Annotated in this window: 51 protein-coding genes, 1 pseudogene and 1 riboswitch (1 of these 53 only partly in view); of the genes and pseudogenes, 23 read left to right on the top strand and 29 right to left on the bottom strand. The window is 64.1% G+C overall.

Annotated elements, in window-relative coordinates; genetic code table 11:
- Nucleotides 1–86, top strand: partial view of an ion transporter gene (locus tag OUZ45_RS19165; protein ID WP_266171932.1) — the end only. 781 nt of this gene lie to the left of the window's left edge; 86 of the gene's 867 nt are visible here — the last part of the coding sequence; its start codon lies beyond the left edge, outside the window; it ends in the stop codon at nt 84–86.
- 6 nt (nt 87–92) lie between these two features.
- On the opposite strand, the gene OUZ45_RS19160 is transcribed toward OUZ45_RS19165, so the two are convergent.
- The 6 genes and pseudogenes from OUZ45_RS19160 to OUZ45_RS19135 all read right to left on the bottom strand — a co-directional run bounded on the left by OUZ45_RS19160 (nt 93) and on the right by OUZ45_RS19135 (nt 5899).
- A complete protein-coding gene (locus OUZ45_RS19160) occupies nt 93–1331 on the bottom strand; it encodes an acetylornithine transaminase (protein ID WP_266171925.1) in 1239 nt (412 codons plus the stop codon).
- Between the two features lie 518 nt (nt 1332–1849).
- Nucleotides 1850–3184, bottom strand: a complete 1335-nt coding sequence (locus OUZ45_RS19155; protein WP_266171924.1) for a sigma-54 dependent transcriptional regulator — start codon at nt 3182–3184, stop codon at nt 1850–1852.
- 276 nt (nt 3185–3460) lie between these two features.
- Complete coding sequence (locus OUZ45_RS19150) at nt 3461–3880, bottom strand: VOC family protein (RefSeq protein WP_266171923.1); 420 nt, start codon at nt 3878–3880, stop codon at nt 3461–3463.
- A gap of 29 nt (nt 3881–3909) precedes the next feature.
- A pseudogene (locus OUZ45_RS19145) lies at nt 3910–4332 on the bottom strand (HIT family protein).
- A gap of 4 nt (nt 4333–4336) precedes the next feature.
- The gene (locus OUZ45_RS19140) at nt 4337–5155 is read right to left on the bottom strand and encodes an SDR family oxidoreductase (protein WP_266171922.1); all 819 of its coding nucleotides are present in this window, start codon (nt 5153–5155) and stop codon (nt 4337–4339) included.
- A gap of 141 nt (nt 5156–5296) precedes the next feature.
- A complete protein-coding gene (locus OUZ45_RS19135) occupies nt 5297–5899 on the bottom strand; it encodes an LON peptidase substrate-binding domain-containing protein (RefSeq protein ID WP_266171921.1) in 603 nt (200 codons plus the stop codon).
- 113 nt (nt 5900–6012) lie between these two features.
- Between OUZ45_RS19135 and OUZ45_RS19130 the strand changes: the two genes are divergently transcribed.
- Both OUZ45_RS19130 and OUZ45_RS19125 read left to right on the top strand, forming a co-directional pair.
- Nucleotides 6013–6948, top strand: coding sequence for an ABC transporter ATP-binding protein (locus OUZ45_RS19130; protein WP_266171920.1), 936 nt, complete (start codon nt 6013–6015; stop codon nt 6946–6948).
- Nucleotides 6945–8360 carry a hypothetical protein gene (locus OUZ45_RS19125; protein ID WP_266171919.1) on the top strand — a complete coding sequence of 472 codons (1416 nt, stop codon included), beginning with the start codon at nt 6945–6947 and terminating at the stop codon, nt 8358–8360. The genes OUZ45_RS19130 and OUZ45_RS19125 overlap by 4 nt, the downstream gene beginning before the upstream one ends.
- Before the next feature lie 3 nt (nt 8361–8363).
- Here OUZ45_RS19125 and mpl read toward each other — a convergent pair whose 3' ends face one another.
- Together mpl and OUZ45_RS19115 are read right to left on the bottom strand one after the other, a co-directional pair.
- Nucleotides 8364–9737, bottom strand: a complete 1374-nt coding sequence (mpl, locus tag OUZ45_RS19120; RefSeq protein ID WP_266171918.1) for a UDP-N-acetylmuramate:L-alanyl-gamma-D-glutamyl-meso-diaminopimelate ligase — start codon at nt 9735–9737, stop codon at nt 8364–8366.
- Between the two features lie 79 nt (nt 9738–9816).
- Nucleotides 9817–10401, bottom strand: a complete 585-nt coding sequence (locus tag OUZ45_RS19115) for an adenylate kinase (RefSeq protein ID WP_266171917.1) — start codon at nt 10399–10401, stop codon at nt 9817–9819.
- Between the two features lie 198 nt (nt 10402–10599).
- On the opposite strand from OUZ45_RS19115, the gene OUZ45_RS19110 reads away from it, so the two are divergent.
- Nucleotides 10600–11871: a 6-phosphofructokinase gene (locus OUZ45_RS19110; protein ID WP_266171915.1), complete on the top strand. Its 1272-nt coding sequence runs from the start codon at nt 10600–10602 to the stop codon at nt 11869–11871.
- Here the strand turns inward: OUZ45_RS19110 and OUZ45_RS19105 are convergent.
- On the bottom strand, nt 11861–12556 hold the full coding sequence (locus OUZ45_RS19105; RefSeq protein ID WP_266171914.1) for an FMN-dependent NADH-azoreductase: 696 nt from the start codon (nt 12554–12556) through the stop codon (nt 11861–11863). The two genes, OUZ45_RS19110 and OUZ45_RS19105, sit on opposite strands and share 11 nt — an antisense overlap.
- A 118-nt stretch (nt 12557–12674) precedes the next feature.
- Between OUZ45_RS19105 and gcvA the strand changes: the two genes are divergently transcribed.
- On the top strand, nt 12675–13589 hold the full coding sequence (gcvA, locus tag OUZ45_RS19100) for a transcriptional regulator GcvA (protein WP_266171913.1): 915 nt from the start codon (nt 12675–12677) through the stop codon (nt 13587–13589).
- Here the strand turns inward: gcvA and OUZ45_RS19095 are convergent.
- Nucleotides 13586–14353 (bottom strand): alpha/beta hydrolase, encoded by a 768-nt coding sequence (locus OUZ45_RS19095; RefSeq protein ID WP_266171912.1) that lies wholly within the window; start codon nt 14351–14353, stop codon nt 13586–13588. The genes gcvA and OUZ45_RS19095 overlap by 4 nt on opposite strands.
- 6 nt (nt 14354–14359) lie before the next feature.
- A complete protein-coding gene (locus OUZ45_RS19090) occupies nt 14360–14524 on the bottom strand; it encodes a hypothetical protein (protein WP_266171911.1) in 165 nt (54 codons plus the stop codon).
- A 139-nt stretch (nt 14525–14663) separates the two neighbouring features.
- Between OUZ45_RS19090 and OUZ45_RS19085 the strand changes: the two genes are divergently transcribed.
- Nucleotides 14664–15023, top strand: coding sequence for an RcnB family protein (locus OUZ45_RS19085; RefSeq protein WP_266171910.1), 360 nt, complete (start codon nt 14664–14666; stop codon nt 15021–15023).
- A gap of 168 nt (nt 15024–15191) precedes the next feature.
- Nucleotides 15192–17240 (top strand): sodium-translocating pyrophosphatase, encoded by a 2049-nt coding sequence (locus tag OUZ45_RS19080; RefSeq protein WP_266171909.1) that lies wholly within the window; start codon nt 15192–15194, stop codon nt 17238–17240.
- A gap of 69 nt (nt 17241–17309) precedes the next feature.
- On the opposite strand, the gene OUZ45_RS19075 is transcribed toward OUZ45_RS19080, so the two are convergent.
- The gene (locus tag OUZ45_RS19075; RefSeq protein ID WP_266171908.1) at nt 17310–18593 is read right to left on the bottom strand and encodes a hypothetical protein; all 1284 of its coding nucleotides are present in this window, start codon (nt 18591–18593) and stop codon (nt 17310–17312) included.
- Between the two features lie 102 nt (nt 18594–18695).
- Between OUZ45_RS19075 and pdxR the strand changes: the two genes are divergently transcribed.
- The 4 genes from pdxR (at nt 18696) to ppa (ending at nt 23927) form a co-directional block, all read left to right on the top strand.
- Nucleotides 18696–20177 (top strand): MocR-like pyridoxine biosynthesis transcription factor PdxR, encoded by a 1482-nt coding sequence (gene pdxR, locus OUZ45_RS19070; protein WP_266171907.1) that lies wholly within the window; start codon nt 18696–18698, stop codon nt 20175–20177.
- Between the two features lie 98 nt (nt 20178–20275).
- Nucleotides 20276–22378, top strand: coding sequence for a prolyl oligopeptidase family serine peptidase (locus tag OUZ45_RS19065; protein ID WP_425601721.1), 2103 nt, complete (start codon nt 20276–20278; stop codon nt 22376–22378).
- A 59-nt stretch (nt 22379–22437) separates the two neighbouring features.
- Nucleotides 22438–23274 carry a 2OG-Fe(II) oxygenase gene (locus OUZ45_RS19060; protein ID WP_266171905.1) on the top strand — a complete coding sequence of 279 codons (837 nt, stop codon included), beginning with the start codon at nt 22438–22440 and terminating at the stop codon, nt 23272–23274.
- Between the two features lie 113 nt (nt 23275–23387).
- Complete coding sequence (ppa, locus tag OUZ45_RS19055) at nt 23388–23927, top strand: inorganic diphosphatase (protein ID WP_266171904.1); 540 nt, start codon at nt 23388–23390, stop codon at nt 23925–23927.
- Between the two features lie 336 nt (nt 23928–24263).
- Here the strand turns inward: ppa and OUZ45_RS19050 are convergent, their stop codons facing one another.
- Nucleotides 24264–25055 (bottom strand): SDR family NAD(P)-dependent oxidoreductase, encoded by a 792-nt coding sequence (locus OUZ45_RS19050; RefSeq protein WP_266171903.1) that lies wholly within the window; start codon nt 25053–25055, stop codon nt 24264–24266.
- Nucleotides 25056–25187: 132 nt separating this feature from the next.
- On the opposite strand from OUZ45_RS19050, the gene OUZ45_RS19045 reads away from it, so the two are divergent.
- Nucleotides 25188–26297 (top strand): S-(hydroxymethyl)glutathione dehydrogenase/class III alcohol dehydrogenase, encoded by a 1110-nt coding sequence (locus OUZ45_RS19045; protein ID WP_266171902.1) that lies wholly within the window; start codon nt 25188–25190, stop codon nt 26295–26297.
- Between the two features lie 127 nt (nt 26298–26424).
- Nucleotides 26425–26790, top strand: coding sequence for a glyoxalase superfamily protein (locus OUZ45_RS19040; protein ID WP_266171901.1), 366 nt, complete (start codon nt 26425–26427; stop codon nt 26788–26790).
- Between the two features lie 55 nt (nt 26791–26845).
- On the opposite strand, the gene OUZ45_RS19035 is transcribed toward OUZ45_RS19040, so the two are convergent.
- Nucleotides 26846–27706 carry a class I SAM-dependent methyltransferase gene (locus OUZ45_RS19035; protein WP_266171900.1) on the bottom strand — a complete coding sequence of 287 codons (861 nt, stop codon included), beginning with the start codon at nt 27704–27706 and terminating at the stop codon, nt 26846–26848.
- A 224-nt stretch (nt 27707–27930) separates the two neighbouring features.
- Here OUZ45_RS19035 and OUZ45_RS19030 point away from each other — a divergent pair, with 224 nt between their 5' ends.
- Entirely contained in the window at nt 27931–30519 is a 2589-nt protein-coding gene (locus OUZ45_RS19030; protein WP_425601720.1) for a glycoside hydrolase family 3 C-terminal domain-containing protein, read from the top strand.
- 96 nt (nt 30520–30615) lie between these two features.
- On the opposite strand, the gene OUZ45_RS19025 is transcribed toward OUZ45_RS19030, so the two are convergent.
- The 3 genes from OUZ45_RS19025 to OUZ45_RS19015 form a co-directional block, all read right to left on the bottom strand.
- Nucleotides 30616–31632 (bottom strand): DUF2333 family protein, encoded by a 1017-nt coding sequence (locus tag OUZ45_RS19025; RefSeq protein ID WP_266171899.1) that lies wholly within the window; start codon nt 31630–31632, stop codon nt 30616–30618.
- A 154-nt stretch (nt 31633–31786) separates the two neighbouring features.
- The gene (thiC, locus tag OUZ45_RS19020) at nt 31787–33667 is read right to left on the bottom strand and encodes a phosphomethylpyrimidine synthase ThiC (RefSeq protein WP_266171898.1); all 1881 of its coding nucleotides are present in this window, start codon (nt 33665–33667) and stop codon (nt 31787–31789) included.
- A 61-nt stretch (nt 33668–33728) separates the two neighbouring features.
- A riboswitch (TPP riboswitch) is annotated at nt 33729–33823 on the bottom strand.
- A 57-nt stretch (nt 33824–33880) separates the two neighbouring features.
- Nucleotides 33881–34531: a TetR/AcrR family transcriptional regulator gene (locus OUZ45_RS19015; RefSeq protein ID WP_266171897.1), complete on the bottom strand. Its 651-nt coding sequence runs from the start codon at nt 34529–34531 to the stop codon at nt 33881–33883.
- An 84-nt stretch (nt 34532–34615) separates the two neighbouring features.
- Between OUZ45_RS19015 and OUZ45_RS19010 the strand changes: the two genes are divergently transcribed.
- The 3 genes from OUZ45_RS19010 to OUZ45_RS19000 all read left to right on the top strand — a co-directional run bounded on the left by OUZ45_RS19010 (nt 34616) and on the right by OUZ45_RS19000 (nt 37128).
- Nucleotides 34616–34951 carry a hypothetical protein gene (locus OUZ45_RS19010; protein ID WP_266171896.1) on the top strand — a complete coding sequence of 112 codons (336 nt, stop codon included), beginning with the start codon at nt 34616–34618 and terminating at the stop codon, nt 34949–34951.
- A gap of 163 nt (nt 34952–35114) precedes the next feature.
- Nucleotides 35115–35774, top strand: a complete 660-nt coding sequence (locus OUZ45_RS19005; RefSeq protein WP_266171895.1) for a protein-L-isoaspartate O-methyltransferase family protein — start codon at nt 35115–35117, stop codon at nt 35772–35774.
- A gap of 28 nt (nt 35775–35802) precedes the next feature.
- A complete protein-coding gene (locus OUZ45_RS19000; protein WP_266171894.1) occupies nt 35803–37128 on the top strand; it encodes a TolC family outer membrane protein in 1326 nt (441 codons plus the stop codon).
- Nucleotides 37129–37188: 60 nt separating this feature from the next.
- Here OUZ45_RS19000 and waaA read toward each other — a convergent pair whose 3' ends face one another.
- Nucleotides 37189–38454 (bottom strand): lipid IV(A) 3-deoxy-D-manno-octulosonic acid transferase, encoded by a 1266-nt coding sequence (gene waaA, locus OUZ45_RS18995; RefSeq protein WP_266171893.1) that lies wholly within the window; start codon nt 38452–38454, stop codon nt 37189–37191.
- Nucleotides 38455–38583: 129 nt separating this feature from the next.
- Between waaA and lpxL the strand changes: the two genes are divergently transcribed.
- Nucleotides 38584–39510, top strand: a complete 927-nt coding sequence (gene lpxL / locus OUZ45_RS18990; protein WP_266171892.1) for an LpxL/LpxP family Kdo(2)-lipid IV(A) lauroyl/palmitoleoyl acyltransferase — start codon at nt 38584–38586, stop codon at nt 39508–39510.
- 87 nt (nt 39511–39597) lie between these two features.
- On the top strand, nt 39598–40512 hold the full coding sequence (locus OUZ45_RS18985; protein WP_266171891.1) for a VirK/YbjX family protein: 915 nt from the start codon (nt 39598–39600) through the stop codon (nt 40510–40512).
- 10 nt (nt 40513–40522) lie between these two features.
- Here the strand turns inward: OUZ45_RS18985 and OUZ45_RS18980 are convergent, their stop codons facing one another.
- The 4 genes from OUZ45_RS18980 to OUZ45_RS18965 form a co-directional block, all read right to left on the bottom strand.
- Nucleotides 40523–41314, bottom strand: a complete 792-nt coding sequence (locus OUZ45_RS18980; RefSeq protein ID WP_266171890.1) for a glycosyltransferase family 2 protein — start codon at nt 41312–41314, stop codon at nt 40523–40525.
- Complete coding sequence (locus tag OUZ45_RS18975; protein ID WP_266171889.1) at nt 41304–42584, bottom strand: O-antigen ligase family protein; 1281 nt, start codon at nt 42582–42584, stop codon at nt 41304–41306. Before OUZ45_RS18975 ends, OUZ45_RS18980 begins: the two co-directional genes overlap by 11 nt.
- Before the next feature lie 216 nt (nt 42585–42800).
- The gene (locus OUZ45_RS18970) at nt 42801–43928 is read right to left on the bottom strand and encodes a glycosyltransferase (RefSeq protein WP_266171888.1); all 1128 of its coding nucleotides are present in this window, start codon (nt 43926–43928) and stop codon (nt 42801–42803) included.
- A gap of 97 nt (nt 43929–44025) precedes the next feature.
- A complete protein-coding gene (locus OUZ45_RS18965) occupies nt 44026–44235 on the bottom strand; it encodes a zinc-finger domain-containing protein (protein ID WP_266171887.1) in 210 nt (69 codons plus the stop codon).
- A gap of 192 nt (nt 44236–44427) precedes the next feature.
- Between OUZ45_RS18965 and OUZ45_RS18960 the strand changes: the two genes are divergently transcribed.
- Nucleotides 44428–45699 carry a Yip1 family protein gene (locus tag OUZ45_RS18960; protein WP_266171886.1) on the top strand — a complete coding sequence of 424 codons (1272 nt, stop codon included), beginning with the start codon at nt 44428–44430 and terminating at the stop codon, nt 45697–45699.
- 101 nt (nt 45700–45800) lie between these two features.
- Here OUZ45_RS18960 and OUZ45_RS18955 read toward each other — a convergent pair whose 3' ends face one another.
- Nucleotides 45801–46394 carry a YceI family protein gene (locus OUZ45_RS18955; protein ID WP_266171885.1) on the bottom strand — a complete coding sequence of 198 codons (594 nt, stop codon included), beginning with the start codon at nt 46392–46394 and terminating at the stop codon, nt 45801–45803.
- Between the two features lie 62 nt (nt 46395–46456).
- On the bottom strand, nt 46457–47050 hold the full coding sequence (locus tag OUZ45_RS18950) for a malonic semialdehyde reductase (protein WP_266171884.1): 594 nt from the start codon (nt 47048–47050) through the stop codon (nt 46457–46459).
- A 147-nt stretch (nt 47051–47197) separates the two neighbouring features.
- Between OUZ45_RS18950 and OUZ45_RS18945 the strand changes: the two genes are divergently transcribed.
- A complete protein-coding gene (locus OUZ45_RS18945) occupies nt 47198–48193 on the top strand; it encodes a mitochondrial fission ELM1 family protein (RefSeq protein WP_266171883.1) in 996 nt (331 codons plus the stop codon).
- 182 nt (nt 48194–48375) lie between these two features.
- Here OUZ45_RS18945 and glnE read toward each other — a convergent pair whose 3' ends face one another.
- Complete coding sequence (gene glnE / locus OUZ45_RS18940) at nt 48376–51234, bottom strand: bifunctional [glutamate--ammonia ligase]-adenylyl-L-tyrosine phosphorylase/[glutamate--ammonia-ligase] adenylyltransferase (RefSeq protein ID WP_266171882.1); 2859 nt, start codon at nt 51232–51234, stop codon at nt 48376–48378.
- A 285-nt stretch (nt 51235–51519) separates the two neighbouring features.
- On the opposite strand from glnE, the gene OUZ45_RS18935 reads away from it, so the two are divergent.
- Nucleotides 51520–51864 carry a hypothetical protein gene (locus OUZ45_RS18935; protein WP_266171881.1) on the top strand — a complete coding sequence of 115 codons (345 nt, stop codon included), beginning with the start codon at nt 51520–51522 and terminating at the stop codon, nt 51862–51864.
- Between the two features lie 165 nt (nt 51865–52029).
- On the opposite strand, the gene groL is transcribed toward OUZ45_RS18935, so the two are convergent.
- Both groL and groES read right to left on the bottom strand, forming a co-directional pair.
- Entirely contained in the window at nt 52030–53676 is a 1647-nt protein-coding gene (gene groL, locus OUZ45_RS18930; RefSeq protein WP_266171880.1) for a chaperonin GroEL, read from the bottom strand.
- A gap of 129 nt (nt 53677–53805) precedes the next feature.
- Nucleotides 53806–54099, bottom strand: coding sequence for a co-chaperone GroES (gene groES / locus OUZ45_RS18925; RefSeq protein ID WP_266171879.1), 294 nt, complete (start codon nt 54097–54099; stop codon nt 53806–53808).
- A 339-nt stretch (nt 54100–54438) separates the two neighbouring features.
- Between groES and cutA the strand changes: the two genes are divergently transcribed.
- The gene (cutA, locus tag OUZ45_RS18920) at nt 54439–54762 is read left to right on the top strand and encodes a divalent-cation tolerance protein CutA (protein ID WP_266171878.1); all 324 of its coding nucleotides are present in this window, start codon (nt 54439–54441) and stop codon (nt 54760–54762) included.
- Here the strand turns inward: cutA and OUZ45_RS18915 are convergent.
- Nucleotides 54726–55160, bottom strand: coding sequence for a cupin domain-containing protein (locus OUZ45_RS18915; protein ID WP_266171877.1), 435 nt, complete (start codon nt 55158–55160; stop codon nt 54726–54728). The two genes, cutA and OUZ45_RS18915, sit on opposite strands and share 37 nt — an antisense overlap.
- Before the next feature lie 58 nt (nt 55161–55218).
- On the bottom strand, nt 55219–56235 hold the full coding sequence (locus OUZ45_RS18910) for a TlpA family protein disulfide reductase (protein WP_266171876.1): 1017 nt from the start codon (nt 56233–56235) through the stop codon (nt 55219–55221).
- Between the last annotated feature and the right edge of the window lie 168 nt (nt 56236–56403).

The raw sequence follows: 56403 nt of genomic DNA, 5'->3' as shown, positions 1-56403 counted from the left end.
GCGTCTCCTGCCAACTGCACGACCATGAAGCCGACGCCCGTTTCTGCCGCCGCTGCGGCACCACGCTGGAGCATGGTGCCGATTGAGCGACGTCACTGCTCGCGCGGGAAATCCTTTAGCGCGGCGCGAAGACGGGCCAGACCTTCTGCCAGATCCTCATCGGTGAGATTGAGCGGCGGCACGAAGCGCAGCACATCCGGACCTGCCTGAAGCAGCAGCAGGCCGTGCGCCGCGGCATAGTCGAGCACCTCGCCCGCGCGGCCCTTGTAGGCATCAGCCAGTACGGCGCCCAACATCAAACCGCGACCGCGTACATCGGCGAACAGCCCCAGCTCCGCATTGATCGCAGCCAACCCGTCACGAAGCGCCTGCGACTGCTTCGCCACGTTCGCCATCAGTTCTGCAGAAGACAACTTGCGCAGCGCCACACGCGCCACGGCAGCGGCCATCGGGTTGCCGCCAAAGGTGGTGCCATGCGCGCCGTACTGCATCACCTCGGCCACCTTGGGTCCGGCCAGCATGGCGCCGATGGGAAAACCGCAACCCAGCGCCTTGGCCAGGGTCACGATGTCCGGCTTCGCACCGTCCTGCATGTGGGCGAACAAGGTGCCGGTGCGGCCCATGCCGCATTGGATCTCGTCCAGCACCAGCAGCGCGTCGTGTGCGTCGCATAGCTCGCGCACGCGCTTGATGAAACCGGGCGCTGCCGGCAGCACGCCGCCCTCGCCCTGTACCGGCTCCAGCATCACCGCCGCCACATCGCCGTGGGCGAACGCGGCTTCCAGCGCCGGGACATCATTGAAGTCGAGATAACGGAAGCCAGCAGGCAGCGGCTCGTAGCTTTCCTGGTACTTGGGCTGCGCCGTGGCCGTCACAGCGGCGAGCGTGCGGCCATGGAACGAACCGCGGAAGGTCACGATCACCCGCTGCTCCGGCGGACGCCCCTTGGAGGCCGCCCACTTGCGCACCAGCTTGATGGCGGCCTCGTTGGCTTCGGTGCCGGAGTTGCAAAGGAACACGCGCTCGGCGAAATCGGAAGCGATGACCAGTTCCTCCGCCAGGCGCAGCGGCGGCTCGGTATAGAACACGTTGCTGCTGTGCCAGAGCTTGTGCGCCTGCGTGGTCAGCGCATCGACCAGGTCCGGGTCTTGATGGCCCAGCGCATTCACCGCGATGCCCGCGCCCAGGTCCACATAGTCGCGCCCCTCGGTATCCCACACGCGCGCACCCTTGCCATGGTCCAGCACCACCTCGCGCGGTCGGTACACCGGCAGCCAATAGCGCTTGCCGAGTTCGATCAGGGAGAGGGACTGGGAATCCTGCGGGTGCATGAGAGGCTCCTGGCATTGCCACTCGGGCAACACCGTCAATGGGGGCGGTATCGATTAGATCGGGGAATGGCCTTGTCACACCGGCGCGAAGTTGCGCGGCGCGGCCTCGTGCATCGTAGAACCTGCGGTCCGCCTTTTCCATGCGCGACCGTTGTCCACCTCGGAGACACGTTGTATCGCCTGGTTTACAGCCCGCCGAGACAACGAAAGAAGCTGCTGTGGCCAACATCGACTCGTATGGCAGGCCCCTCAACGGCGCACAAACGTAACACCCGTCCAAATCACCATGGCATGGCAACTCATTGAAATTCCTGCCATCCCGAGGTTTGCATGCGTTGGCATGGCGCTTGCTCAACTTCCTGCACCTCCGACATCGATTCAAGCCGTCGACCGACGGCGAAGAGGGCGGTACCCGGCCCCCCCTGTAGCCGGGCACCAACGGAGGCCCCCGACCGACCCCTGTAGGTCGGGGGCCTTCCGTCTTTTCTGGAACTCCGCTTCGGAGGCGAGTGGCGAACTCAGCGCAGCTCGTCCAGCGCCAGTTGGTGCTTCTTGCACAGGCGATAGATAGTGACCCGCGACACCCTCAGACGGCGGGCACACTCGCTGATATTGAAGTGGCACTCGCGCAGACAATGGATCACCGCATCGCGCTCGGCGGCGACCCGCGCATTGCCCAGGCTGGTCCGCGCCCGCCCGAGCAGCGGCACATCAGCCAGATCCAGGTCGTCCGCGGTAATCAACACACCCTCGGCCACCACCGCGGCGCGTTGTACGCGATTCACCAGCTCGCGTACGTTGCCCGGCCAGGCGAAGTCGCGCATGGCCTGCCGCGCCCCGCTGCTAAAGCCTTGTGCATGACTGTTGCGCTGCTCGCGAAAGGCATCCAGAAAGAGCTGCGCCAGCTGCACCACATCGTCCTCGCGTTCGCGCAGCGCAGGCATATGCAGGCGTAGCACGTTGAGCCGGTAGTACAGGTCTTCGCGAAAGCGCCCCTGCCCCACCGCCTTTTCCAAATCCACATGGGTGGCGGCGAGCACGCGGACGTCGAGCTTGATCAATTGGCTGCTGCCCACGCGCGCCAGCGTGCCCTCCTGCAGGAAGCGCAGCAGACTGGCTTGCGCATCCATCGGCAGATCGCCCACTTCGTCGAGAAATACCGTGCCGCCCGCCGCCGTCTCGAAATGGCCGATGCGCCGCGCATTGGCGCCCGTGAAGGCGCCGCGCTCATGGCCGAACAACTCGGATTGCACCAGGTTCGGTGGCAACGCACCGCAGTTGATCGCCGCAAACGGCCGCTCGCTACGCATAGAAAGGCCATGCAGTGCGCGTGCAGCGACCTCCTTGCCGGTTCCCGTCTCGCCTGTAATCAGCACCGGCAGTTCCACCGGCGCGTATTTGCGCACGCTGGCCACCACTGCACAGGTGGCCAGGCTATGACCCGTGATGCCGATATCGCCAGGCTCCGGTACCGGTATCTCGCCGTCGATCTGGGCGAGCGAATCGAGCAAGCGCTGCAAGTCCACCGGTGCTATGAAGAAATCGGCGCTAGCCTGCAGTATTCGATGGACAGGCTCTTGTACTGGCATGTCCGGTGCGATCAACGACAGCCAGGGCAACCCGGGGTGATCGGCCACCATGCGCTCCATGACAGCGACGCTTGCCGCGTTGCCGCGTCGCAAGTCCGCAAGGGCCACTACCGTGTTGCCGCTGCGCGTACCGATGCCGCCGTTCCCATTGGCCTCGGCAACCCGAATGAACCAACCCGCCCTGGTCAGGCGCGCGCGCTCACCGTCTTCGGGCTGACCAAACCAGACAATGCAACGCCTAGCATCCTGCTTCGTCACAGCCATCGAGCCCTCCCAACCTGCTTGGGTCGCAGGTTTACGGATGGTTGGGTGCAAGCGTCCAGCCGCACCGGGCGGTCACTTTTCGCAGCGCCTGCCTTGGCTGCTACAGAAAGGTGATACCGATCGCACCATATCCATCGGCGATGGTGGCAGGCATCCGACAAATGGGGGATTCGGCTCAGCCAGAAGTTCGAGGCCGGACGGCCAGCGGCGCAGGCACGGGCCCGTAAAAAACTACGCTCGCGATCGCTGCCTGCGGCCCGGAGTCACCAGCCTTTCTTACCAAACACCGGTATTGGACATCGATGCCCAAGGCTCTTGTGGCGGCAAATGGCCGTCCTGCAGCAGCTCGATCGAAATCAGATCAGGCGAACGCACAAAGGCCATGTGGCCATCACGCGGCGGGCGGTTGATGGTGTAGCCCATCGACTGCAGGTGGGCGCAGGTGGCGTAGATGTTATGGACCTGAAAGGCCAGGTGGCCGAAGTTGCGCGCGCTGCCGTAATCCTCCTCCGAGCCCCAGTTGTAAGTCAGCTCGACCTCGGCCTCGGGCGAATCCGGTGCCGCAAGGTAGATCAGGGTGAACTTGCCGGCCTCGCTCTCGATGCGGCGGGTTTCCTTCAGGCCAAGCCCTTCGCAAAAGAAGCGCAGATTGGCGTCGACGTCGCGGACGCGAATCATGCTGTGCAGATATTTCATGACGTTCCTCTCGATAATGCAGCGCGTCGTCAGAGCCTGACGTGCCTTTGAATAAGTGTGGCCAGACGATCCAGCGCAGCGCGATCCGCCGGTTCCGGTGCGCCATGCGGGTAAATGCGCAGCAGACCATCGCCCTCGAGCCGCGGCTGAACGTGCAGATGCACGTGCGGCACTTCCTGCCCGCCCGCTTCGCCGTTGGACTGCCACAGATTGAGTCCGGGTGGATCGAAGCTGGCATACAGCGCCTTGGCCACCCGTGTGGCCAGCGCCATCAGCTCACCGGCCAGCGAGGGCTCCAGTGCCTAGATGTTCTCCACGTGCTCGCGCGGCACTACCAGCACATGGCCGGGCACGGCCTGTCGCAGATCGAGAAAAGCGATGGCCGACTCCGTCTGCGCGACTATGCTCGCTTCCAGGCGACCCGCGACGATGGCGCAGAACGGACAATCCATCCGGTCAACCCAGGAACAGATCGGGCAGCAACGACTGCGACGGATCGACAGCGTAAGGGGCAAAGTCGCTGACGCCCGCTTCGCGCAACACCTCCTCATCGATCAGGAAGCGACCGGTGAAGCCCGCTGCCGAACGGGTGAGCACGGCATGCGCAGCATCGGCGACGATGTCCGGCTTGCGACAACGTGGAATCTCCACGCCGGGAATCATGTTCAACGCATCGGTGGCAATGATGGTGCGTGGCCACAGCGCATTCACCGCTACGCCTTTCGGGCCGAACTCGCCGGCCAGACCCAGCGTGACGAAGCTCATACCCATCTTCGCCAGCGTGTAACCGGTGTGCGCCGCCCACCACTTCGGATCGAGCGACGGCGGCGGCGCGAGCGTCAGGATGTGCGGATTGGACGACTGGAGCAGATGCGGCAAACAAGCCTGGGCGCAGAGGAAACTACCGCGCGCGTTTACCTGTTGCATCAGATCGAAGCGCTTCATCGGCGTATCCAGCGCGCCAGCCAGCCAGATCGCGCTGGCGTTGTTGACCAGGATGTCGATGCCGCCGAAAGCCTCCACCGTGGCGGCCACGGCGGCCTTCACCTCGTCCTCTTCGCGAATGTCGCATTTCAACGCCAGCGCCTTGCCGCCCGCCGCTTCGATCTCCGCAGCTGCGGTATGGATGGTGCCGGGCAATTTGGGGTTGGGCACGCTGCTCTTGGCCGCAATGGCGATGTTGGCTCCGTCGCGTGCGGCGCGTAGCGCAATCGCCAAACCAATGCCACGCGATGCGCCGGTGATGAACAAGGTCTTGCCGCTCAGACTGCCCATGGCTTTCCACCTATGACGAAAGCACACAGTGTAGGAGCGCACCCTGTGCGCGAGAAGTCGATGAAGTGCCGCGGCTCAAGCACGACACGAGACCTTGGAGGAATGGGCAAGGCCGTTTCGCGCACAGGGTGCGCTCCTACATCACGCTTTCTGGAACCGGGGCAGGATGTCGCGCAATTCAGCCAGGCGGCGCAGCGGATCGGTCAGTTCCAGCATGCGCTGCTGCTCGTCGGGCTGTAGCGGCAACAGCTCCGCCAGGCGGAAGCCGAGCCAACTGGCATCGTCGTACGCACTGCGTGGCGCGTGGCGCCATTGTGGCGCCATGTTCTCGATCAGCCGCTCAAGAATGGTCTGCAGCAAGGCAAACTCGACCGGCACGGCCTGCGCGGCCTCCACGGGCCAGAGCTCTACCTCGCCAATAGCCAGGCCGTCCGAACGTACACGGGTCTGCCTGACGCGAAAGCGCTCGCCGCCTTCCGCAACGATGCCGAGCAGGCCGTCTTCTCGATGGTTGAAATCGGCAATCCGCGCCAGTGTTCCGATGGCGGCCGGCACGGCGGGCTCCCCGACTTCATGCCCTTGCAGGATCAGGCACACGCCGAAGTAACCGTCGCCACGCGTGCACTCGCGCACCATGTCCAGATAACGCCGCTCGAAGATGCGCAGGCGCAATTGCCCCTGCGGATAGAGCACGGTGGAAAGCGGGAACAGAGGCAGTGCGGGACGCAGGGGCTGATCAGCCATGCGCGCAGTGTAGCCAAGCTTTCCCGGGCAGGCACCCAGGTGGTGACACGCGTCACTGGACGATAAGGCCCGGCCGCCGCACATTGTCAGGACGCCGCAAGGAGTCACCAGGGATGTCCATGTCTGCCGATCTGCCGATCACGCTCGTCGAGCCCGTCCACCTGCCGGCGGCACCCACCGGACCGGTGCTTCGGGTGGAGGCGCTGCGCAAATCCTTTGGCAAGCGCGTGGTGTTGCAGTCGGTCGACTGGAACGTACCCGCCGGGCGCGTGATCGGCCTGCTCGGACGCAATGGCGCCGGCAAGACCACCCTGTTGCGCTGCCTGCTCGGTCTCTCGCCGATCGATGGCGGACGGGTCGAGGTGCTGGGTGAGCCGATGACCGAGCCCGGCGGCGAGCGCATGCATCGCATCGGTTTCGTGCCGCAGACCTTCGATCTGTTTCCGTGGATGAAAGTGCGCGCCTATCTGGATTTCACCGCGGCGTTCTATACCCGTTGGGACCACACCCTGACCGCGCGCCTGCTGGAAAGCTGGCAGCTCGACCCGAAACAGAAGATCGGCCAGCTATCGCAAGGCCAACGGCAGAAACTGGCGATCGTGCGCGCCATCGCGCCACAGCCGGACCTGTTGGTGCTGGACGAGCCCGTCGCCAGCCTCGACCCCCAGGCCCGCCGCGCTTTCATGACCGAACTGCTGAGCCTGATGCGCCAGCCGGGCAAGACCGTGATTTTCTCGACCCATATCACCGCCGATCTGGAACGCGCCGGTGCCGATATCGCCCTGCTCCGTGATGGGCGCATCCAATTCATGCGCCCGCTGGCCGAACTGCGTGAGAGCTTTGTGCGCGCCGTATTCAGCCGCCCTGGCGGTTGGCCCCACACGCCAGAAGTGGCCGGCCTGCTCAAAGCCAGCGCAAGCGACACCGAGATGCACATGTTGCTCGAGGACGCGGATTTGGGTGCGCTGCATACGCTCGCCAGCGAGCTAGGCGCCAGCCTGCGCATCGAAACGCCATCGCTGGAAGACCTGTTCGTGGAACTGGCATGAAAGCCGTCTGGCAATTGTGGCTGCAGCTGTGGAAGCGCATGCCGGTGCTGGTGGTGCTAGCCATCCTTATGTGGCTGGGCGGCCTGGTCATTATCGCGATGAACTTCCGTGAGGAAGAGCGCCCGGTCTATCTCGGCGCGGGGTTGTGCGCTTTCGCATCCTGGTTCTGGCACATCGGCCAGGGGCAAGTGTTGCGCAGCCTGTGCCGGCCGGAGAGTTTCCTGCTTCCGGATTTTCGTCGGTGGCTGGCCTGGACGGCAGCGATAGACGTGCTGCAGTGGGTGATCCTGCCTTCCTTGCTGGCTGCCCTGTTCGTTCCATCGCACGTATGTCTGATCGCCGCGGCCTTGCTGCTGGTCGCCGCACTAGGGCTCGCCACTGGCTGCGGCCGTCGCGTTGGCCTGCTGATCTGGGTGGTTTTCATCGCGGCCGGCTGGATGCCGCAAGTCGTGGCACAGGTGGTGGAGGTCGCGCTGAACTCGCCGTGGACTGCGCCACTGCTGGTGCTTGCCGCGACACTGTTGCTGCGCGTAACCCTGCTGCCGCTGCTGCGCATCGACGACCTCGAGGTAGAGCCATCGCCACTGGAAAGTACGAGTCTCGGCCGCACCAACACCACCAACATCGACGGCACCCCGCAGCCGCGCGGCGCGCTCGGCAAGCGCGTTGCCGGCCTGTTCGACTACTTCGCACAACGTGCGATGGAACTTGCCCTGCAACGCTACCGGCGACACCCAACGGCCGCGCAAAAACTCACCCTGGTGCGCCGCCTGTTGCTGCCACACGACAACCCGCAAGCCATCGCGTTGCGACTGCTGTTGGTCGCTGGCATGGTCGCGATCTATTTCTTCGCGGTCATGCACCGCCAGCATTTCAACGCAGCCGTGGTCGGTGCCTACGCCATCCTGCTCACCATGACCCGCTTTCCACAACTCGGGCGAGGCATGCTGCGCATGCGACCCAATCTGGCCGATCTTTACCTGACGCTGGCACCCGATACGCGCGCGCAGTACCAGAAGGTCATGGTCGATGCATTGCTGATCCTGGTGCCAGTGAGCGTACTCACCGCGCTGGCCTATACCCTGCTCGGCAGCGTACTCGCGCACGCGGCGGAACCGGGGCGGATGCTGCTGACCGCGGCCATCGTCGCCACCTCCGCCAGCCTGGTGGCGCTGGCGGTGCACCTGATCGGGCCCCAAGGCAGCTTCGGCCGTGCCGCGGTCAACCTGGTACTGACATTCGGCTCGATGGCCGTGTACTGGGGTGGCTACTGGCTGATCGGCGCGATCGGCTACGCAGCGGGCGGCATGACGCTCGCCGTAGTGACCATCAGCTTTGGTGGCGGGGTCTGGTATGCCGCGCAGCGTGAGTACCAGCGACGAGCGCCTTGCTTCGACGCCCCGTTGGCGTAGCGATCAAGCGCCGCGCAACGCCTCGACAAAGCGCCGCGGCGCCCCTTCGAAACCGCCGTTCGACATGAACACGACATGGTCGCCGGCTTGCGCCTGTTCGCGTAGCGAGCCGATCAAGGCATCGACCGTCGGCACCGCGGCACCTCGCCCTTGCAAGGCATCGGTCACGCGCTTCGCATCCCAGGGCAATTCGGGGCGATGCAGGAATACCACCGCGTCCGCGTCCGCCAGCGAAGGTGCCAGCCCATTCGCGTGCGCGCCGAGACGCATCGAATTGGAGCGCGGCTCCAGCGCCACCAAAATGCGCGCCTTGCCGACTTTCGCGCGCAAACCGGCCAGCGTCGTGGCGATCGCCGTGGGATGGTGCGCGAAATCGTCGTACACGCGCACGCTATCCACCTCGCCCACCAGCTCCATGCGCCGCTTGACGCTTTCGAAGCTGCCGAAGGCCGGCAACAGCGCGCTCGGATCGGCACCGGCCGCCGCCGCGGACGCGAGTGCGGCCAGCGCGTTCATCACACTGTGATTGCCCAATAGCGACCAGCGCACTTCGCCGATCAGCTCGCCTCGACGATGCACGGCGAAGGCCGAACCATCGGCCTCGATCAACGTCGCCTGCCAATCGCCCTTGCCGATGCCGAAGGTCTCCACCGGCGTCCAGCACCCCATCGCCAACACTTCGGTGAGATAGGTGTCGTGCGCATTGACGATCAGCCGACCATTGCCCGGTACGGTGCGCACCAGATGATGGAACTGGCGCTGGATCGCGGCCACGTCAGGAAAAATGTCCGCGTGGTCGTATTCGAGGTTGTTGAGGATGGCGATGCGCGGGCGGTAGTGCACGAACTTGGAGCGCTTGTCGAAGAACGCGCTGTCGTATTCGTCCGCCTCGATCACAAAGTGCTTGCCCTGGCCCAACCGCGCCGAGATGCCGAAGTTGCCCGGCACACCGCCGACCAGGAACCCGGGCGCTAGGCCCGCACTTTCCAGCAGATGCGCCAACAGGCTGCTGGTCGTGGTCTTGCCGTGGGTGCCGGCGACGGCCAGCACCTCGCGGTTCGCCAGCAGCGTCTCGCCCAGCCATTGCGGGCCGGACACATAGCGCAGCTGCTCGTCCAGCATGTATTCGACCGCGGGATTGCCGCGCACCATGGCGTTGCCGACCACGATCAGATCGGGCTTCTCGCGCCCCGGCGAGGCCTGCAAGTGCTCAGCCTGGTAGCCCTGCATCAACGTGATGCCCAGCGCCTCGAGCTGGTCGCTCATCGGCGGGTAGACGTTGGCGTCGGAGCCTTCCACCGGCAGCCCGAGTTCGCGTGCCAGCGCGGCGACGCCGCCCATGAAGGTGCCGCAGATGCCGAGGATGTGCAGACGCATGGAGAACCTGTTCAACGGTAGGCGTGGCGATTCGCATCGCCCATGAAGAACGGGCCGCTCAGTGGCGGCCCGTGGGAGATCAGCCGTTCGCCGCGGCCGATTCCTGCTTGAGTACCTGCTTGACGCGGGCGGTGACGTCATCGAGCTCGCCGACGCCGTCCACCTCTTGCAGCTTGCCGCGGCGCGCGAAGAAATCGGCGACCGGCGCCGTCTGCTCGGCGTAGACCTTCAAGCGATCGCGCACCACGACCGGGTCGTCGTCCTTGCGATGCTCGGCCGCGAAGCGGATTTCGCAACGGGCGATGATCACTTCGTTCGGCACGTCCAGCTTCACCACCGCATCCAGCGGCTGGCCGATCTTGGCCAGCAGATGATCCAGCGCATCAGCCTGGGCCAGGTTGCGCGGGTAGCCGTCGAGGATGAAGCCGTTCCTTACGTCGTCCTGGGACAGGCGCTCTTCGAGCATGGCCAACAGAATGTCGTCGGAAACCAGGTTGCCGGCATCCATCACCGCCTTGGCTTTGAGGCCGGTCGGTGTGCCCGCCTTCACCGCCGCGCGCAGCATGTCGCCGGTGGAAATGTGCGGCACGCCGAGTTCAACCTTCAGCCGAGCAGCCTGGGTACCTTTGCCCGAACCGGGCGGGCCAAGTAGGACGAGTCGCATAATGCTCCACGAGATCCGCGTACCGCTGCACACTGCGGCGGGTGACGGAAAGAAGAAAGTAGCGGCCAAATTAGCGGCTGCGGGGGGTGCCGTCAAACGAGAGTTGGCACCTCGTCACGCCAAGTGCCTGTTGCGCAAGGCATCTTAATGCGTCACAAAATGTCGCACCGCATTAATCCCCACCCCCGGAGCCCGCCCATGAAGTCGACCTCCCGATCATCCACCGGCCGTCTGCTGTACGCCCAGTCCGGGGGCGTCACCGCCGTGATCAACGCCACCGCCGCCGGCGTGATCGAAGCCGCCCGTGCCAAGGGCGTGAAGGTGTACGCGGCACGCAACGGCATCCTCGGCGCGCTGCGCGAGGACCTGATCGACACCTCGAAGGAATCCGCCTCCGCCATCGCCGCGCTGCGACACACGCCGGGTGGCGCGTTCGGCTCCTGTCGCTACAAGCTCAAGTCGCTTGAGGCGAACCGCGCCGAGTACGAGCGCCTGATCGAAGTCCTGCGCGCCCACGACATCCGCTGGTTTCTCTACAACGGCGGCAACGACTCGGCCGACACCGCGCTGAAAATCTCGCAGCTGGGCAAGGCGATGGGCTACGACATCCGCTGCATCGGCGTACCGAAGACGGTGGACAACGATCTCGCCGTCACCGACTGCTGCCCGGGCTTTGGCTCAGTCGCCAAATACACCGCCATCTCCACGCTGGAAGCGAGCCTCGATGTCGCCTCCATGGCCGATACCTCGACCAAGGTCTTCATCCTCGAAGTGATGGGCCGTCACGCCGGCTGGATCGCCGCGGCCTCCGGGCTCGCCGGTGAAGGGGTGGACGCCCCGCCGCACATCATCCTGTTCCCCGAGCGCGTGTTCGACGAAGCGGCCTTCCTGGCCAAGGTCAAGGCCACGGTGGAGCGCGTGGGCTGGTGCACCGTGGTCGCCTCCGAAGGCATTCGCAATGCGGAAGGTCAATTCCTGGCCGAGGCCGGCACGCGCGACGCCTTCGGCCACAGCCAGCTTGGTGGCGTGGCTCCGGTGCTCGCCTCGCTGGTGAAGGAAAAGCTCGGCTACAAATACCACTGGGCGCTGCCTGATTATCTGCAGCGCTCCGCCCGCCACCTCACCTCGAAGACCGATGCGGAGCAGGCTTATGCCGTCGGCAAGGCCGCCGTCGAGTACGCGTTGGCCGGCATGAATGCGGTGATGCCGGTGATCGTGCGCAGCTCCGATGCGCCTTATCGCTGGAAGATCGAGGCCGCACCCTTGTCGAAGATCGCCAATCGCGAAAAGAAAATGCCCACCGGCTTTCTCACCCGCGACGGCTTCGGCATCACCGCCGCCGCACGCCGCTACCTCGCGCCCTTGATCCAGGGCGAGGCGCCCTTGCCTTACGGCAAGGATGGGCTACCGAAATACGTGCAGCTGAAGAACGCGGCGGTGGAGCGCAAGTTGCCCGAGTTTAAGCCGTAGCCGTTCGCACGGCAGATCGCTCAGCCAGCAGTCGATCGACCAAGCGATCGACTGCTGCCTCAGCATGACTCAAGGATTCGGCGAGCCGCTCGCCGCCGAATTCGTCGTATTCCACGGCCACCGTGCGCACATCGTCCACGCCGATATAGCCAAATGCGGTACGCACGGATGGCTCCACATGATTGCGCGCCGAAAGGCGCTCGCCGTGGTCGTAGCCGTAATCTCCGCGCGAGCTCAGCAATACCATCGTGCGCCCCTGCCCGGCCAACAGCGGCCAGTAGGGCTCGCCTTCCCGGGCACGGTCGAAGCCGAAGGTCCGGCCAACGCGCACGATGTTGTCGATATACGCCTTGAATCCACTGGGCACGTTGAAGTTGTACATCGGCACGCCAGCCACGATCACGTCGGCGCGGAGCAGCTCGTCGATCAGTGCATCGCTCTGTGCCAATCGCTGATGCATCCAGGGTTCGCGCGCCGCTTCCGGCGTAAAGGCCGCATGCACCCATGCCCCGTCCACCGGCGCAGGCGGACTCTGCCCCACGTCGCGATACACCACGGCATCCGTTGTCGCAGCCCGCCAACGCGATACGAAACGCGCCGTCAGGCGACGCGTATGCGATCCGTGGTCGTGCAGGTCCGAACGGCCGCCGCGTGCGCTGGCGTCGAGTTGCAACAGGGTCGTCATGGCAAGCTCCTCATGCATGCATTCCACTCACAGGCGAGATGGAAGCGCGCATGCTATGGACGGTCAGACCTGCTGAAAACCGATCATTTCTCACCCGACGCGTGAACTGAACTCATCCATGGATCACTATCGACGACGCCTCCCGCCGCTATCCGCATTGCGCGCCTTCGAAGCCGCCGCGCGACACCAGAGTTTCCGCCTCGCCGCCGCCGAGCTCTCGGTCACGTCCACTGCCGTGAGCCATCAGATTCGGCAGCTGGAAGCGCTGTTGGGCGTGACGCTGTTCGAGCGCCAGGTGCGGAAAGTCGTGCTGACGGCGGAAGGTCAAGCCCTGTTTCCGGTGCTGCGTGACAGCTTCGACGCGATGACGGCCGCCGTCGCCCCGCTGCTTCAGCCGAAGCGGCGGCGCATGTTGACCGTATCGGCCACGCCCGCCTTCGTCGCGCGCCTGCTCATTCCGCGTATCGCGGACTTCCAAACCCGGCATCCGGAGCTGGACCTCCGACTGCATGCATCCACACAGCCCATCGACTTTGCGACGCAGCAGATCGACGCCGCGATCCGCTACGGCAAGGGTGTGTATCGCGATCTCCACAGCGAGCATTTGCTGCACACCCGCTTCGCGCCGCTATGCAGCCCCCGGCTGGCTCTGCGGACGCCGGAGGAACTGGTGCAACATCCCCTGCTGCATTTCCAATGGCAGCCCACGCTGCCCGATCCACCCGACTGGACCGCCTGGCAACGCAAGGCCGGCTCGACCACGTCCCAGGCCGCGCGCGGCATCACCTTCAGCGACGAAACTCACGCCATCGATGCCGCCATCGCCGGCCAAGGCGTTGCGCTACTGAACACGGCCCTGGTCCGTGACGAATTTGAGCGCGGTACCTTGGTTGCGCCATTCGGGCCGGAACTTGACGGCTTCGACTACTACCTCGTCCATCCGCCTGCGGTGGCAAACGATCCCGCTATCGGCGCGTTGCGCGCGTGGCTACAGGAGATCGTGCCGCCCTCCGAAGCGGGTATGAATAGCTAGTTCACAAAGCGACTCAAACCTACCCTGTAGTCCGAGTATTCCTGGATCGAGTTGTGATCGGCTTCCGGTACCACCTGCTGCATGGGTGGTGTGCGGAAGCTGGCCGCGAGTGCGGCCGTGCGTTCGGCGGCAACCAGCTGATCCCGCCCCGCGCGTATCAGCAACACCGGGCAATGCACATCGATCGCATAACGCAACGACTCGAAGCGTTCCTTCAACAACCAGTCCACCGGTGCAAGGCCATAGAACGATTGCGCCACCCGCACCATGCTGTCGAAGGGCGTGACCAGCGCCAGGCGCTCCACGGGGCGACGCGCGGCCAGCTGGACCGCCACCCCACTGCCCAAGCTACGCCCAATCACAGCGACCGCTGCGTGGCGAGGCGCCACGTAGTCAAAGAGTGCCAGTGCATCCGACACCAGCGCTCGCTCGCCGGGTTCACCATCGCTGGCCGCATAGCCACGGTAGGCGAGCAGGTAAATCGTGCGCTGTGGAAACCAGTGGGCAAACTCAGCCCGAACATCCTCGATACGCTCGCCGTTGCCACCGAAATACAGCAAGGCTTTCGACTGGCCAGGGTTCACCACCCAGCCACGCAGCTTCACGTCTTCATTCACCAGCACGAAATCTGGCGCTTGCCGTACCAACCAAGTCGCTTCAGGCCGATAGAGGAGTTGCCGCTGGCTGAAATAAAGATGGGCGCAGAATGCGCCGTAGAGCAGCAGCACTAGCGCCGCTATCACTGTGATCACACGCCAGAACATGGCAGCTCAGCGATGGCTGTTCGGTTTGGCCATCTCTTCCAGCTCACACCGCTCCAGCTCGGTACTCGCGGGGATCGCCTCACGCGTGCGCTCGACCGTCTCGATATGCATCACCTTGCCCGCCTTGAGAGTGATACGGATAGTCCGCTGGTAGACCGAACGGTAACCCATGTGGGCATGGCACCGAACAGGTCGACTGCCGCATTCAACGCCAACAGGCGCTCCCACGCCCCTTACGTTCAGGCACAAATTTTTACGATTGACCTCCCCCGCTGGCGGCACCTGCACGCGGGTCGCCACAGGAGCGCCTATGAAGACCATCCCCCAACTGTTCGTCGCCCTCGCTCTGTTCGCCAGCAGCGGCATGGCGCTGGCCGATCGCGACCACGACGATCGTCGCGGTCATGGCCATGGCTACGATCGCGACCACGACCGCGGGCATGGCGACCACCGTTACTATCGCGATGACCGTCGCTACTACGGGCATCGTCACGGCCCGCAACGCTGGGCACGCGGCGAACGTTACTACGGCCCCTCCTATGTGGTGCGCGACTACGGCTACTACCGCCTGCGTCCGCCGCCGTACGGCTATCACTGGGTGCGCGACGACCGCAGCTATCTGTTGGTCTCGATGGGCTCGGGCGTGATCCTCGACATGGTCATTCGCTGACCACAGCGAGGGGCGCCACAGCAAGGCGATGTCTCCGGACATCGCCTTTTTTGTTGTGCGCTCTCTGCCCACGCGTTGCGTCGCACAACAGAACGGCCGTCAACCTCTGCCTATACTCGACGGAACCGCCCGCAACGGGCGGTCACTACAACCGATGGGGAGGCTCCGATGCTGCAGCAGTTTGGCTTGTGGATCGTGCTGGCATGTGCGGTCGTGGCAGTTCTGTATGGCGCGCTCTCGGTGCGCTGGATCTTGGCGAAATCACCGGGCAACGAGCGCATGCAGGAGATCGCCGCGGCGATCCAGCAAGGTGCGCGGGCCTACCTCAACCGGCAATACACCACCATTGGCGCGGTGGGCGTGGTGCTGTTCTTCATCATTGGCTTTGCGCTGGATTGGGGCACGGCGATCGGCTTCGCCATCGGCGCACTGCTCTCCGGCGCCACCGGCTTTATCGGCATGAACGTGTCGGTGCGTGCCAATGTGCGTACCGCCGAAGCCGCCCGGAGCGGCCTCGCGGCGGCACTCAACGTGGCGTTCCGTGGCGGCGCCATCACCGGCATGCTGGTGGTCGGCCTCGCTCTGTTCGGCGTCACGGCCTATTACGCCGTGCTTCGGCATCTGGGCTACGAAAGCATGCATGCACTGCATGCCTTGGTCGGCCTGGCCTTCGGCTCCTCGCTGATCTCGATCTTCGCCCGTCTCGGCGGTGGCATCTTCACCAAGGGCGCCGACGTGGGCGCCGACCTGGTCGGCAAGGTCGAGGCCGGCATTCCGGAAGACGACCCGCGCAACCCGGCGGTGATCGCCGACAACGTGGGCGATAACGTGGGCGACTGCGCCGGCATGGCCGCCGACCTGTTCGAGACCTACGCGGTCACGCTGATCGCCACCATGCTGCTCGGCGGCGTGATGGCCGAGCAGACCGGCAGCAACGGCGTGCTGTTTCCACTGGTGTTGGGTGGCGCATCGATCATCGCCTCGGTGATCGGCACCTTCTTCGTGAAGGCACGCGGCGGGAAGATCATGAATGCGCTGTACGCGGGCGTGGCCGTCTCGGCCATCCTCGCGGCGATCGCGTTCTGGCCGATCACCAGTCAGCTGATGGGTGAGTCGGCCTACGGTGTCGGCCACCTCTACGGCTGCGCGCTGATCGGCCTCGCGCTCACCGGGGCCATGGTGGTGATCACTGAGTACTACACCGCCACTGAGTACGGGCCGGTGCGGCACGTCGCTCAAGCGTCCACCACCGGCCACGCCACCAACATCATTGCCGGCATCGGCGTGTCGATGAAATCCACCGCACTGCCGGTGCTTGCGGTATGCGCGGCGATATGGGGCTCGTTTGCCCTGTGCGGCCTGTACGGTATCGCCATCGCCGCCACGGCGATGCTCAGCATGACCGGCATGATCGTGGCGCTGGATGCCTACGGCCCGATCACCGACAACGCTGGCGGCATCGCGGAGATGGCCGATCTGCCGCCGGAAGTGCGCGGCGTGACCGACCCGCTCGACGCCGTGGGCAATACCACCAAGGCGGTGACCAAGGGCTACGCGATCGGTTCGGCCGGCCTCGCCGCGCTGGTGCTGTTCGCCGACTACACGCATAACCTCAGCCAGCACCTCAACGTCACCGATTTCCGCTTCGACCTCTCCAACCACTACGTGATCATCGGCCTGCTGATCGGCGGCCTGATCCCTTACTTGTTCGGCGCGATGGCGATGGAAGCGGTCGGCCGAGCAGCGGGCTCGGTGGTGGAGGAAGTGCGCCGTCAGTTCCGCGAGATCAAGGGCATCATGGAAGGCACCACCAAGCCGGACTACTCGCGCGCGGTGGACATGCTGACCAAGTCCGCGATCAAGGAAATGCTGATCCCCTCGCTGCTGCCGGTGCTGGTGCCGGTGATCGTGCTGTTCGGCTTCAAATGGCTGGGCGGTGCGGAAGCCGGCGCGCAAGCGCTGGGTGGCGTGCTGATCGGCACCATCGTCACCGGCCTGTTCGTAGCGATCTCGATGACCACCGGCGGCGGCGCCTGGGACAACGCCAAGAAGTACATCGAAGACGGTCACCACGGCGGCAAGGGTTCGGATGCGCACAAGGCCGCCGTCACCGGCGACACCGTGGGCGATCCCTACAAGGACACGGCCGGCCCGGCGGTGAACCCGTTGATCAAGATCATCAACATCGTTGCGTTGCTGTTGGTTCCACTGCTGTAAGGCGCACGCATGCCGAAAGAAAACAGGGTAGGGACCACCCCTACCCTGTTTGATCCCGACCGAGATCGGCTATGGGATCGAGGACTCCCGATCGAGTTTCAGACGACGCAAGAACTGCGTCCGCATCGCGTCGGGCATCGACACATTGCGCACAGCATCCCGATGCCGGCCTGCGGCGCCGTAGACCGGCTTCGCCAGAAATCCCACCTGATCGCCTGTGACCGGATCGATCGCCAGCCCCGTGATCTCGCCTTCGTCGTTGATGTCCAGCGCCTGCGCGAGCAGGCCCGCGTCACCCTGCGTCGCCAGCGTATTGAGGTCGGTCATCCGGCCGTTCTCCCACAGGAAGGCGTGGCAGCTGGCGAAGTGCGCGGTACACGAAAGGCCCACCACCTGATCGCGTGCGTTGATGCCGAAAGCCTGGCTGTGCACGTCGCCGGGATAGAGCGTGCCGAGGTCCTGCATGCCGGCGTTGCGCGTCCAAAGGAACGCATGCTCGTGCAAGTGGCCGCCATCGCTCGCTGACACGTTGGAGAAGCCCACCACGTGACCTTGCAGGTTGATCGCCATCGGGGTGTGCCATGCCACGCCGCCGAGATTGCCGATATCGGTCACCGTGCCGTTCTGCCAGAGCACCGCGTGACGCGCACTGAAACGCCCTACCGCCTGATCACAGAGACCGGAGATGCCAACCATCTGGCCCACGTCGTTGAGCGCCGTGGCGGCGCCGGAGGTATCGCCGGTCAACAAAGGCAGCTCGCGGAGCTGGTTCGGGTCCGGGCCCCACACGACCGGACGGAACTGCAAGACCTGGCCGCTGTTGACCGTGTCGCAGGTCGGATCTTGGATGGTGTTTTCAGCCCAGCCGGTGATCTGCCCCAGGTCGTTCACGCCAGCAGCGAAACCGTTGTTGCCGCCCAGCGTAGGCAGCGCGCGCATGGTCCCCCAGGCCCACACGAAACCCAGGCAGGTGCTGCTGGTCGCCGTCGCCGAGGGGAAGAAGGCCGAACAGCTCCAGCCTTCGCCGAGAGGGTCTGGCTGGCCGGTCTGTGCGATGCCGGCAAGCAGGCCGAAGTTGTTCTTGGCCGGCCACTGGATATCGCTATTGAGGCCGCCGAGCGTACCGAGATCATGAACAGCCCCGTTCAACCAGAGCGCGGCATGCCCGGACTGATCGCCCGGCTGGTTGGAGACACCGCTCACCAGACCAAGATCGTTGACGCTGTTGCCCGAGCTGAACGTGCCGCCGAGCGCGGAGAGATGGACCACGCTGTACTGGACTTGGCTCCAGGCCAGCATGGGACATGCCGCGGCGCAGGCAGCGGCTAGAACGATGTGAGGAAGCGGACGCATACGACCCTCCTTTGTAGTGCCCGGAGCGTGCCGCCGGCCGCGCAACCCGGGGAGTTCCACTTCTCACATTTCCTCTGGTCCGGTTGTGCCTAAAATTGGTGTATGCGCCGCTGGGAGCTTGCCATCGCACTCGACCCCGGACGCGAGCTGCCGCTGTTCCTGCAGCTTGCGGGTACGATTGCCGACGACATCCGCTGCGGACGACTGAAACCTGGCGAGGCCTTGCCCGGTTCACGCGAACTCGCGCTGCGCCTCGGTGTGAACCGCAACACCATCGTCGCCGGCTACAGCGAGTTGGTCGCCGAGGGGCTGGTCAGTACACGCATCGGCGGTGGCACCTTCGTCGGCGAACCGGCAGCGCCGCCGCCGGACGCTCCGGCGATGACCGAACAGACGCCCACGTATTCGCTCATGCCCCCACTGCCATTGCCGATGGCGGGCCATGCGCCGGCACCTGGCGTACTGATGATGTCCAACGGCGCGCCGGACGCCCGACTGTTTCCAGCGCGCGCATTGGCCCGCGCCTTCCGCCGTGCCATTGAGCATCGTGGTCGCAGCTTGCTGGTCGCGCCTCACCCCTGCGGGCATATCCGCCTGCGCACCGAACTCGCCGCCATGCTGGCGCGCACCCGCGGTCTGCTGGCGACGCCCGACAATTTGATGGTCACGCGCAGCATCGAGCAGGGCATCGATCTGGTCGCGCGTACCTTGATCGGGCCCGGCGACACCGTCGCGGTCGAAGCCTTCGGCTATCCCCCAGCCTGGAGCGTGCTGAAGCTGGCCGGCGCGCAACTGGTACCTATCGCGGTGGACAGCGGCGGGCTGGACGTCGATGCGTTGGAAGCCCTGCTGAGACAACAAACCATCCGCGCCGTCTTCCTCACACCCCACCATCAGTTCCCCACCACCACCGTGATGTCGCCGGCGCGCCGCGCACGCTTGGCCGAGCTGGCGCTCCAGCATGGCTTCGCCATCATCGAGGATGACTACGACCATGAGTTTCACTACGAGGGCAAACCGATCCTGCCCATCGCGGCCGGCGCCGGGCGCGCCAACGTGGTCTACATCGGCTCGCTATCCAATCTGCTTGCGCCCGGCGTGAGCACTGGCTTCGTGGTGGCGCCGCCCGCGGTATTCGCGCGGCTGCAGAGCATGCGCGCAGCCAGCGATGCACGCAGCGACGCCGCCATGGAATGCGCCATCGCCGAGCTGTTCGAAGACGGTGAACTGCTGCGCCATGTGCGGCGCATGCGCCGGACGTATGCCGCGCGACGCGATGCGCTGGCCGAGGCGCTCACCCGGCACCTGGGTGGCGCCGTGCATTTCCGCCTGCCCGAGGGCGGCATGGGCTTGTGGGTTCGTGCCGACGACGGCATCGACGTGGCCCGCTGGTCGCGCGATGGCGAACGCGAAGGCGTGCTGTTCTTCGACGCCCGCCGCTACGACTTCCACCAGCGCGCTCAATCCTTCTTGCGGCTGGGCTTCACCTATCACGACGAGAGCGAATTGGACGACGCCGTACGCCGTATGGCTCGCGCCCTCAGCCGGCAGACATGGCCTTCCGCAGTGTCTTCCAGCAGGTGACGGACCCGGCCAAGGCTGATTGAATGGGGTACTCACTCCGTAGCAGAGGGAACTCGCACGTGAAGAAACACCCGCTCGCACTTCTCCTTGTTCTATCGATGGCAGGCATGACCCACGCAGCAACCCCCACTCCCAAGGCCACCGGCGATGCCGCGGCCGATACCAACCTCTGGCTGGAAGACATCGACGGCGCCAAGCAGCTGGACTGGGTCCGGCAACACAACGCCGAGACGGTACAGAAGTACACGCAGACGCCGGAGTTCAAGCAGCTCGACGAACGCATTCTGGAAGTGCTCGACTCCAACGAGCGCATTCCCTTCGTCAATAAGATCGGCGACAGCTACTACAACTTCTGGCGCGACAAGGAACATCCCAAGGGCCTGTGGCGCCGCACCTCGCTGGCCGAGTTCCGCAAGGACAAACCGGCCTGGGAGACAGTGATCGATCTCGATGCGCTGTCCAAGGCCGAGAACGAGAACTGGGTGTGGCACGGCGAGCAATGCCTGAAACCCGACTACCAGCGCTGCCTGATCTCCCTGTCGCGTGGCGGCGCCGACGCCAACGTGGTGCGCGAGTTCGACTTGCCCGGCAAGCAGTTCGTGAAAGACGGCTTCAGCTTGCCAGAGGCCAAGAGCAGCGTTGCCTGGAGGGATCGCGACACGCTCTACGTCGCCACCGATTTCGGCCCAGGCTCGATGACTACCTCCAGCTATCCGCGCATCGTGAAGGAATGGAAGCGGGGCACGCCGCTCAGTGCCGCCACCACGGTGTACGAAGGCAAGCCTGAGGACATGAGCGTGGCGGGCTTCCGTGACAACACGCCGGGCTTCGAGCGTGACTTTGTCACCCGCCAGCTCGCCTTCTACGACAGCGAGACCTTCCTGCGCGGCAAGGACGGCAAGCTGCTCAAGATCGACGTGCCGAACGATGCCAACACCGACGTGCATCGCGAATGGCTGCTGATCGAGCCGCGCAGCGACTGGAGTATCGGCGGCAAGACTTACAAGTCCGGCTCGCTGCTGGTCGCCAGATTCGACGATTACATGTCCGGCGAGTACAGGACCGGCAAGCGCGATCTCACCGTACTGTTCGAACCAACCGACACCACCGCGCTGGACGGCTATTCGTGGACGCGCCACCAGTTGATCCTCAACGTGATGGACAACGTGGTGAACAAGCTGGAGGTGCTCACCCCACAAGAAGGTCCATGGAAGCGCGAAAGCCTTGGCGGTGCGCCGAAGCTGTCCACCATCGCCGCAGCTGGCATCGATGCCGATAGCAGCGACGATTACTTCCTTACCGTCAGCGGTTTCCTGCAGCCGACCACGCTGTATTACGGCACGATCGGCCAAGGGAAGAACGGCGCGGGTGAACCGAACGGGATCAAGCACAGCCCCAGCTTCTTCGATGCCTCGAAATATGACGTGAGCCAGCACTTCGTCACCTCGAAGGATGGCACTCGTGTGCCCTACTTCGAAATCGCGCCGAAGAAGCTCAAGGCCGACGGCAAGAATCCCACCTTGCAGTACGGCTACGGCGGCTTCGAGATCTCGCTGCAACCGGCCTATAGCGGCAGCATGGGCCGCGCCTGGCTCGACAAGGGCCGCGTGTATGTCATCGCCAATATCCGCGGCGGCGGCGAGTACGGGCCGCGTTGGCACAAGGCTGCATTGAAAGCCAACCGACTGCGCGCCTACGAGGACTTCGCGGCGGTGTCGGAGGATCTGTTCAAGCGCAAGATCACCTCCCCGCAGCACCTCGGCGCCATGGGCGGCAGCAATGGCGGCCTGCTGATGGGCAACATGCTCACGCTGTACCCGCAGCTGTACGGCGCCATCGTCAGCCAGGTGGCCTTGCTCGACATGCAGCGCTACACGCACCTTTCCGCGGGCGCTTCGTGGATGGCGGAATACGGCGACCCGGACAAGCCGGCCGAATGGGCCTGGATCAAGACCTTCTCGCCCTATACCAACGCCAAAGCCAACCAGAAGTACCCGCCGGTGCTGTTCACCACCTCCACCCGCGATGACCGCGTGGGCCCGGTGCACGCGCGCAAGATGTACGCCAAGCTGGCCGCACTGGGCTACGACACCAGCTTCTATGAAAACATCGAAGGCGGCCACGGCGCGGCGGCCGACAACAAACAGTCGGCTTTCATGAACGCGCTTGGCTATACGTACTTGTGGGAGCACGTAAAGTAGAAGGCCCTGACCCACTGGGTGCGCCACACGGCGTGTGGCGCATCCCATGAATCGCATCCATGAAGCACTTCCATAAAACCCGCCCCGAACTGCGCGAGTGGATACTCGCCACCACCCGCGCTGGCCACGGCCCGATGGATGTGCTGCGCCTGATGAAAGACGCCGGCTACGACGCGCAGCAAAGCCGGCGCGCCGTCTCGGAAGTGCTGAACATTCCGCTGGCCGCGCTCAACGCCACCGCGCCCCGTGCCGGTAGCAAACAACCGCGCCACCCGACGGCGCCGCAGGTGTCCGTGGGCGATCACACCGTTCGCGTCAGCACCAGCATCGACACGCCCATCGTTCGCGTACTCGAAGGCCTGCTCACCGGCGATGAATGCGATGAGCTGATCGCCCTGGCGCGCCCGCGCCTGCAGCGCTCACTCACCGTGGATGTGGACGGCCGTCACCAGACCGACGAGCGCCGCACCAGCAATGGCATGTTTTTCCGTGCCGGCGAGCTGCCGCTGATCCAGCGCCTTGAGCAACGCATCGCCGACTTGGTGCAGATTCCGGCCAGCCACGGCGAAGGCCTGCAAATCCTGCATTACCTGCCCGGCCAGGAGTACGAGCCGCACTTTGATTGGTTCGACCCCGCCCAGCCCGGCTTCACCGCAGTCACCGCGCGCGGCGGCCAGCGCGTCGCCAGCATCGTGATGTACCTCAACACCCCCGAGGAAGGCGGCGGTACCGGCTTCCCGGCCATCGGCCTCACCGTAACGGCCCTGCGCGGTTCAGCCGTCTATTTCGCTTATGACACCGGCGACCAGAGCTCGCTGCATGCTGGCCTGCCGGTCATCCGCGGCGAAAAATGGATTGCGACCAAGTGGTTACGCGAGCGGCCCTATCAACGCTGAGCGCCGCCGCGCACTGACGACGCCCTGAACTTCAGCCGCCCCAACTGCTGCGACGCAACAGGCTTTGCCGTATCCTTACCGGCTTCCCCCCCGCATTCCAGTAAGGAACCACCATGGGTCTGCATCTCGTCTCCGCCGGCCGCGACGTGCCGAATGAAATCAACGTCATCATCGAAATCCCCAAGGATGCCGAGCCGGTCAAGTACGAAGTGGAGAAGGAAAGCGGCGCGATCTTCGTCGACCGCATCCTGTCCACGCCGATGCGCTACCCCTGCAACTACGGCTACGTCCCCGGCACGCTCGGTGGCGACGGCGATCCGCTGGACGCACTGGTGATCCTGCCGCTGCCGCTGGTGCCGGGCTCGGTGATCCGCTGCCATCCCGTCGGCATGCTCAAGATGACCGACGAAGCCGGCAGCGACGAAAAGCTGGTGGTGGTTCCGGTAGAGAAGATCTTCGCCGGCTACGCCCACATCAAGGACATCGAAGCCGTCTCCGCCCACTGGTTGGAGCGCATCGGCCACTTCTTCGAGCACTACAAGGATCTGGAGAAGGGCAAGTGGGTGAAGGTGGAAGGCTGGGTCGGCGCCAAAGAGGCGAAGGCCGAGATCGTCGCCGGCATGGAGCGCTACAAGGCCGACAAGAAGGCTTGATTCGCTTCTGAAGCTTTACCAAAAATGCCCCGCACCGCGGGGCGTTTTTGTTTCCGGCTTTTGCCTTAGATGTTGCTCTTGATCTCCAAATCCCCTCTTACTTCTCTTTGACCAAACAAAGAGAAGTAACCCTGCCTCCGGCAGGAGAACGGAAGCCCGCGGCCCCACGGGCACTCCCTTCGGTCGCAACGAGCCAGGTAGCGACTACGCGAACTTCGAGCGAGAACGCCACTGAGTCCCGGCCTACGCCGGGACGACGAAGTAGAAGCGGTGTCTCGAGCACCCGCCCCTCACCCCAACCCTCCCCCGAAAGGGAGAGGGAGCCAAAGCGTCGACTCAAATCGTATCGACCACCCCTCCATCCACCCGCAACGCCGCCCCCGTCGTCGCCGATGCCTGCATCGAGCACACATACACCACCATGTTGGCCACCTCTTCGGTAGTCGCCAGGCGCTGAATGATCGAGCTCGATCGATGCGCCTTCACGAACTCCATACCGATCTGTTCGTAGCTCTTGCCCTCGCGCTCGGCGGCTTCGTGGACCATGGCCTTGAAGCCGTCCGAAAGCGTCGGCCCTGGCAGCACGCTGTTGACGGTGACGCCACTACCCGCGGCCAACTTCGCCAAACCGCGCGCCACGGACAATTGCGCGGTCTTGCTGACGCCGTAGTGGATCATATCCGCCGGGACGTTCAGCGCCGACTCGGAAGAGATGAACACCACGCGCCCCCAGTTCCGGTGCAACATCCCTTGCATGTAGTGCCGCGACAGCCGCACGCCAGACATCACATTGGTCTGGAAATACTGTTCCCATTCGGCATCACCCGTCTCGAAGAATGGCTTGAGTCCGAAGATGCCAGCGTTGTTGACCAGGATGTCGACGCTGGGCACGGCCTCGACCAGTTCCGCGACGCCGTCAGCCGTGGAAAGATCGGCGGCCACTCCTTCCAGGCTCGCGCCATGCAAGTGATGGCGCAGCTTGTCCACCACTTGTTGCACCGTGTCCGGATGGCGACCATTGATCACTACGTTGGCACCGGCAGCCGCCAGACCCATCGCAATGGCGTGGCCAATGCCGGCGGTGGAGGCGGTGACCAGCGCGTTCTTGCCGGATAGATCGATCTGCATGCACGTACCCTCTGATGGACTTGGATTCAGGTGACGGCGTCGCCATCCCCTATACCTTTGATCCTGTCGCATATCGTGTCGTGGCCAGGTAGATAACCGCGACCCACTGTCTTTTGTCTGCTGGAGAACCCAATGAAATCACGAGCCGCCGTTGCCTTCGGGCCGGGCAAGCCGCTGGAAATCGTCGAGATTGACGTCGCGCCGCCGAAGCAAGGCGAGGTGCTGGTCAAGATCACCCACACCGGCGTCTGTCATACCGATGCCTTCACGCTTTCAGGCGACGATCCGGAAGGCATCTTCCCCGCGGTGCTGGGACATGAAGGCGGCGGCATCGTGATCGAGGTCGGCGAAGGCGTGACCAGCGTCAAGCCGGGCGACCATGTGATTCCGCTGTACACCGCCGAATGCGGCGAGTGCAAATTCTGCAAGTCGGGCAAGACCAATCTGTGCCAGGCAGTGCGCGCCACACAGGGCAAGGGCTTGATGCCCGACGGCACCACGCGCTTCTCCTACAACGGGCAGCCGATCTATCACTACATGGGCTGCTCGACTTTCAGCGAGTACACCGTGGTGCCGGAGATCTCGCTGGCCGTGGTCAATCCCGCCGCACCGCTGGAAAAGGTCTGCCTGCTCGGCTGCGGCGTCACTACCGGCATCGGCGCCGTGCACAACACGGCCAAAGTGAAGCCCGGCGACACCGTCGCGGTGTTCGGACTCGGCGGCATTGGTTTGGCCGTGATCCAGGGCGCGGTGCAGGCGAAGGCTGGTCGTATCCTCGCCATCGACACCAACCCCGGCAAGTTCGACCTAGCGCGCAGCATGGGCGCCACCGATTGCATCAACCCGAAGGACTACGACAGGCCGATCCAAGACGTCATCGTCGAGATGACCGACGGCGGTGTCGACTTCAGCTTCGAATGCATCGGCAATGTGCACGTGATGCGTTCCGCGTTGGAGTGCTGCCACAAAGGCTGGGGCGAAAGCGTGATCATCGGTGTGGCTGGAGCCGGCCAGGAAATCAGCACCCGCCCGTTCCAGCTGGTCACCGGCCGCGTGTGGCGCGGCTCCGCTTTCGGCGGCGTCAAGGGACGCACGCAGTTGCCGGGCATGGTCGAGCAGGCGATGAAGGGTGAGATCAAGCTCGACCCTTTCATCACTCATACCATGCCGCTGGAACAGATCAACGAGGCCTTCGATCTGATGCATGAAGGTAAATCGATTCGCACGGTGATTCATTTCTGACTTGCCGTGGTTCGCGAGGCGCGCAACCATGCGCTGCGCGCCATCGCTTGTGAGGCAACGGGGTGAGTTGGTCGCAAGCATGTGGCAACGCTGAATTCGTTTTCCTTATGCCCCATCCGGAGAAGCCATGCGTCTGTCCGCTGCCATACCGATCATCCGAATCTTCTCCGTCGACAAGGCGAAACAGTTCTACCTGGATTTCCTTGGCTTCGCGCTCAACTGGGAGCACCGCTTCGAAGAGGGCGCGCCTCTGTACGCTCAGATCAGCAGGTCTGGCTTGACGCTTCACCTCAGCGAGCACTATGGAGACGCCACCCCGGGCTCGACGGCATTCATTCCAGTTCAGGACATCGATGCTCTGCATCGCGAACTCAACGCGAAGCACTACCCCTATGCAAGACCCGGCATTGAGACCGTGGATTGGGGGCGGCAGATGCAGGTGCCAGACCCCTTCGGTAATCACCTTCGCTTCTGTGAACTCAGCGGGCAATAGATCAAACACTTGGCTGGCATGGCGAAGCTCGCACTTCTCATCATGATCATGCTGACTACGGAATGTGCCCTCCGGAAGTGAATACGATGGTTCGATCGACCGTGGGCGCATCGATACTTCTTAGCCATGGCTCTTCAGCAACGATCGGCGTGCATGGGCCAAAGGTGCACACGCGAATTTCGCGCTTGGCGGCTTCGCGACGCAGCGTGTCCAGCACCCTGCGCATCACCGAACCGATAAAGGGTGTGTAGAGGTAGAAGACCGTGCCGATAGACAAGTCTGCCTCGCGCGCGTCCTGCTGCACAAACGTCACGCTGCCAAGATGGAGCGCTTGGGCGCAGAGCCTTGCGCCAGTGACATAGGCCGCTTCCAGCTCGATGCCCACGCTGCGCGCGCCGGTGCAGATGGAGGTCAGTAGAGGCACATGGCCCAGCCCCGAACCGAGGTCGATAAGTACATCGTCCTCTGTGAGTGAGGCACGGTCGATCATGTCGAAGATGTGGCGGGCCGGGGTGGGCTGGTAGAACACCATCTCGTCCGGCAGTTCGGCAATGCTTTCGTCCGGTGGGTCGAACGCCAGTACGCCGCTGACCAGTTCGTCGAGATAGTCGTAGCTATCGCCCTTTGAGCATGCCTCGTCGATGCGAACCCACGGCAGCAGACCATTCGTGCCTTGCTGGATCTCGCGGCGGATGGATGCATAGAGTTCGGTGTTGATGGACTCCAGCCGGGCGCGAACCTGCTCCGCACGAACATGCAGGACCGTACTGGAGGCGCCATGAACTTGCATGGGTCCGTCCATGAGATAGGCGTCCAGGCGATCCAGCGCATCGATACGCCTCCGCAGTTGTGCAGGCTCGCTTAGCGAGCGGTCTTGCTCGATCGTCTCGATCAACGTTTGCAGCGTGGGGGACATGCTCTCAAGTTCCAAACACACGGAGTCTTCTACGACATACGGTGCCTTTTTTTCCAATGCAATGCCATCGCCATGGCACACTGGCTGCTGTTGCCCCGCCGGCACCGGCCATCGCCGCACATGGAGGAACTCGTACCGTGATACCTATCCCTTGTCCGCGTCGTCGACGGGCTCCTGCGAATTCGCGCACACGTGCGCATAGACCCCTTGCGTTCGCGACCTACCTGTTTCTGTCAGGGTATGTCTCGTTGGGGTATGCCGCCCCAGGCCAAACCGCGAACACTGATAGCGTCGAGCAACGCGCGCAGCAGCTGGTTGCTCGCATGACCCTAGACGAGAAGATCGCTCAGCTGCAGAACGCCGCGCCGGCTATCTCACGCCTGGGCATCCCTGCCTATGACTGGTGGAGTGAGGGCCTGCACGGCATCGCCCGCAATGGGTATGCCACGGTCTTTCCGCAGGCGATCGGCCTGTCGGCCAGTTGGGACGGCGAACTACTGCAGCAGGTCGGCGATGTCGTCGCCACCGAGGCTCGCGCCAAATACAACGCCGTCGGCAAGGGCGATCACGGTCGCTATCAGGGACTGACGATCTGGTCGCCTAACATCAATATCTTCCGCGACCCACGCTGGGGAAGAGGCCAGGAAACGTATGGTGAAGACCCCTTCTTGACCGGCAGCCTGGCGACTCGCTTCGTGCACGGTTTGCAGGGCGACGATCCGCAGGTGCTGAAGACCATCGCGACGGTGAAGCACTTCGCCGTGCATAGCGGGCCGGAGCAAGGGCGCCACGGATTTAACGTGGATGCCTCGCCGCACGATCTGGAAGATACCTATCTGCCGGCCTTCCGCATGGCGATCACCGAAGGGCATGCCGCCTCGGTGATGTGCGCCTATAACGCCGTGCAGGGAACGCCGGCCTGCGCTTCGCCGGCCCTGCTGGCGGAACGGCTCAGGCGCGATTGGCAATTCGCCGGCTATGTGGTTTCCGACTGCGATGCCGTCGATGACATGACGCAGTTTCACCATGCCGCCGCCGACAATGCCGCCTCTTCCGCGGCTGCGTTGACTGCGGGTACCGATCTCGACTGCGGCCAGGCCTATGCCAGCCTGGGCCAGGCCGTGCGCAACGGCCAGGTCAGCGTGGACAAGATGGATATCGCGGCGCGCCGGCTGTTTGCTGCGCGCTACCGGCTCGGTTTGTTCGATCCGGCAAAGGACCCCTACGCCCCTATCGGTGCGCAGAACATCGCCTCGCCGGCCCATCGCGCCGTGGCTCTGCGCGCCGCGCAGGAATCCATAGTGCTGCTCAAGAACGAGCATCAAACCTTGCCGTTCAAGACCGGTGCGCGCCTGGCGGTGATCGGCCCCAATGCCGATGCGCTGAACGTTCTGGAGGCCAACTATCACGGCACCGCGGTCGACCCGGTGACGCCACTGGCTGGCCTTGTCGCGCGCTTTGGCGCGGCACACATCGCCTACGCGCAGGGCGCGACGCTTGCTCCTGGCGTGGCGGTGCCGATTCCGACCACGGCGCTGCGAGTAGGTGGCGCGAACTCCGATGCCGGATTGAAGGGCGAGTATTTCGATGCTGCCGATTTTCCGGGCACCGCGCGACTCACTCGTATCGATCGGCGCATCGATTTCGACTGGAATACGGTGGCACCAGCCAAAGGCCTGGATGCCAACCGCTATGCCGTGCGCTGGAGCGGCGAGTTGCTGCCACCGGGCGCGGGCGATTACACACTGAGCGTGCATGTCGATCGCTGTTTCGATTGCCGAGCGCACGATCCAGTGAAGCTTTATGTCGATGGCACCTTGCTGATCGATGATGCCGGCGATGAGCCCGACCTCATCATCCCCATGCACTTTGACGACACGCGGCCTCGAACGGTACGTCTTGAGCTACGCCATACCGGGCTGGATCAAGGCGTGCGCCTGCAATGGATTGCCCCGGCTGCTGCCCAGTTGCGCGAAGCGAAGGCCGCGATCGATCGATCGGATGCGATCGTTGCCTTTGTCGGCCTGTCGCCGGAGCTGGAAGGCGAGGAACTGAAAGTGACCGTTCCCGGTTTTTCGGGCGGCGACCGCACGGACCTCGGCCTGCCCGCGCCCCAGCAGCGTTTGCTAGAAACGGCTGCCGATAGCGGCAAGCCCCTGGTCGTCGTACTGATGAGCGGCAGTGCGGTCGCTATGCAGTGGGCCAAACAACATGCCGACGCGATCATTGTGGCATGGTATCCCGGCGAAGAAGGCGGCACCGCCATCGCCGATACGCTCAGTGGCCGCTTCAATCCGGCGGGCCGGTTGCCGGTAACGTTCTACAACTCGACACAGGATCTGCCGGCGTTCGCCAACTACGACATGCAAGGCCGCACCTATCGCTACTTCAAAGGCAAGCCGTTATTCGCCTTTGGCGATGGCTTGAGCTACACGCGCTTCACCTATGCAAAACCACACCTGTCTTCTGAGCAAATAGCCGCCGGGCAAGGGCTTTCTGCCGATGTGGACGTCACCAACGTCGGCGGGCGCGATGGCGACGAAGTGGTGCAGCTCTACCTCACCGCACTGGATGCCTCACCCGAAACGCCACGCCATACGCTGGTCGGTTTTCGGCGCGTGAGCTTCAAGGCGGGACAAACCCAGACGCTGCATTTCGAGGTGGCGCCGCGCCAACTCAGTGAGGTCGATACCGACGGCAAGCGTTCGATCAAGGCTGGACGCTACGCGCTTTTCATGGGCGGAGGACAACCGGGCACGGTGGGCGCAAAGGCGGCTTTCGTTATCGATGGGCAGGTGTCGCTTCCACACTGATCCATTCACAACGATCCGATGCTACGCCCGGACTCCACAGACACCTGGTTTTCTCAACGAGTTGGCCGAAGCCATGAAGCCGGAAAAGTAGAACCGTTAGCCGCCACGCAACTGGTCGCGCAATTCGCTCACTGCCGAGCTGACGCGAGATACGTAGCCAGCCATCGCCAGCGCGTGATCGGGGAAGCGGATGGAGGGCGCGCCGTTGAGCGCCAGCGGATGGGCGGGCGATTGCTGCACGGCTTCCAGCTCCTGAATCGCCAGTTGCAGGTTGGCTTGGGCGCCCGGGTCTTTCAGCACAGACGCGAAGTCATGCTGAAAGGCTTTCATCTGCAGCAGCAGCGCCGAGGTGTAGCCACGCGCCTCGAAGAACGTGTCGTCGTTACGGCGCCACGGCGGCGGACCGCCCTTGTGTAAGGTCTGTGCAAAAGCCATGACCGGCCAATGCGGAGGCGAGAACTCGCCGGGGCGCGGTTGCGTCACGCCGGACGTCAGGCGTTGCGCGAGCGCATCCAGCCGCGTGGAAGCCACTTGCAGATAGTCGGCCAGATGGCTGGCGCTTGCGTAGAAATGCGCGTTGTCCGGATCGTCGTCGGTGAGGCGATCCAGGTAGCCCTGCAGGTGATAGGCCACCTTGCGATACTGGCTCTCGGGATTGCGCAGCGACCAGCGGCTGCTGTGTCCGGAGAGCAGCACGTCGGCATCGGCCAGGTCCTTGTCCTCGATCAGCGGAGCCTGCGGACGGCCAAACTCGCTGCGCAGGACGTGCAGCAGATCCCGCGAAGCCATGAGAGAACCCCGCTCCCAGCCCGGCGTGCTGTCCATCGACGCGTCGGATGGATGACGGTGGCCCTTGGCGGGATGGCCCGCGTGCTTTTCCACCAGCGCCTGCACCGAACGGATCAGGCTCACGGTGGTGGCCGCCCCCGGCGTGACGGGCCGCTTCATCGCCGTCTGCTCGGTACGCGAGGGAGCCGCCGGATCCAGCAGCACCGGCTCCTTGTCCCACAACCATGTAGCCAAGCTGACCAGCAGCAGCGGCAGTGCCAGCAACACCAGCACTACGCGCAGCAGGCCATGGCTCGGCCTGGCAGGGGAGTCCTTTGCTTGCATCAGGTGGGTTTCCTCGAGCGTCGATCTCATTACAACGCACCAAAGGTAACGCGGGATGACCCGCGCCTAACAGCTTGCGTCAAGCTTGCAGAACGCTACCCGGAGCCGCGCATGCGAGGGCATGCGCGGCTTGAGGGTCGACGTCCGGCCAGGATCAGGCGCGGTGGTAGACCTCGGCGCCCTGCTCACGGAACTCGGCCGCCTTTTCGGCCATGCCCTCATCCAGCGCGGTGATTTCGTCCGTGCCGTGCTCGGCGGCGTAGTCGCGCACGTCCTGGGTAATCTTCATCGAGCAGAATTTGGGGCCACACATCGAACAGAAATGCGCGGACTTGTGCGCGTCCTTGGGCAAGGTCTCGTCGTGGAATTCCTTGGCCTTCTCCGGATCGAGGCCGAGGTTGAACTGGTCGTCCCAGCGGAATTCGAAACGCGCCTTGCTCAGTGCATTGTCGCGCACCTGCGCACCGGGGTGGCCCTTGGCCAGATCCGCGGCGTGGGCGGCGATCTTGTAGGCGATGATGCCGTCGCGGACGTCCTGCTTGTTCGGCAGGCCCAGGTGTTCCTTCGGCGTGACGTAGCAAAGCATGGCCGTGCCGAACCAGCCGATCATCGCCGCGCCGATGGCGGAGGTGATGTGGTCGTAGCCCGGCGCGATGTCGGTGGTCAGCGGCCCCAAGGTATAGAACGGCGCCTCGTGGCACTTCTCCAACTGGCGATCCATGTTCTCCTTGATGAGATGCATGGGCACATGGCCGGGGCCTTCGATCATGGTCTGCACGTCGTGCTTCCACGCGATCTGGGTCAGCTCGCCCAGCGTGTCCAGCTCGCCGAACTGCGCGGCGTCGTTCGCGTCAGCGATGCAGCCGGGACGCAGACCGTCGCCGAGGCTGAAGGACACGTCATACGCCTTCATGATCTCGCAGATGTCTTCGAAGTGCGTGTAGAGGAAATTCTCTTTGTGATGCGCCAGGCACCACTTGGCCATGATCGAACCGCCGCGCGAGACGATGCCGGTAACGCGCTTGGCAGTGAGCGGCACGAAGCGCAGCAATACGCCAGCATGGATGGTGAAGTAGTCCACGCCCTGCTCGGCTTGCTCGATCAGCGTGTCGCGGTACAACTCCCACGTCAGATCTTCGGCCACGCCACCGACTTTCTCTAGCGCCTGATAGATCGGCACGGTGCCGATCGGTACGGGCGAGTTGCGGATGATCCACTCGCGCGTCTCGTGGATGTGCTTGCCGGTGGACAGATCCATCACGTTATCCGCGCCCCAGCGGATCGACCACACCAGCTTCTCCACTTCCTCGGCGATGCCCGACGACACGGCGCTGTTGCCGATGTTGGCGTTGATCTTGGTGAGGAAGTTGCGGCCGATGATCATCGGCTCGCTTTCCGGATGGTTGATGTTGGCCGGGATGATGGCGCGGCCGCGGGCAACTTCGTCGCGCACGAATTCCGGCGTGATCAACTTCGGCAAGGCCGCTCCGAAGGACTGGCCCGGATGCTGGGTGCGCAGTGCGCTGTCGGCCAGCGCCTCGATACGCTGGTTTTCGCGGATCGCGATGTATTCCATTTCCGGCGTCACGATGCCGCGGCGCGCGTAATGCATCTGAGTGACATTGGCGCCGGCCTTGGCCCGCAGCGGTGCGCGCAGGTGATGGCTGAAGCGGACGGGGTCGAGCTTGGCATCGACGGCGCGCTCGCGCCCGAAGGCGGAACTCAGACCGGACAGGCGTTCCACGTCGCCGCGCTCGGCGATCCACGCCGCACGCAGCGCCGGCAGGCCGGCGGCCAGATCGACGCGATAGTTCGGGTCGGTATAGGGGCCGGAGGTGTCGTAAACGGTGATCGACGGATTGGTCTCGCCGCCGAACAAGGTCGGCGTCTGCGCCTGGGCGATCTCGCGCAACGGCACTTTCAGATCGGGGCGGCTGCCTTGCACATAGATCTTGTGCGAACCGGGAATCGGCCGGGTCACGGCCTCGGAGAGTTCCTGCGCGGCGCGCGCGAGATCGGAGGGCTGGGCATTCATCGGCGTTACGTCCTTCGAGAGGCAGGGGACGAAGCGACGGCGCCGGACGCACGAAGGGCTGGGTTCGTGCGGCGAAGCTCCCTACACCGGTGCTAACCGGATCAGGTTCGAAGGGACTCTCTCAGCCGACTGTGGTCGGCACCCCCGCTTCCAGAAGCGGGTATTCAAGCACGAAACGCCGGATACGGGCGAGTACGCCCTCCGGACGGTCGTTCAGCGCGGGAGATAGGCGCGCAGGAAGGTGGCCACGCCGGCGCGGGCGTTGGCTTCCATTTCGTTGGCAAAGGCGTCCTGGCAGCCATCGCAGCCGAACATGCGGCGCAGCACCAAGTCGCCTTTGATCAGCGCGAAGAACTGCACGCTGGCCTGGGGTACGTTCTCGATATCCAGCTTGCCGTGGTCAACCGCCTGCTGCAGCAGGCGCTCCAGCAGCTTGTGCGTACGGGTGGGGCCCTCCTCCCACAGCAGTTTGCCGTAGCGGGGGTTGCCCTGGCGGCAGTCGCTGAGGATGGCGCGGAAGGTGCCGACATTCTGCGGATCGCAGTCGATATGGGCATGGGTGATGGCGATGTTCATCAGGACATCGGCGATATCGACTTGCGGGTCGTACTGGTAGGTTTCTTCGGGCAACAGGTCCTGGACACGCGCGCGGATGACTTCGCGAAACAGGTTGTCCTTGTCGCCGAAGTGGCTGTAGACGGTTAGTTTGGAAACACCGGCCTCGGCGGCCACGGCGTCCATGCTGGTACCGGCGAAAGCGTTGCGGATGAACAGGGCCTTGGCGGCCTCCAGGATCGCCGCACGCTTCTCCATGTCCTTCGGGCGACCGGGACCCTGGGGCTTGGTTTGCGGGATCGTGCTCATGCCTACACCTTCACAAAGGAATAACCGGGGTTTATTATACGCGTCGGTTTACTTATTTTCCACCGCCGTGCTGAACGGCCATCCATGACCTCTACTATCGCAGAACTCACCCTCAGCGGCCCTTATCGCCACGCCCAGCGCACGCTGGCCGCCTGGTTGGAACAGGGCCATGCCGTTGCCCGCCGCCGCACTTTCGCGACCCGGGCCACCCTGGCTGCATTGAATGCGCCGGAGCGGCATCAGCTGGCGCGCTGGCTGGCTTGGCTCGCGGTGGCAGCGCAGAGTCGCCAGCAGCAGACGCCCCACGGCCGCATCCGGCGCCTGGATGCGTCGCTGTACCAGGCCATGGAGAACGCGCTCGCGCACCTGCCCATGGGTATTGCCGGCACGCAGACTCAAGGTCGTCGATGGAGTGCGTAGTGTCCGCGGACACCGCGCCACGCATGACTTCCGTCAGCTCGGCGCGATGACTTCCGGCACTTCGTACGTAAGCAGGCAACCCCCAGGCTTTGCACATTGTCGGAACAGGCCTAAGCGCTTATCCTTTTTGACCTTTTTCGATTTGCACGGGACGTAGGCTGAGATGGCGATGAACTTCGAACAGGCGCGGCAAAACATGGTGGAAAACCAGGTGCGCCCCTGGGAGGTGCTGGACGGTCGCGTTCTCGACGTGCTCGGCCGCGTGCGCCGCGAAGATTTCGTCGCTCCCGAACATCGCCAGCTGGCCTTCGCCGACGTGAGCCTGCCGCTCGGCCACGACGAGGTGATGATGAAGCCGGTGCTCGAGGGCCGCGTATTGCAGGCGCTCGAACTCGGCGGAACCGAACAGGTGCTGGAGATCGGCACCGGCTCGGGCTTCCTCACCGCCTGCCTGGCCGGCCTGTCGGCACATGTCACCAGCGTGGATATCCATGCCGACTTCATCGCTGCCGCCGGCCAACGCCTTACGCAGGCCGGCGTCGCCAACGTGAAGCTGGAAGTGGGCGAAGCCGTCAACGGTTGGCAGCCGGCCAGCCTGTTCGACGTGCTGGTAGTGACTGGCGCCGTGCATGCGATTCCCCCACGTTTTCTCGGCTGGCTCAAGCCGGGCGGCCGCCTGCTGGCGGTGCGCGGCGAGTCACCGGCGCAGCAGCTGGTGTTGCTGACACATGAAGGCGAAGGCCGTTATCGTGAGGAAAGCATCCTCGAAACCGACCTGCCCTATCTGGCTCACGCCGAGCCGCCACGCCGATTCGTTTTTTGACCCCGATTCACACCCCATGAGGCAACCCATGCGCTTGAAGCTTCTGACCCTGGCCCTGGCCCTGACGGCACTCCCGTTGTCCGGCCACAGCGAGGATTTGCTGGATGCATACCGAGAAGCACGCGCCAACGATCCGGTGCTGTCGCAGGCGGATGCTAGCCGTCTGTCCACCGGTGAAGGCGTGACTCAGGCGCGTGCGCTGTTGCTGCCACAGCTCAACGCCGGCCTGACTTTCAGCCAGTCCAGCGGCAACAACAGTCTCGCCAGCGCGGCGAACGGCGGCGGCCATTCGCGTAGCCGCGACGTCTCGGCCACGCTCAACCAGAGTGTGGTCGACCTCAGCAAGTGGGCCAGCCTGAAGACCGCGCGTTCGCAGTCGAGCGCGGAGGATGAGCTGTATCAGGCAGCGCTGCAGGCGTTGTACGTCCGCGTCACCCAAGCCTACTTTGGCGTGCTCACCTCGCAGGATTCACTGACCTACGCCAAAGCCAACGAGGACGCCTTCAAGCAGTCCTACGAGCAGGCGGACCAGCGTTTCAAGGTCGGCCTCTCCGCCGTCACCGACGTGTACCAAGCCAAGTCGTACTACGAACTGGCCAAGGCGCAAACCATCGCCGCTCAGAACACGCTGAACGATTCCCGCGAAGCGCTGACCCAGATCACCGGCAAGCCGACCGGCGAATTGAAGAAGCTGCGCGAAGACCTGCCGATGGAAGGGCCCTCGCCGGACGACCCGAACACCTGGGTGCAGGAAGCGCTGAAGAACAACCCCAATGTGCTGTCGCAGCAGTACACCGTGGAAGCGAACGAGCACAGTATCAGCGCCGCGCGCGCCGGCCATCTGCCCACCATCAACGCCACGGTGACCCGCGGCGAGACCACCAGTTGGCTGGAAAACGGCAGCTTCAACCGTCCCGGCAACGGCCGCCTGGGCACCACCGCCGGCCTGACCCTGTCGGTGCCGATCTTCTCCGGCGGCGCCACCCAGTCGCGCGTGCGCCAGAGCATCTACCAGCGCGATGCCGCGCAGGATGCGCTGGAATCCCAGCGCCGCCTGGTCACCCGCGACACGTTGAACTTCTACCGCTCGGTGGGTGCCGGCATCCTGCAGGTGCAGGCGGCCAAAGCCTCGGTGGACTCGGGCCAGAAGGCGCTTGAAGCGACTCGCGCTGGTTTCGACGTCGGCACGCAGACCATGCTCAACGTGCTCAACTCGATTCAGACGCTGACCCAGGCCGAGAGCAGCTACTCGCAGGCGCGGCACACGTTCATTCTGAACAAGCTGCAGTTGAAGCAGGCTTCCGGCACCATCGACTTGAAAGATGTCGAGGCGGTCAACGCGCTGCTGCAATAAGCGTCGCGTACAACGCGACGAAACAAGAAGGCCGGGCATCGCCCGGCCTTCTTGTTTGCATCATTCCTGCAGCTGCTTGTCGATCAGCGCCATCACGCGCTGCACGGCACCGCGCTCGCTGTCGAACACGATCTTTGCCTTCGCGCCCATCGCTTCGCGGCGAGGCGGGTCACGCAGTAACTGCAGCACGTTTAGGCCGAGCTCTTCGGCGCCGTTCAAACGCACACCCGCTCCCTCACGGATCAGGGTCAGCGTGATTTCCTCGAAATTGAACGTGTGCGGCCCCACCAGCACTGGCGTGGAAAGCGCCGCAGGCTCCAGCACGTTATGCCCGCCGATGGGCACCAGGCTGCCGCCGACGAAGGCGAGATCGGCCGATGCGTAAAACTGCATCAGCTCGCCCATGGCGTCGATCACGAACACTTGATGCGCTGCCGTGGGCACGCGGTCCGCGCTGCGTGTGGCGACAGAGAAACCGAGGCTGCGCACGGAGTTCTCCACCATCTTGAAACGCTCCGGGTGGCGTGGCGCGATCAGCAGCAGCGCATCGGGCAGGCGCTTGAGTACCTGCAGATGCGCTTCCAGCACCGGCAGCTCTTCGCCCTCGTGCGTGCTCCCTGCGATCCATACCGGACGCAGACGACCCCACTGCTGGCGCAGTTCTTTACCGGCCGGCGCGGCGTCGTAGGGCACCGGCATGTCGAATTTCATATTGCCGCTGACCACGATGCGCGCCGGATCGACACCGAGCAGCCGATAGCGCGCTGCATCGGTGCGCGATTGCGCCGCGATCTGCCGCACGCAGCCGAGCGCCGAGCGCACCAAGCCCTGCAGTGGGCGATAGCCACGCAGGGAGCGCTCGGACAGACGCGCGTTGACGATCATCAACGGGATGCCGCGACGCTTGCAGGCGAAGTAGAGATTCGGCCAGATCTCGGTTTCCACGATGACAGCCAGCCGCGGCCGCACGCGCTTCATGAATCGCGATACGGCGAACGGCAGATCGTAGGGCAGATAGACATGAAACACGCTGTCGCCGAACAGCTGACGCACCCGCTCCGAACCCGTGGGCGTCACGGTGGTGATCACCAGCGGTGCATGGGGATATGACTCGCGCAAGGCCTTGATCAACGGCTCGGCGGCATTCACTTCGCCCACCGACACCGCATGCACCCACAGGCTGCCGCGCACTTGGGGGCCCTGGTAGAAGCCGAAACGTTCGCGCCAGCGCCGGTGATAGTCGCGATAGCGGACACCGCGCGCGAGCAATCGCAGCACGATCAGCGGCGTGACCAGATACATGGCAAGGGTGTAGAGATAACGCAACGTGCAGACCCCTTGGTTAAGCGCCGCAGTATAGCCAGTGAAGGCGCTGCGAACCTTGGGATGCTCTGATCTAACCGCCCGTGCCACAACGCCCCTTGTTACAACGCCCCTTGTTAGAATCGGCACCCCATGCCTGGTGCACCCCGTCCCTCTTTCGAACGATCCCTGCTCGCGCCCACGCATTGGTTGGCGTGGATCGGTGTGGGCCTGTTGCGCCTGATCGCGCGACTGCCACGCGGTCTGCTGATGGCGGTGGGGCGTGGCCTCGGCGTGCTGATCCAGCACTTTCCTTCCGCACGCCGGCATGTGGCCGAGGTGAACATCGCCCTCTGCTTCCCGGAGCTTTCCAAGGCCGAGCAGGCAACGCTGGTAGATGCGCACCTGCGCGACATCGGCCTGATGATGGTGGAGTTCGCGCTCGGCTGGATGGGCAGCGACCGAGCCATCGCCCGCACGCCGGTGACCTTCGAGGGTATCGAGCACCTCGAAGCCGCGCGCGCGCAAGGCAAGGGTGTGCTGCTGGTCGGCGGCCACTTCTCCCATCTCGAACTATGCGCACGCCTGGTGTCGCGACATATCCGCATCGCCGGCATGTATCGCCGTATGGATGCCGCCGTGTTCGAATGGGCCGTGCTGCGTGCACGCCTCGACTACGCCGATGCCATGTTCGACAAGGACGACATCCGCGGCACCGTGAAGTATCTGCGCGGCGGCGGCACCTTGTGGTACGCGCCGGATCAAGACATGCGCAGCAAGGACAACGTGTTCGTGCCGTTCTTCGGTGTGCCCGCGGCGACCATCACCGCCACCCACCACTTGGCCCGCGTGTCCGGCGCAGTGGTCGTTCCCTTCTTTCATCGCCGCTTTGCCGACGGTAGCGGCTACGCCTTGCGACTTGGTGCGCCGCTCGCGGATTTCCCCAGCAGCGATGCACTGGACGACACCGCCCGAGTCAACTCAAGCATCGAACAGATGGTCCGCGAAGCGCCTGAACAGTACCTGTGGGTACACAAGCGCTTCAAGACACGCCCGCCGGGCAGTCCCGACATCTATTGAAATCCTGAACTCCGCATCAGCGTCATGACAGCCAAACGACAGATACATCGCTTACAAGACATGACGTGCCATCCCCCGACACCCCCTATGTCCCATCGGCTATTCCTGCGCTCGCTACGCCATCGTCATGACTGGCGCGGCTCACTACCGAAACGCTTCGCCTCCGCCCTCAAGTACCTCGCCCGCTGCGCCCGCATGGCGCGGCGTCAATCGGCGTGGCTGAAGACGCTGTACGGCTCGCCGCGACTTACCGCGATGCTCGCGCACGATCCACGCCTGCTGGAGCGCTGGCATCACCATTACATCAACCGCCGCCTCAGTCGCGCCCATCGCATGGCGGTGATCCGCGACCACTACCGGTTCGTGTTCTCGCAACTGCCCGATGCCATGGTCGATGCGGTCTATCTACGCGGGCGCTACCTGCTCGGCGTTCTTGCTCTTAAAGACGGCAGCGAGCTGCTGATCGAACTGCGCCGCCCTAGCGGCCGCAGCCGCGAGGGCGAACTGGCGCTGTGCCTGGCCAATACGCAGGGACAGCTGCTGTCCTCGGTGATCTTCAGCATCGCCGATGAAGGACGCAGCCTATTGATCGGATGCATGCAGGGCGCCGCAGCGGACCTGGGACGCGAAGCGGTGCGCGACTTGACCAAGCAGTGCCACGGCCTGCGCCCCAAGAATCTGCTGTTCTCGCTGCTGCTGGCTTTTGCGGAAGTGGCGGGCACCGAGCAGATACGTGGCGTCAGCAATCTGGCGCACCCCTTCGCTGGCGAGCAGGACAAGATCAAGGCCGACTACGACAGCTTCTGGCAGGAATGCCAGGGAGAGCCGCTGTCCGATGGTTTCTTTGCCTTGCCTTCCCGCGAACCCGTGCGCGATGAGATGCAGGTGGAGAGCAAGCACCGTTCCGCCTTCCGCAAGCGCGAAGCGCTGCGTCGCGAGGCTGGCGAGCTGTTGATTAGCGCTCTGCGCGGTGGCGTATTGCCGCTGGTGAAGGCGGCCTGACGAAAGACGTCTAGCCGTCCCTTTTCGCCCTTTCGGGCACACGGTCTCCGCCGCCCGTCGCCCGCGTCGCCTCATACAGTTTGGCGTACTTGAGAAACGCATAGAACGCATGGATGCGCGCGGCGATGAAACCTGCCCATCCCGAACGATAGTGGCCGCGCAACAGGTAGTAGCGGAGGAACGCAGCGGTGGAATTGGTCAGCATGCGTAGGCGCAAACCTCCGCTACGGCGCCCCGCCAGATCGGCCAACTGCAGGCTGGAGTAGCGGTTGGCCTTGTCCACGCGACCGGCAATGTCGCGCTCGCCATAGTGATCCAGGATCACATCCAGCACGCCGATGGAGCCGTCCACCTGCACTTCCTCGTGTACCTCATGCGCGCTCATCCGAGCCCGCTGCCGATCGAACAGGCGTACGTAGTGGTTGAGCCGGCTGCGCGGCGACTGCCATTGCCAGAAGATCCACTCGCGCCGCCACAGCTGATAGCCGGCGTGGGCTGGCTCTTGGAGCACCTTGCCCAGTAGGTCGGCGGCGCCTTCCGGCAGCGCCTCATCCGAGTCCAGCAACAAGACCCAGCGGTGATGCGCCAAATCGATCGCCGCCTGCTTCTGCGCGCTGTAACCCGCGAACGGCTGCATCTCCACCCGCGCACCGTAATGAGCGGCAATGGCGCAGCTGGCATCGCTGGAACCGGAATCGAGTACGACGATCTCATCGGCCCAACGAACGCTGGCCAGACAGGCATCGAGCGTGGCGGCGCTGTTGTAGCTGGTCACCACCACGGACAAGGGTTCACGCGCCATGCGTCGCTGCCCCCTTGGTATCGGGCTGCACGTACAGCGCCGCGCACCACAAGCCGAGCAGCCAGGCGAACAGCAAACCCCACCATGCCGAATAGAAGGCCAGATGGGTGTTCAACGGGAACAACATCACACCCAGCGCCACGCTGGCAGGAAAAGCGCGCTGGCGTGCTGCTGGCCCCACACGCCACATATGCCACAACGCGAACCCCACGGCGACGAGCCACAGGATCAGACCGATGGCGCCAGTCTCCGTGAGTATCTCCAGCACCACCTGGTGCGCATGGCAGGCGCCTTCGCCTTCACCGCAGGCCTCACCCGTAACCACGAAATGATCATTGGCCGGCGCCACCTGCGGGTAGGCATAGCGGAAGCCACGCACGCCGACACCATTAAGCGGATGGGCGACGAACATCTTCAAGCTGGTGCGCCAGATATCTAGACGACCGCTGAGCGCCGCATTCACCGCCTGATCCGAGCCCTGCAGCGCCACCAGGGTGTGATCCATGCGGGCATGGAACCGATCGGACGTTTTCCACGCAACGCCGCCCGCCACCGCCAGCACCAGCACACCAGCGCCACAAGACAGCAAGAAACGCCGCGGCGACTTTGCCTCGTGCCACGCGAACGCCGCCACTACTAAGGCATAGCTCAACCAAGCCGCACGGGAGCCAGCCAGCAATACCGGCCCGAGCAGCAACAAACCCGCGATGACCAGGCCACGCAACCCCCAACGCTGCCTCGCCGACCACAACGCGAACGGCGACAACACCGCCAGTGTCGGCCCCAACTTCAGATTGGCTGCACCGAAAATACCGGAGACGCGCTCCGCTTCGGCATGTCCGCCCAGGCTCCAGCCCGTGAGCGCCTGCACCCAGGCATCCAGCACCCACCACGCCAGTACCACGGCGACCGCCGCATACATCGCCTGCAACTTCGAATCCCTGCGAATCGCGAAGCAGGCATAGAGTCCCAGAGGGATGTAGCGCATCAGCACCGCCACCGTGGACCAGCTCTTGCCGGGCGCAATCGCGCCAAAAGCGGATATCAACGCGGCGCCGATATAAGCCGCCAGCAGCCATAACAGCAGACGCGCGCCAACGTGTTCGCTAAGCGCACGTGGGTGGCGCAGCAACAGCATCACCGTGCCCAGCAGGCACAGGAACGTCCCCAACTCGGCGCTGCGTCCGAACGGCAGCAGCGCGATCACCAACCAGTATGGCAACAGCGGCGAGCGGAGAGCGGCCTTGAGCGTTGGGACGAATGAATGCATGCGCGGATCCGATGGAGAAGCCCGGGCATTGTATGTAGGAGCGCACCCTGTGCGCGAAGCGGTCCGCAAGGACCGCGCTTTTTGAACATCGGCCCTGCTGGCGCAGGGCTTTCACTCGGGCCATCCATGGCCCTCGCCCTGCGGGCGGCTTACGCCGTGCAAACCGGCAGTCCTGCCGGTTTGTCGCGCACAGGGTGTGCTCCTACAGGACGGCGCTTACGCCGTGGTGATTTCGTCGTACAGCGCCAGCGTCGCCTGTTGCATGTCGGACAGGCGGTAGTTCTGCAGCATCGGGATCGGCGGCGCCACGCGCAGCAGTTCGGCCGCGCGTTCCACCAGGCGTTCGCGGTCGCCCACCGGGACACGGCCGGCCGGGTACAACTCGGCCAGCAGTTCGCCGACGCCGCCGTGCGCGTAGCCAAGCACCGGCCGGCACAGCGACAACGCCTCGACCACGGTTCGACCAAAGGACTCAGGCTTGTTGGACAGCTGCAACACCAGCGCGGAGATGGCATAGATGTCGCGCACGTCGTTGCGCGGCGGCGTGAGCACCACCTGCGACTCCACGCCCTTGGCGCGGATCAGCTCGCGCAACTCGGTCACGTAAGCTTCGCGGCCCGGCTCGATCACGCCGAGCAACAACAAACGGGCATCGATGCCGCGGCGCCTCAGCTCGGCCACCAGCTCGATGGCATCGTGATGACCCTTCAGGCGCGTGCCGCGGGCCGGCAAGGTCAGCAGCGGGGCGCCGGCCAACTTTGGAAATTCAGCGAAGAACGCCTTCTGCCAAGCATCGTCTGGCCGATGCCCGTAAGGAAAAGCTTCCGGATCGATGCCGCGCGGGATCACCCGCACGCGCGAAGGCTCCAGCCAGTGGTAGTGGCTGAGCACGTAGTCGCGCAGCGTCTGCGATACCGCAATCACCCGTTCGCCGCGCAGCAGGATGGCGCTGTAATAGCCGGGCGAATTGAGGCCGTGCACCGTGGTCACGAAATGCGGCCGGGGCGTGAGCCCCTTCAGTGCCCACCAGCCCAGCCACGCCGGCAAGCGCGAACGGGCGTGCACGATATCCGGCTTGAGTTCAGCCAGCACGCGGCGCAAAGCCCCCACCCGGGTCAGGGTGCGCAGTGACTTGCTGCCGATATCCAGGGCGATGTGCTCGCTACCCTCGGCCTGCAGCTGCCCAACCAGGCGCCCACCTGCCGAAATCACCACGGATCGATGACCCGCCTGGGCCAGCGCACGCGCCACTTCCAGCGCAGAACGCTCGGCCCCACCCGCGCGCAGGGCCGGGATCAACTGAACGACGGTCAGCGACCGGGCAGGTGCGGCAACGGCAGACATGGTCGATTCGATAAGTGCCTTCATCCCTGTAGACAAGCAGCAATCATGCCGAAAGCCGCCAGTTGTCATATCCGGGCCACGTCAGGCCCGGGAACCATCAATCGCGCAGCACGTAATGCGCACCGCAATAGGGACAGGTGGACTCCCCGCCATCGTCGACGATAGGCAGGTAGACCTTGGGGTGGGAGTTCCACAGCGCCATGCCGGGCATCGGACAGGACAGCGGCAGGTCCTTGCGCGTCACTTCGTAACGATTTTCGGCATTGGCCAGAATCGGCTGTGCGGCCTCGGCTGGGGAGCGCGACATGAGGGGAGAACTCCAGACTAGACATCGGGTCGCCAATGGTAGCAGGCTGCACCGCCCCGGCCGCGGCCGGACTGAGGAAGAGGGCTGATCGAAGGATGCAAATCCTGCGGTCAATTCAGATTGTCACGGGACGGCTTGAAAATCCGTCTGACGGCGCCCGGCGCCAGACCACATTGCTTGAAGGGGAAAACCATGGATTTCGGAAAGATCATTGCGCGGGTCAAGGCCATCCTGACCACGCCTCAAACGGAGTGGCCCGTGATCGCGGCCGAGCCCGCCACGGCCCAAAGCCTGTATATCAACTACATCCTCGTCCTCGCCGCGCTGCCGGCGATCGCCCAATTCATTAAGGGCAGCCTGATGGGCTCGGGTGCGTTTGGCGTGGTCGTGCGCACTCCGTTCGGCGCGGGGCTTGGCATGATGGTGGCGAGCTATCTGCTCAGCCTGGTCATGCTGTACCTGCTGGCCCTGATCGTCAGCGCCTTGGCCCCCAGCTTTGGCGGACAGAAGGACCCCGTACAGGCGCTCAAGGCGATCGCCTATTCATGGACGGCCTCCTGGGTCGCCGGAATCGCCGTGATCCTGCCCTGGCTGGGTTGGCTGATCTCGATCGCCGGCCTGGTCTACGCCATCTACCTGCTCTATCTCGGCCTGCCGCACACCATGAAGTGCCCGCCGGAGAAATCAGCCGGCTACACCGCGGTGAGCGTGGTCATCGGCGTGGTGCTTACCCTGATCGTCGGCTGGATCGTCGGACTGATGTTCCTAAGCAGCGTGATGCTGGGCGGCGGCTCCTCGCTGCATAGCGCGACCATCACCAGCAGCGACGGCAGCACCGTCACCGTCGACAAGGACAGCGCCCTGGGCAAACTCGCTGCGATGGGCGAGCGCGCCGAAAAGGCCAACAAGGAACTGGAAGCGGCGCAGAAGTCCGGCGACACCGCCGCACAACAGGCCGCCATGGGTAAGGTGATGGGCGCAGCCATGGGCAACGACGGCTCCGTGCAGTCGCTGTCCGCCGATCAGGTCAAAGCGTTCCTGCCCGACACTCTCGCCGGCCTCAAGCGCGAAAGCCTCTCGGCCGAGCGCAGCAACGCCGTCGGCATGCAGATCACCGAGGCACGCGCCCAGTACGGCGATGGCAACGGCCACAGCATCGAGCTGGAAGTCTCCGACACCGGCAGCATGAAAGGCATGATGGCCATGGCCAGCGCGCTGGCACCGGAATCGGAACAGCAGACCGATCACGGCTACGAGAAGACCTATACCGACAACGGCCGCCTCGTCCACGAAGCCTGGGACAAGACCAGCAAGAACGGCGAATACAGCGTTGTCGTCGCGCAGCGCTTCTCGGTAAAGGCCACCGGCCAGGTCGACAGCATCGATCCGTTGAAGCAGGCGGTGACCAGCGTGGATCTGAGCAAGCTGGAATCGCTGAAGAACGAAGGCGTCACCAAGAACTGAGAGAACGGAGAACAAAAGCGGTGGTGATCGCTACGCTCTCTCCGCTCCCAAGAAAAAGCCCGCGCCGTTTCCGGCGCGGGCTTTTTGCTGCGCGATAAAACTTACTGCGCGCCGTCGGCCTTCGGCACCGAGGCTTCCGTGGTGATGCGGATCTTGATCTCATCGCTGACGTTCGGCACGTAGGCGCCCATGCCGAAATCCGAGCGCTTGACCGTGGTGGAGGCATCGAAGCCCACGGTCTGCACCTTCATCATCGGGTGCACGCCGCTCTTGTTGAGCTTGGCATCCAGCACCACCGGCTTGGTCACGCCGTGCACGGTCAGGTCACCCGTGACCTTGAACTTGCCGCCGCCCAGGGCCTGCACCTTGGTGCTCTTGAAGGTCGCGGCGGGGAATTTCTCGGCGTCGAAGAAATCCGGCTTCTTCAGGTGCTCGTCGAGCTTGGACATGTGGGTGTCCAAGTCGGCCAGTGGAAGGGTCACTTCCACCGAAGACTGCGCCGGGTTCTTTTCGTCGAACACCAAGGTGCCCTCGCCCAGGCCAAAGTTGGCGGTGGGGTTGGAGAACCCGAAGTGGCTCCAGCTAAACAGCACGTTGGTGTGGCCGGGGTCCAGCTTGTAGGTGACCGGCTCGGCCTGGGCGGTAACAGCGGCGCCGATCAGGCCGGCGAGAACGAGGTAACGAAATGCACGCATGGTTAAGTCTCCGTGGAGAAGTGGGGTGCGAAACGGGCAAGAGATAACGTTATGCCGCTCTCTCAGGCGATCTCGCAGGCCTCGTCGAACGACAGACGCGGGCTGCGCGGGAACAGGTCGCGGCTGGCATCGCCGTAACCGATATTGATCAGAAAGTTGGACTTGACCGGCGTACCGGCGAAGAACGCCGCATCCACACCGGCGTTGTCGAAGCCCGACATCGGGCCGCAATCCAGGCCCAGCGAGCGCGCCGCCATGATCACGTAGGCACCCTGCAAAGTTGCATTGCGGAACGCCGTGGTGTCGATCAGCGGCTGATTGCCGGCAAACCAGCTGCGCGCATCAGCGTGCGGGAACAGCTGCGGCAGCTTTTCGTAGAACTCGTGGTCGGTTGCGATAATCGCGGTGACCGGGGCGATCATGGTCTTGGCGCGATTGCCTTCGGAAAGGAACGGCGACAACTTCTCCTTCGCCTCCTTCGACTTCACAAACACGACGCGCATCGGCAAGCAATTGGCGCTGGTCGGACCGAACTTGGCCAATGCGTAGAGCTGATGCAGCTGCTCGTCACTCACCGGCTTCGGCAGCCACGCGTTGAACGTACGGGCCTGACGGAACAGTTGGTCGAGGGCGGTCTCGGAAAGCATCTCGCTCATGGGTATCCTTGAGGAACGCGCCACGGGTGGCGCCACAGCTTGCAAGTGTAAGCGCCCACGCAAGCGAACAGGACCCCGCTGAATGAAACGTACTGTGGCGATAATCGAAACAATCGCGGGCCACACAGAGATAGTGAACGGATTCTTATGCTAAAGCTGCATGGCGACTGCTGGGTCATCACCGATGGCCGTGCCGGCAACGATCGCCAGGCGCTGGCCCTCGCCGAACAGCTGGGCCTGCCCTTCCGCCATCTCGTACTGGGCGCCAGGGCTCCTTGGTCGTGGTTCACACCCCGCCTCATGCTCGGCGGGCGGCTTGCCCTCCCCATCGAACAGCGACGCGACACCCTCATCCCACCCTGGCCCAGCGTGGTCATCGGCTGCGGCCGTACCGCAGCGCTCTACACGCGTCTGTTGCGCCGACTTTCCGAGGGTTACAGCTACACCGTGCAGATCCTCGACCCGCGCATGGCCCCGTCGCATTGGGACGCGGTGATCGCGCCAAAACATGATCTGCTGAGTGGCCCCAACGTGCTGCATACCTTGGGATCGCTCAACCTGGTCGACGACACCTGGCTGGCCGACGGCCGCGACATCTGCCCCACCTTCGACGAACTGCCACAGCCACGCGTTGGCGTGCTGCTCGGCGGCCCACGCAAAGGCATGCCCTTGGACCCGGCCTACGCGGAACAACTCGCCGACCGCCTGATCACCCAACACCGCCACGACGGCGGCAGCCTGCTGGTGCTCGCCTCACGACGCACCCCAGACGCAGTGATGGCCGTGATGCGCCGACGACTCCACAACATCCCCGGCCTGATCTGGAGCAGCCACGAAGACGGCACCAACCCCTACCCCGGCGTACTCGGCTGGGCCGACCGGCTCATCGTCACACCCGACTCCGTGAACATGCTGTCCGAAGCCTGCGCCGTCGGCTGCCCTGTACAAACCTTCATCGCCACACCCCTGCCAGCAAAGATCGCGCGCTTCCATCGCGCATTGCGCGACGCCAGCCTGCTGCATGACATCGATGAAACACTTCCCATGCAGCGCCAGCTACCGCTACGCGAAACCATGGCACTGACGAGCACCTTGCGACTACAGATCGCTGAGCACCAGGCACAATCACACCGAACCGCTTGAAGAGCGAGCAACGCCTGCCGCAGGCGAGCCAGGACACGCAGTCGCGACGACCGAGCAACAACGCCACTGGGCCCCGGCCTACGCCGGGGTGACGAAGTAGAAGCGGTATCGCGAGCACCACCCCTCACCCCAACCCTCTCCCCGGCGGGGAGAGGGAGCAGAGGCATACTCATGCACGCGTTTCAAACCTCTTTAGCCTTCGCCCGAAAATCAAAACCAAGCGCCCGCGTCACCTCACCCACCTCAGCACACAACCCCTCCAACGCCTCATCCCTGGGCGCAATCCGCGACCGCAAATCCAGGGTGCAAGCCAGCGCACGACGCAGCAACTCCCCATGCGCCCGCGCCAACACCTCCGCCTGCGCGACATGGAGCAACCCAGCGTCCCGGCATGCCTCAATCAAGGCCGCATTGGCCGTTGCCGCGAGCAAGGCAGGGCATTCGACCGCATGCGCCAATACCAATCCTTGCAGCGCGAACTCGATATCCAGCAATCCACCATGGCCCTGCTTCAGATCGAACTGCAGCTCGTCGGAGCGATCGCGTTCGGCGCGCCAGCGCTGACGCATATTGCCGACCTCTTGCAACACACTGGCTCGGTCGCGCGGCGCAGCGAGGATGCCGCGGCGGACTTCCGCCAGCTCGGCATTGAGCGCCGTATCGCCAGCCACTGGCCTGGCGCGCAGGAGTGCTTGATGTTCCCAAGTCCACGCGCGGCTCTTTTGGTACTCGGTGAAAGCATGCAGGCTGCTCACCAACAAGCCCTTGGAGCCGTCCGGGCGCAGGCGCGTGTCCACTTCGTACAACCGACCCGCACGCGTAAGCACGGTGAGCCAATTCATCACGCGCTGCACAAGGCGCTGGTACCAGCGTGAACCTTCGATGGGGCGCGCGCCGTCGCTCATGAGATGGGCGCGCTCGGTGTCATAGACGAAAACGAGATCGAGATCGGAAGCGAAACCCAGCTCCTCTCCGCCCAGGCTGCCGTAGCCGAGCACGGCAAAGCCCGAACCCTCGCCTGGCAGGCGGCCATGCTGCGCCACCAACTCGCGTTCGGCCATCGCCGTCACGGCCAGTACAACGGACTCCGCCAGCACGGCAAGGCGGCGTGCCGTGGCTACCGCGTCGGCACGTCCATCATTGAAGGCGAGGCCGAGGCGGAAGGCGGTACTCGCCTTGAATTCGTTGATGCGCTCCAATTCCGCTTCGGCTTCGCGCTCGTCGAGCGTAGTGAGGACGCGGGCGATTTCCGCACTGATGTCGGCGCGTTTCAACGGCAGTTGATCGATGCGCGGATCGAGTACGTCGTCCAGCAACAATGGCTGGGCAATCACACGCTCGGCCAGGAACGCGCTGCCCGCAAACAGGCTGGCGAGGCGCTTGCGTGCGGCCGGCTGCTCTTCGAGCAAGGCGAGATAAGACGAACGCCGCGCTACCGTCTGTACTAGCCGACACAGGCGCAGCAGACACTGCACCGGCGCCGCGCTCGCGCGCGCCAGCATCAGCAACTGCGGCATCAGGCGATCGAGCTGTTCGCGCGAGCGCGCGGGCATGGCCCGCACGGCGGCGGCCTGGGGCAGCTTCAGCAACGCCTCCGCAGCTTCCGCACCTGGCACGAAGCCGGAGGCTTCCATGGCGCCAGGGTCCAGCGATTCAGCGCAGACACGCTGCCATAGCGCTACGTCTTCCACGGGTGCGCTGGCGGCGCGACCGCCTTGCGGCATCAACACAGCCGCGAATTCCTCGCTGACGATGGCGCGGTGATGCGCCAGCTCTTCCTCCAGCGCTTCCCACGAAGCCTTGCCCAATCCCAGCGCGATGCGTTCGCGGCTGAGTGCATCCTCGGGGATGTCATGCGTCTGTGCGTCGCGCAGCATCTGCACGCGGTTCTCCACGCGGCGCAGGAGTACATAGGCCTCGCGCAGCGCGCGGGCGCGCGCCGCACTGATATGACCACGCGCCTCGCACGCGGTCAGCGCCGGCAACAGGCCACGCACACGCATGCTGGGTTCGCGTCCGCCGCGAATCAACTGGGTCAGCTGCACCACGAACTCGATTTCGCGGATGCCGCCAGGACCAAGCTTAAGGTTGTCGGCCAGATCCTTGCGCACCACTTCCGCGTCGATCAGCGACTTCATCTCACGCAGGCCGGCGAAAGCGGTGTAGTCGAGATATTTGCGATAGACGAACGGGCGCAACAGTTCTTGCAGCTGCTTACCCGCGTTGCGGTCGCCCGCCACCGGTCTCGCCTTGATCCACGCATAGCGCTCCCAGTCGCGGCCCTCGCTCTGGTAGTACTGCTCCATCGCACTGAAGGGCAGTGCGAGACGCCCCGCATTGCCGAACGGCCGCAAACGCAGATCGACGCGCGCGCAGATGCCGTCCACCGTCGGCTCGTTGAGCAGACGCACCAGCTGCCGTCCCATGCGCACGAAGTATTCGCTGTTATCGAGCGATCGGGCGCCATCGCTTTGGCCACCGCTGGGATACGCCAGCACCAGGTCGATGTCGGAGGAGAAGTTCAGCTCGCTGCCGCCGAGCTTGCCGAAGCCGACCACCACCATGCGCTGCAACGCGCCATCGTGGCCGCGGCTATGGCCGTAACGCGCTGCGAGTGCGCGCTCGGACCAAGCCAAAGTCACCCCCAGCAACACTTCATAAAGCACACTGGTCGCAGATAGCGTCTCGGGAAGTTCATCCAGCCCGTTCACATCGCGAAACACCAGCCGTAGCGCCTCCGCGTGCCGGAAGCGGCGCAGCGTCGTCATGCATACCGCTTCGTCGTGGTCCAGCTTCAGCGCTTCGATACGCGCGCTAGCATCGCTGCCGGCGCGCAAACGTTCCAGCCCTTGCGGCGCCAACAGCTGCGGTTGGCGAAACCAGGTGTCGAAAGCGAAATCGCTGGCCAGCAAGGTGCGCCGGATGCGTTCGGCAACGCCAGCGTCATCGTGCAACGGCACGCCAGCGGCACGGCAGCGGGCAGCCAGTTCGGCATAGCGATCGTCGATCAGGGCGCGTAGCGCCGGGGATTCTTTAGACATTGGTCCATTGTGCCTCGCCAAGAGCCTGTCCACGATCTCCGCATGGCCTGCGCCGAGCATGAGGAAGGAGTTGCAGAGCGAATCCATAAGCGAGGCGCGCCATGCACTTGGCGAATAGCAAGTACAACTGACGCACATTTCAGCCACTCAAATGCCCGCGATTCAGCGACATGTCCGCCGGCTTAAGCGCACTTTGGAAATTCAGGAAACAGCAGGTAAAGAACCTCTAGCGTGATCTCCGCCGCGACACGTTGCGTCGCGTCATCCCCCATCGGAGGTTTACCCATGCGTAAGACCCTGCTTGCTGCTCTCATCGTTTCGGCCAGCGTGCTGACCGTTCCCGCCTTCGCCCAGGTCGCCGCTGGCGCCACCACCAAGGCGGACGCCAGCGTGAATGCCGGCGCCGTAGTGCAGGACGCAACCAAGACCGTCGACCAGACCACCACCAAGACGAGCGACGTCGTGCAGAAGGTCGGTCACAAGGCCAAGCACGCCGGTCACAAGGCGATGGAGAAAACCGAAGCGGCCGCGAGCGATGCGGCCGGCAACGCCGACGTGGGCGCTGGTGCCGCTGGCGCCAAGGTCGATGCGAAGGCCGACGCCAAGCTGGATGCCACCAAAGGCCACTAAGCCCTCGCTTCAGGCAACCGACCAAGCCCCGGGAGGGAACTTCCGGGGCTTTTTGCTGTGTGGGCGTGGCAGGCCATGGACGTAGCACCGACCAAAAAGAATGCCCCGCACAAGGCGGGGCATTCTTTGATACAGCTTGCTTCGATACAGCGTGGAAGCGTGGACTTAGAAGTCCATGCCGCCCATACCGCCCATGCCACCGCCCGGCGCGCCGTGCGAATGACCTTCGTCCTTCTTCGGCACTTCGGTCACGGCCGCTTCGGTCGTGATGATCGAACCGGCCACCGATGCCGCGAACTGCAGCGCAGAGCGGGTGACCTTGGTCGGGTCCAGGATGCCGAAGGCGATCATGTCGCCGAACTCGCCCGTGGCAGCGTTGTAACCGAAGTTACCGTCGCCTTCCTTCACCTTGTTGAGGATGACGGACGGCTCTTCGCCGGCATTGGCGACGATGGCGCGCAGCGGGGCTTCCAGAGCGCGACGGGTGATGGCGATGCCCAGGTCCTGATCCGCGTTGTGACCCTTCAGGCCTTCGAGAGCCTTCAGCGAACGGATCAGCGCCACACCACCGCCCGGCACCACGCCTTCTTCCACCGCAGCGCGGGTCGCGTGCAGGGCGTCTTCGACGCGGGCCTTCTTTTCCTTCATCTCGACTTCGGTAGCGGCACCGACCTTGATGACAGCAACGCCGCCGGCCAGCTTGGCCACACGCTCCTGCAGCTTCTCGCGGTCGTAGTCCGAAGAGGTCTCTTCGATCTGCGCCTTGATCTGGCCGATGCGCGACTGGATGCGCTCGGCTTCGCCAGCGCCGTCGATGATGGTGGTGTTTTCCTTGGTGATGACAACGCGCTTGGCGCGGCCGAGATCGGTGATCGTGGCCTTCTCCAGCTGCAGACCCACTTCCTCGGAGATCACCTGGCCGTTGGTCAGGATGGCGATGTCTTCCAGGATGGCCTTGCGGCGGTCACCGAAGCCCGGCGCCTTGACGGCGGCGACCTTCACGATGCCGCGGATGGTGTTGACGACGAGGGTCGCCAGGGCTTCGCCCTCGACTTCCTCGGCGACGATCAGCAGCGGCTTGCCGGCCTTGGCGACGGCTTCGAGCACCGGCAGCAGTTCGCGAACGTTCGACACCTTCTTGTCGTGGATCAGGATGAAGGGGTCGTCCAGCTCGACCTGCTGGCTCTGCTGGTTGTTGATGAAGTACGGCGACAGGTAGCCGCGATCGAACTGCATGCCTTCGACCACGTCCAGCTCGTTATCGAGAGCCGTGCCTTCCTCGACGGTAATCACACCTTCCTTGCCGACCTTCTTCATCGCGGTGGCGATGATGTCGCCGATGTTGGCATCGGAGTTGGCCGAGATGGTGCCGACCTGGGCAATGGCCTTGTCGTCAGCGGTCGGGTTGGAGAACTTCTTCAGCTCGCTCACGGCGGTGGACACCGCCTGGTCGATGCCGCGCTTCAGATCCATCGGGTTCATGCCGGCGGCCACGGCCTTGAGGCCTTCCTGGATGAACGCCTGCGCCAGCACCGTCGCGGTGGTGGTGCCGTCACCAGCCACGTCGGAGGTCTTGGAAGCGGCTTCCTTGACGATCTGCGCGCCGATGTTCTCGTACTTGTCGGCCAGTTCGATTTCCTTGGCGACGGAGACGCCGTCCTTGGTCACGGTCGGGGCACCGAAGCTCTTCTCGATCACCACGTTGCGGCCCTTCGGACCCAGGGTGACCTTCACTGCGTTGGCCAGGGTGTTCACACCCTTGAGCATGCGTGCGCGCACATCTTCGCCGAAGCGGACTTCTTTAGCTGCCATAATTTTTTTGCCTCAAAAAAATTGAATAGGAATGGTTCTGTCGTTCTGAAAGCGGTACAAGAAGGAGCCAACGGCGACTGGCGTGCGCGCTCTTAATTCGCGCTCAACGCGCCGCGGCCCCTTGAGGGCTTAACCCTCGATCACCGCCACAACGTCTTCTTCCTTCAAGAAGACCAGCTCTTCGCCGTCGATCTTGATTTCCTGGCCGGCGTACTTGCCGAACAACACCACGTCGCCTTCCTTCAGCGACATCGGGCGAACGGTGCCGTTCTCCAGGATGCGGCCGGTGCCGGCAGCGATGACCTTGCCGCGAGTCGGCTTTTCGGTGGCGCTGTCAGGAATGACGATGCCGCCAGCGGAGACGCGCTCTTCTTCGAGACGCTTGACGATGACGCGATCGTGCAGCGGACGCAGTTTGCTCATGGATGGACTCCAGCGTTGGATTGAGTGGTTGAACAAAAAAAGTGACCCGGAGCGGCGCGCGTGTTGGCGCTTTGCTAGCACTCCCTTCGGGTGAGTGCCAATTCTAGCGACGCAACTGTCCCCTGCAAGAGGGCCGATCCGTTGGCTGAAGTAGCTAGTGGGGGAGCGGCAGGGGCCTTTCAAGGGCTTGGGCCCTTTGTAGGAGCCCACCCTGTGGGCGAAAGCCCTGCGAAGCAGGGCCGATCTTGCGTAGAGCGCGGCCCTCGCGGGCCGTTTCGCCCACAGAGTGGGCTCCTACATAGCGTTTCGCCGGGCTCGGAGCCGCGCTAGGCTGTCCGCATGCCCGAATCCGTTCTGCTCTGCTACTGCACCTGCCCCGATGCCGCCAGCGCTCAGAGGCTGGCCGAAACCCTTGTGAATGAAGCGCTTGCCGCTTGCATCAATCGCCTGCCCGGCGTGATCTCAACCTACCGCTGGCAGGGAGAGGTCACTACCGACAGCGAGGAGCTGCTGCTGATCAAGACCACCGCCGGGCGCTTCGAGGCGCTGAAGGCCCGGCTGCTGGAACTGCATCCGTACGAACTGCCGGAACTGATCGCCGTACCGGTTGAGCGCGGCCACACCGCCTACTTGGACTGGGTACGGGCCGGCACGGGCGCCTGAGCCGGCGAGTCCATGGCCGTCAGCTCTGCTGCCGGCTTGGCGACAAATACCACCAGCATGGTTGCCGGCTGCTCCGCGCTGGCATTGCCGCTGACCACATGGTGCGCGCCAGCCGGCTCGAACCAACTTTCGCCGGGGCTGTAAACCCGCTCGGGGCCACCTTCCAACTGACTGCGGATACGGCCAGAGAGGACGTAGACGAATGCATCGGCGCCGTGGTGATGCGGACGCGTGGACTGCCCGGGCCCGTAGGTGACAGTGAGCGCGGTGAGCTCACGACCCGGAGCCTGGGTCAGCGGCGCCGCAAGCAGGTCGTGCTCCTCAGCAGCTAGGGCCGATGTGGACACACCTAATGCAGCGAGCAGCGCGATCGACGTGAAGCGTGTGAAACGACTCATGGCCTTTCTCCGTCAGACGATCAGTCCCGGCTTGAGCCGGGATGATGATCAGAGGCACTCAACGCGCCGACAAGGTTTTCAAGGTGGCGCCAAGCTGCTTATCCGCATCCTCGATGCGACGGACAATGCGTCCCTGGGCATCGATGAGCAGCAGCGTCGGCACATGGGTGACGCGGAAGCGACGGAACAGCGCGCCGGATTCGTCGAGCGTGAGCGGAATACCAATATGTTTCTCGTCGCGATATTTGGTCAACTCATCACGACTGGCCCATAGACCCGAGGCCACCCCCAGCCAGCGCACGTGAGGGTCGCCCGACAAGGCCGCCACCTGCTCGCGAACCGCACGGCAACTCTGCGCCAGACCCGGCCGGCTGGTGGCGAGATACGACTCACACCAGGGAGAAAGGAACGCCAGCACCGTCGGACGCTTCGCATCCAACAGCTGGAACGACCCGCCACCGAGCGTGGACGCGGTGAAGTCCGGCACGCGATCGCCCACGTCGTAATGAGGTTCGTCCTTCGGCGCCACCGCGCCCGCCACCGCTGTTGGCGATGCGGTAGTACGCGCGGCCAACAGCGCGGCATCGAGCTTCGCGTTCGCTTCGTGTCCGATGTACAGAATGCGCCCGTCGCGTCCGATCACCACGTGCTGCGGCGTCACTCGCAGGTGGAACGCTTCCCCCAGCGAGCCGTCTTCGTCGAACACGATGGGCATGGTCAAGCCCATCTGCCGCTGATACTTGCGCACCTCTTCCACACTGTCATTGAAGCCGACATCGATGGCGATCACCGCCAACTCCGGGCCCGCCTCCTCGTAGGTGTGCTTCAAATGCGGCATCTGCTCGCGACAGGGCACACACCAGGTGGCCCAGAACTTCAGGTAGATGGCCTTCTTGCCATACAGGCTGGTCAGATCGATGGTCTGCCCATCAATAGTCTTGAGCACCAATCGCGGTGCCGGCGAGCCGATCAGGCTATGACCTGCCGCTTCAGCACGCTGCTGGCCGTCCTGGGCCCATAGCGATGTGGCGACAAGCATGAAAAGTAGGAAGCAAATCGGGATGAAGCGACGCATGACGACCTCGATGGAATGGGGGGCAAGCGCATCCTCCTGATTTCGCACCGGCGTCATAAGTGCCACTTCAGGGCAAAGTCATAGAGCCACTGCTCCCAGATTCTTTGTAGGAGCGCACCCTGTGCGCGACAAACCGGCAATCCTGCCGGTTTGTCGCGCACAGGGTGC

Source organism: Dyella subtropica, assembly GCF_026283965.1.
In the GTDB taxonomy this organism is placed as follows: domain Bacteria; phylum Pseudomonadota; class Gammaproteobacteria; order Xanthomonadales; family Rhodanobacteraceae; genus Dyella_D; species Dyella_D subtropica.
This window is presented reverse-complemented; position numbering and strand designations above follow the sequence as displayed.

Bases quoted from the DNA above. Each gene is read 5' to 3' on its own strand.
- OUZ45_RS19075 (WP_266171908.1), bottom strand. From the start codon at position 18,593: ATGCGTCCGCTTCCTCACATCGTTCTAGCCGCTGCCTGCGCCGCGGCA.
- OUZ45_RS19130 (WP_266171920.1), top strand. From the start codon at position 6,013: ATGTCCATGTCTGCCGATCTGCCGATCACGCTCGTCGAGCCCGTCCAC.
- OUZ45_RS19150 (WP_266171923.1), bottom strand. From the start codon at position 3,880: ATGAAATATCTGCACAGCATGATTCGCGTCCGCGACGTCGACGCCAAT.
- OUZ45_RS19080 (WP_266171909.1), top strand. From the start codon at position 15,192: ATGCTGCAGCAGTTTGGCTTGTGGATCGTGCTGGCATGTGCGGTCGTG.
- OUZ45_RS19135 (WP_266171921.1), bottom strand. From the start codon at position 5,899: ATGGCTGATCAGCCCCTGCGTCCCGCACTGCCTCTGTTCCCGCTTTCC.
- OUZ45_RS19015 (WP_266171897.1), bottom strand. From the start codon at position 34,531: ATGAGCACGATCCCGCAAACCAAGCCCCAGGGTCCCGGTCGCCCGAAG.
- OUZ45_RS18970 (WP_266171888.1), bottom strand. From the start codon at position 43,928: ATGTCTGCCGTTGCCGCACCTGCCCGGTCGCTGACCGTCGTTCAGTTG.
- OUZ45_RS19140 (WP_266171922.1), bottom strand. From the start codon at position 5,155: ATGGGCAGTCTGAGCGGCAAGACCTTGTTCATCACCGGCGCATCGCGT.
- OUZ45_RS19060 (WP_266171905.1), top strand. From the start codon at position 22,438: ATGAAGCACTTCCATAAAACCCGCCCCGAACTGCGCGAGTGGATACTC.
- ppa (WP_266171904.1), top strand. From the start codon at position 23,388: ATGGGTCTGCATCTCGTCTCCGCCGGCCGCGACGTGCCGAATGAAATC.
- OUZ45_RS18975 (WP_266171889.1), bottom strand. From the start codon at position 42,584: ATGCATTCATTCGTCCCAACGCTCAAGGCCGCTCTCCGCTCGCCGCTG.
- OUZ45_RS19155 (WP_266171924.1), bottom strand. From the start codon at position 3,184: ATGGCTGTGACGAAGCAGGATGCTAGGCGTTGCATTGTCTGGTTTGGT.
- OUZ45_RS19005 (WP_266171895.1), top strand. From the start codon at position 35,115: ATGGCGATGAACTTCGAACAGGCGCGGCAAAACATGGTGGAAAACCAG.
- mpl (WP_266171918.1), bottom strand. From the start codon at position 9,737: ATGCGTCTGCACATCCTCGGCATCTGCGGCACCTTCATGGGCGGCGTC.
- glnE (WP_266171882.1), bottom strand. From the start codon at position 51,234: ATGTCTAAAGAATCCCCGGCGCTACGCGCCCTGATCGACGATCGCTAT.
- OUZ45_RS19010 (WP_266171896.1), top strand. From the start codon at position 34,616: ATGACCTCTACTATCGCAGAACTCACCCTCAGCGGCCCTTATCGCCAC.
- OUZ45_RS19110 (WP_266171915.1), top strand. From the start codon at position 10,600: ATGAAGTCGACCTCCCGATCATCCACCGGCCGTCTGCTGTACGCCCAG.
- OUZ45_RS18935 (WP_266171881.1), top strand. From the start codon at position 51,520: ATGCGTAAGACCCTGCTTGCTGCTCTCATCGTTTCGGCCAGCGTGCTG.
- OUZ45_RS19095 (WP_266171912.1), bottom strand. From the start codon at position 14,353: ATGTTCTGGCGTGTGATCACAGTGATAGCGGCGCTAGTGCTGCTGCTC.
- lpxL (WP_266171892.1), top strand. From the start codon at position 38,584: ATGCCTGGTGCACCCCGTCCCTCTTTCGAACGATCCCTGCTCGCGCCC.
- OUZ45_RS18965 (WP_266171887.1), bottom strand. From the start codon at position 44,235: ATGTCGCGCTCCCCAGCCGAGGCCGCACAGCCGATTCTGGCCAATGCC.
- thiC (WP_266171898.1), bottom strand. From the start codon at position 33,667: ATGAATGCCCAGCCCTCCGATCTCGCGCGCGCCGCGCAGGAACTCTCC.
- OUZ45_RS19090 (WP_266171911.1), bottom strand. From the start codon at position 14,524: ATGGGTTACCGTTCGGTCTACCAGCGGACTATCCGTATCACTCTCAAG.
- OUZ45_RS18910 (WP_266171876.1), bottom strand. From the start codon at position 56,235: ATGCGTCGCTTCATCCCGATTTGCTTCCTACTTTTCATGCTTGTCGCC.
- groL (WP_266171880.1), bottom strand. From the start codon at position 53,676: ATGGCAGCTAAAGAAGTCCGCTTCGGCGAAGATGTGCGCGCACGCATG.
- OUZ45_RS18955 (WP_266171885.1), bottom strand. From the start codon at position 46,394: ATGCGTGCATTTCGTTACCTCGTTCTCGCCGGCCTGATCGGCGCCGCT.
- groES (WP_266171879.1), bottom strand. From the start codon at position 54,099: ATGAGCAAACTGCGTCCGCTGCACGATCGCGTCATCGTCAAGCGTCTC.
- OUZ45_RS19115 (WP_266171917.1), bottom strand. From the start codon at position 10,401: ATGCGACTCGTCCTACTTGGCCCGCCCGGTTCGGGCAAAGGTACCCAG.
- OUZ45_RS19045 (WP_266171902.1), top strand. From the start codon at position 25,188: ATGAAATCACGAGCCGCCGTTGCCTTCGGGCCGGGCAAGCCGCTGGAA.
- pdxR (WP_266171907.1), top strand. From the start codon at position 18,696: ATGCGCCGCTGGGAGCTTGCCATCGCACTCGACCCCGGACGCGAGCTG.
- OUZ45_RS18950 (WP_266171884.1), bottom strand. From the start codon at position 47,050: ATGAGCGAGATGCTTTCCGAGACCGCCCTCGACCAACTGTTCCGTCAG.
- OUZ45_RS19125 (WP_266171919.1), top strand. From the start codon at position 6,945: ATGAAAGCCGTCTGGCAATTGTGGCTGCAGCTGTGGAAGCGCATGCCG.
- OUZ45_RS18915 (WP_266171877.1), bottom strand. From the start codon at position 55,160: ATGAGTCGTTTCACACGCTTCACGTCGATCGCGCTGCTCGCTGCATTA.
- OUZ45_RS19065 (WP_425601721.1), top strand. From the start codon at position 20,276: ATGGCAGGCATGACCCACGCAGCAACCCCCACTCCCAAGGCCACCGGC.
- OUZ45_RS19105 (WP_266171914.1), bottom strand. From the start codon at position 12,556: ATGACGACCCTGTTGCAACTCGACGCCAGCGCACGCGGCGGCCGTTCG.
- gcvA (WP_266171913.1), top strand. From the start codon at position 12,675: ATGGATCACTATCGACGACGCCTCCCGCCGCTATCCGCATTGCGCGCC.
- OUZ45_RS19035 (WP_266171900.1), bottom strand. From the start codon at position 27,706: ATGTCCCCCACGCTGCAAACGTTGATCGAGACGATCGAGCAAGACCGC.
- cutA (WP_266171878.1), top strand. From the start codon at position 54,439: ATGCCCGAATCCGTTCTGCTCTGCTACTGCACCTGCCCCGATGCCGCC.
- OUZ45_RS18945 (WP_266171883.1), top strand. From the start codon at position 47,198: ATGCTAAAGCTGCATGGCGACTGCTGGGTCATCACCGATGGCCGTGCC.
- OUZ45_RS18980 (WP_266171890.1), bottom strand. From the start codon at position 41,314: ATGGCGCGTGAACCCTTGTCCGTGGTGGTGACCAGCTACAACAGCGCC.
- OUZ45_RS19050 (WP_266171903.1), bottom strand. From the start codon at position 25,055: ATGCAGATCGATCTATCCGGCAAGAACGCGCTGGTCACCGCCTCCACC.
- OUZ45_RS18960 (WP_266171886.1), top strand. From the start codon at position 44,428: ATGGATTTCGGAAAGATCATTGCGCGGGTCAAGGCCATCCTGACCACG.
- OUZ45_RS19160 (WP_266171925.1), bottom strand. From the start codon at position 1,331: ATGCACCCGCAGGATTCCCAGTCCCTCTCCCTGATCGAACTCGGCAAG.
- OUZ45_RS19000 (WP_266171894.1), top strand. From the start codon at position 35,803: ATGCGCTTGAAGCTTCTGACCCTGGCCCTGGCCCTGACGGCACTCCCG.
- OUZ45_RS19025 (WP_266171899.1), bottom strand. From the start codon at position 31,632: ATGCAAGCAAAGGACTCCCCTGCCAGGCCGAGCCATGGCCTGCTGCGC.
- OUZ45_RS19040 (WP_266171901.1), top strand. From the start codon at position 26,425: ATGCGTCTGTCCGCTGCCATACCGATCATCCGAATCTTCTCCGTCGAC.
- OUZ45_RS19085 (WP_266171910.1), top strand. From the start codon at position 14,664: ATGAAGACCATCCCCCAACTGTTCGTCGCCCTCGCTCTGTTCGCCAGC.
- OUZ45_RS18985 (WP_266171891.1), top strand. From the start codon at position 39,598: ATGTCCCATCGGCTATTCCTGCGCTCGCTACGCCATCGTCATGACTGG.